At 62.3% G+C, this 57,671-nt stretch carries 46 protein-coding genes (1 of these 46 running past the window's edge); 13 read left to right on the top strand and 33 right to left on the bottom strand.

What is annotated here, in order from left to right:
• Positions 1-704, bottom strand: the 5' end (the start) of a protein-coding gene (gene ilvA / locus GHK24_RS11745) for a threonine ammonia-lyase, biosynthetic (RefSeq protein ID WP_340642763.1). The gene continues 847 nt to the left of window position 1, outside the view; 704 of the gene's 1,551 nt are visible here — the first part of the coding sequence; it begins with the start codon at positions 702-704; the stop codon falls past the left edge of the window.
• Position 705: 1 nt separating this feature from the next.
• On the opposite strand from ilvA, the gene GHK24_RS11740 reads away from it, so the two are divergent.
• From GHK24_RS11740 to GHK24_RS11730, 3 genes are all read left to right on the top strand, one after another.
• Complete coding sequence (locus tag GHK24_RS11740; RefSeq protein ID WP_153473077.1) at positions 706-1,128, top strand: YqaA family protein; 423 nt, start codon at positions 706-708, stop codon at positions 1,126-1,128.
• A 147-nt stretch (positions 1,129-1,275) separates the two neighbouring features.
• Positions 1,276-5,145, top strand: coding sequence for a DUF3683 domain-containing protein (locus tag GHK24_RS11735; RefSeq protein WP_153473076.1), 3,870 nt, complete (start codon positions 1,276-1,278; stop codon positions 5,143-5,145).
• A gap of 24 nt (positions 5,146-5,169) precedes the next feature.
• Positions 5,170-5,631, top strand: coding sequence for an HIT family protein (locus tag GHK24_RS11730; protein WP_153473075.1), 462 nt, complete (start codon positions 5,170-5,172; stop codon positions 5,629-5,631).
• 145 nt (positions 5,632-5,776) lie between these two features.
• Here GHK24_RS11730 and phoR read toward each other — a convergent pair whose 3' ends face one another.
• Both phoR and phoB read right to left on the bottom strand, forming a co-directional pair.
• The gene (phoR, locus tag GHK24_RS11725) at positions 5,777-7,078 is read right to left on the bottom strand and encodes a phosphate regulon sensor histidine kinase PhoR (RefSeq protein ID WP_340642762.1); all 1,302 of its coding nucleotides are present in this window, start codon (positions 7,076-7,078) and stop codon (positions 5,777-5,779) included.
• 19 nt (positions 7,079-7,097) lie between these two features.
• Positions 7,098-7,790 carry a phosphate regulon transcriptional regulator PhoB gene (gene phoB, locus GHK24_RS11720; protein ID WP_153473074.1) on the bottom strand — a complete coding sequence of 231 codons (693 nt, stop codon included), beginning with the start codon at positions 7,788-7,790 and terminating at the stop codon, positions 7,098-7,100.
• A 245-nt stretch (positions 7,791-8,035) separates the two neighbouring features.
• On the opposite strand from phoB, the gene GHK24_RS11715 reads away from it, so the two are divergent.
• The 4 genes from GHK24_RS11715 to GHK24_RS11700 all read left to right on the top strand — a co-directional run bounded on the left by GHK24_RS11715 (position 8,036) and on the right by GHK24_RS11700 (position 10,793).
• Entirely contained in the window at positions 8,036-8,419 is a 384-nt protein-coding gene (locus tag GHK24_RS11715) for a gamma-butyrobetaine hydroxylase family protein (protein ID WP_153473073.1), read from the top strand.
• Positions 8,420-8,490: 71 nt separating this feature from the next.
• Positions 8,491-9,231 carry a bifunctional demethylmenaquinone methyltransferase/2-methoxy-6-polyprenyl-1,4-benzoquinol methylase UbiE gene (ubiE, locus tag GHK24_RS11710; RefSeq protein WP_153473072.1) on the top strand — a complete coding sequence of 247 codons (741 nt, stop codon included), beginning with the start codon at positions 8,491-8,493 and terminating at the stop codon, positions 9,229-9,231.
• A 10-nt stretch (positions 9,232-9,241) separates the two neighbouring features.
• Positions 9,242-10,150 (top strand): Tim44 domain-containing protein, encoded by a 909-nt coding sequence (locus GHK24_RS11705; protein ID WP_153473071.1) that lies wholly within the window; start codon positions 9,242-9,244, stop codon positions 10,148-10,150.
• A gap of 7 nt (positions 10,151-10,157) precedes the next feature.
• Positions 10,158-10,793 (top strand): ubiquinone biosynthesis accessory factor UbiJ, encoded by a 636-nt coding sequence (locus GHK24_RS11700; RefSeq protein WP_153473070.1) that lies wholly within the window; start codon positions 10,158-10,160, stop codon positions 10,791-10,793.
• 165 nt (positions 10,794-10,958) lie between these two features.
• On the opposite strand, the gene GHK24_RS11695 is transcribed toward GHK24_RS11700, so the two are convergent.
• The 13 genes from GHK24_RS11695 to mnmG all read right to left on the bottom strand — a co-directional run bounded on the left by GHK24_RS11695 (position 10,959) and on the right by mnmG (position 22,324).
• Positions 10,959-11,381 (bottom strand): F0F1 ATP synthase subunit epsilon, encoded by a 423-nt coding sequence (locus GHK24_RS11695; protein WP_153473069.1) that lies wholly within the window; start codon positions 11,379-11,381, stop codon positions 10,959-10,961.
• A 73-nt stretch (positions 11,382-11,454) separates the two neighbouring features.
• Entirely contained in the window at positions 11,455-12,879 is a 1,425-nt protein-coding gene (gene atpD / locus GHK24_RS11690; protein WP_153473068.1) for a F0F1 ATP synthase subunit beta, read from the bottom strand.
• A gap of 37 nt (positions 12,880-12,916) precedes the next feature.
• Positions 12,917-13,780, bottom strand: a complete 864-nt coding sequence (gene atpG, locus GHK24_RS11685) for a F0F1 ATP synthase subunit gamma (protein ID WP_153473067.1) — start codon at positions 13,778-13,780, stop codon at positions 12,917-12,919.
• Positions 13,781-13,797: 17 nt separating this feature from the next.
• Positions 13,798-15,339 carry a F0F1 ATP synthase subunit alpha gene (atpA, locus tag GHK24_RS11680; RefSeq protein ID WP_153473066.1) on the bottom strand — a complete coding sequence of 514 codons (1,542 nt, stop codon included), beginning with the start codon at positions 15,337-15,339 and terminating at the stop codon, positions 13,798-13,800.
• Between the two features lie 9 nt (positions 15,340-15,348).
• Entirely contained in the window at positions 15,349-15,885 is a 537-nt protein-coding gene (locus tag GHK24_RS11675) for a F0F1 ATP synthase subunit delta (RefSeq protein WP_153473065.1), read from the bottom strand.
• Between the two features lie 3 nt (positions 15,886-15,888).
• Positions 15,889-16,359, bottom strand: a complete 471-nt coding sequence (locus GHK24_RS11670; RefSeq protein WP_153473064.1) for a F0F1 ATP synthase subunit B — start codon at positions 16,357-16,359, stop codon at positions 15,889-15,891.
• A gap of 41 nt (positions 16,360-16,400) precedes the next feature.
• On the bottom strand, positions 16,401-16,640 hold the full coding sequence (gene atpE / locus GHK24_RS11665) for a F0F1 ATP synthase subunit C (RefSeq protein WP_153117812.1): 240 nt from the start codon (positions 16,638-16,640) through the stop codon (positions 16,401-16,403).
• Positions 16,641-16,685: 45 nt separating this feature from the next.
• A complete protein-coding gene (atpB, locus tag GHK24_RS11660; protein ID WP_153473063.1) occupies positions 16,686-17,549 on the bottom strand; it encodes a F0F1 ATP synthase subunit A in 864 nt (287 codons plus the stop codon).
• Between the two features lie 4 nt (positions 17,550-17,553).
• Entirely contained in the window at positions 17,554-17,919 is a 366-nt protein-coding gene (locus tag GHK24_RS11655) for an ATP synthase subunit I (RefSeq protein ID WP_153473062.1), read from the bottom strand.
• 186 nt (positions 17,920-18,105) lie between these two features.
• Positions 18,106-18,957, bottom strand: a complete 852-nt coding sequence (locus GHK24_RS11650) for a ParB/RepB/Spo0J family partition protein (RefSeq protein WP_153473061.1) — start codon at positions 18,955-18,957, stop codon at positions 18,106-18,108.
• On the bottom strand, positions 18,954-19,769 hold the full coding sequence (locus tag GHK24_RS11645; RefSeq protein WP_340666178.1) for a ParA family protein: 816 nt from the start codon (positions 19,767-19,769) through the stop codon (positions 18,954-18,956). Before GHK24_RS11645 ends, GHK24_RS11650 begins: the two co-directional genes overlap by 4 nt.
• Position 19,770: 1 nt before the next feature.
• Complete coding sequence (gene rsmG / locus GHK24_RS11640; protein WP_340666179.1) at positions 19,771-20,430, bottom strand: 16S rRNA (guanine(527)-N(7))-methyltransferase RsmG; 660 nt, start codon at positions 20,428-20,430, stop codon at positions 19,771-19,773.
• Complete coding sequence (mnmG, locus tag GHK24_RS11635; RefSeq protein ID WP_153473059.1) at positions 20,423-22,324, bottom strand: tRNA uridine-5-carboxymethylaminomethyl(34) synthesis enzyme MnmG; 1,902 nt, start codon at positions 22,322-22,324, stop codon at positions 20,423-20,425. The genes rsmG and mnmG overlap by 8 nt, the downstream gene beginning before the upstream one ends.
• 204 nt (positions 22,325-22,528) lie before the next feature.
• Here mnmG and GHK24_RS11630 point away from each other — a divergent pair, with 204 nt between their 5' ends.
• Positions 22,529-24,262, top strand: a complete 1,734-nt coding sequence (locus GHK24_RS11630) for a response regulator (protein WP_340642761.1) — start codon at positions 22,529-22,531, stop codon at positions 24,260-24,262.
• A 46-nt stretch (positions 24,263-24,308) separates the two neighbouring features.
• Here GHK24_RS11630 and GHK24_RS11625 read toward each other — a convergent pair whose 3' ends face one another.
• The 7 genes from GHK24_RS11625 to GHK24_RS11595 all read right to left on the bottom strand — a co-directional run bounded on the left by GHK24_RS11625 (position 24,309) and on the right by GHK24_RS11595 (position 35,417).
• Entirely contained in the window at positions 24,309-25,073 is a 765-nt protein-coding gene (locus tag GHK24_RS11625; protein ID WP_153473057.1) for an ABC transporter ATP-binding protein, read from the bottom strand.
• 12 nt (positions 25,074-25,085) lie between these two features.
• A complete protein-coding gene (locus tag GHK24_RS11620) occupies positions 25,086-26,882 on the bottom strand; it encodes a branched-chain amino acid ABC transporter ATP-binding protein/permease (RefSeq protein ID WP_153473056.1) in 1,797 nt (598 codons plus the stop codon).
• Positions 26,879-27,916, bottom strand: coding sequence for a branched-chain amino acid ABC transporter permease (locus GHK24_RS11615; protein ID WP_153473055.1), 1,038 nt, complete (start codon positions 27,914-27,916; stop codon positions 26,879-26,881). The genes GHK24_RS11620 and GHK24_RS11615 overlap by 4 nt, the downstream gene beginning before the upstream one ends.
• Before the next feature lie 67 nt (positions 27,917-27,983).
• Complete coding sequence (locus GHK24_RS11610) at positions 27,984-29,141, bottom strand: ABC transporter substrate-binding protein (protein WP_153473054.1); 1,158 nt, start codon at positions 29,139-29,141, stop codon at positions 27,984-27,986.
• A gap of 165 nt (positions 29,142-29,306) precedes the next feature.
• Positions 29,307-30,452 carry an ABC transporter substrate-binding protein gene (locus tag GHK24_RS11605; protein ID WP_153473053.1) on the bottom strand — a complete coding sequence of 382 codons (1,146 nt, stop codon included), beginning with the start codon at positions 30,450-30,452 and terminating at the stop codon, positions 29,307-29,309.
• A 329-nt stretch (positions 30,453-30,781) separates the two neighbouring features.
• Positions 30,782-31,567, bottom strand: coding sequence for a sulfite exporter TauE/SafE family protein (locus tag GHK24_RS11600; protein ID WP_153473052.1), 786 nt, complete (start codon positions 31,565-31,567; stop codon positions 30,782-30,784).
• 10 nt (positions 31,568-31,577) lie between these two features.
• The gene (locus tag GHK24_RS11595) at positions 31,578-35,417 is read right to left on the bottom strand and encodes a sensor domain-containing protein (RefSeq protein WP_153473051.1); all 3,840 of its coding nucleotides are present in this window, start codon (positions 35,415-35,417) and stop codon (positions 31,578-31,580) included.
• Between the two features lie 332 nt (positions 35,418-35,749).
• Between GHK24_RS11595 and GHK24_RS11590 the strand changes: the two genes are divergently transcribed.
• On the top strand, positions 35,750-37,888 hold the full coding sequence (locus GHK24_RS11590; RefSeq protein WP_153473050.1) for a methyl-accepting chemotaxis protein: 2,139 nt from the start codon (positions 35,750-35,752) through the stop codon (positions 37,886-37,888).
• Between the two features lie 12 nt (positions 37,889-37,900).
• On the opposite strand, the gene GHK24_RS11585 is transcribed toward GHK24_RS11590, so the two are convergent.
• From GHK24_RS11585 to rpmH, 6 genes are all read right to left on the bottom strand, one after another.
• Complete coding sequence (locus GHK24_RS11585) at positions 37,901-38,155, bottom strand: hypothetical protein (protein ID WP_153473049.1); 255 nt, start codon at positions 38,153-38,155, stop codon at positions 37,901-37,903.
• 317 nt (positions 38,156-38,472) lie between these two features.
• Positions 38,473-39,870: a tRNA uridine-5-carboxymethylaminomethyl(34) synthesis GTPase MnmE gene (gene mnmE / locus GHK24_RS11580; protein ID WP_153473092.1), complete on the bottom strand. Its 1,398-nt coding sequence runs from the start codon at positions 39,868-39,870 to the stop codon at positions 38,473-38,475.
• Positions 39,871-39,926: 56 nt separating this feature from the next.
• Entirely contained in the window at positions 39,927-41,624 is a 1,698-nt protein-coding gene (gene yidC, locus GHK24_RS11575) for a membrane protein insertase YidC (RefSeq protein WP_153473048.1), read from the bottom strand.
• A 94-nt stretch (positions 41,625-41,718) separates the two neighbouring features.
• Complete coding sequence (gene yidD / locus GHK24_RS11570) at positions 41,719-41,928, bottom strand: membrane protein insertion efficiency factor YidD (protein ID WP_153473047.1); 210 nt, start codon at positions 41,926-41,928, stop codon at positions 41,719-41,721.
• Positions 41,925-42,305, bottom strand: coding sequence for a ribonuclease P protein component (gene rnpA / locus GHK24_RS11565; RefSeq protein ID WP_167681080.1), 381 nt, complete (start codon positions 42,303-42,305; stop codon positions 41,925-41,927). The genes yidD and rnpA overlap by 4 nt, the downstream gene beginning before the upstream one ends.
• Before the next feature lie 40 nt (positions 42,306-42,345).
• Complete coding sequence (rpmH, locus tag GHK24_RS11560) at positions 42,346-42,480, bottom strand: 50S ribosomal protein L34 (protein ID WP_153117784.1); 135 nt, start codon at positions 42,478-42,480, stop codon at positions 42,346-42,348.
• Between the two features lie 421 nt (positions 42,481-42,901).
• Here rpmH and dnaA point away from each other — a divergent pair, with 421 nt between their 5' ends.
• The 3 genes from dnaA to gyrB all read left to right on the top strand — a co-directional run bounded on the left by dnaA (position 42,902) and on the right by gyrB (position 48,213).
• Positions 42,902-44,320 carry a chromosomal replication initiator protein DnaA gene (gene dnaA, locus GHK24_RS11555; protein ID WP_153473046.1) on the top strand — a complete coding sequence of 473 codons (1,419 nt, stop codon included), beginning with the start codon at positions 42,902-42,904 and terminating at the stop codon, positions 44,318-44,320.
• Between the two features lie 211 nt (positions 44,321-44,531).
• Positions 44,532-45,647 carry a DNA polymerase III subunit beta gene (gene dnaN / locus GHK24_RS11550; protein WP_153473045.1) on the top strand — a complete coding sequence of 372 codons (1,116 nt, stop codon included), beginning with the start codon at positions 44,532-44,534 and terminating at the stop codon, positions 45,645-45,647.
• Positions 45,648-45,741: 94 nt separating this feature from the next.
• A complete protein-coding gene (gene gyrB / locus GHK24_RS11545; protein WP_153473044.1) occupies positions 45,742-48,213 on the top strand; it encodes a DNA topoisomerase (ATP-hydrolyzing) subunit B in 2,472 nt (823 codons plus the stop codon).
• Positions 48,214-48,658: 445 nt separating this feature from the next.
• On the opposite strand, the gene GHK24_RS11540 is transcribed toward gyrB, so the two are convergent.
• The 3 genes from GHK24_RS11540 to GHK24_RS11530 all read right to left on the bottom strand — a co-directional run bounded on the left by GHK24_RS11540 (position 48,659) and on the right by GHK24_RS11530 (position 55,806).
• Entirely contained in the window at positions 48,659-52,177 is a 3,519-nt protein-coding gene (locus GHK24_RS11540; protein WP_153473043.1) for a DEAD/DEAH box helicase, read from the bottom strand.
• A complete protein-coding gene (locus GHK24_RS11535; protein ID WP_153473042.1) occupies positions 52,177-52,941 on the bottom strand; it encodes a Hachiman antiphage defense system protein HamA in 765 nt (254 codons plus the stop codon). The genes GHK24_RS11540 and GHK24_RS11535 overlap by 1 nt, the downstream gene beginning before the upstream one ends.
• 402 nt (positions 52,942-53,343) lie before the next feature.
• Positions 53,344-55,806, bottom strand: a complete 2,463-nt coding sequence (locus GHK24_RS11530; RefSeq protein WP_153473041.1) for an AAA family ATPase — start codon at positions 55,804-55,806, stop codon at positions 53,344-53,346.
• Between the two features lie 519 nt (positions 55,807-56,325).
• On the opposite strand from GHK24_RS11530, the gene GHK24_RS11525 reads away from it, so the two are divergent.
• The gene (locus GHK24_RS11525; RefSeq protein ID WP_153473040.1) at positions 56,326-57,204 is read left to right on the top strand and encodes a hypothetical protein; all 879 of its coding nucleotides are present in this window, start codon (positions 56,326-56,328) and stop codon (positions 57,202-57,204) included.
• 165 nt (positions 57,205-57,369) lie between these two features.
• Here GHK24_RS11525 and GHK24_RS11520 read toward each other — a convergent pair.
• A partial coding sequence (locus tag GHK24_RS11520; protein WP_228384679.1) for a hypothetical protein occupies positions 57,370-57,671 on the bottom strand: 302 nt, incomplete at its 5' end.

The following is a 57,671-nucleotide window of genomic DNA, read 5'->3' as shown; positions in this document are numbered from 1 at the left end:
AGACGTACGCGCTTGCCGGCAGCAAGCGACTGCGCCATGGCGTCGGCATCGAAAGTTTCGACGCCGATGACGCGCACGTCAGGGCGCACCTGCTTGATGTACGCCCCCACGCCGGCAGCCAGTCCGCCGCCACCGATGGCGACGAAGACGGCGTGAATCGGCTTGGCATGCTGGCGCAGGATTTCCATGCCGATGGTGCCCTGCCCGGCAATCACGTCGGGGTCGTCGAAAGGGTGAACGAAGGTGAGGTGTTCTTTCTTCTCCAGCTCCACCGCGTGGGCGTAGGCCTCGTCGAAGGACTCGCCGGCGAGAACGACTTCACCGCCGCGGCTGCGCACGGCATCGACCTTGATCGCTGGCGTCGTCGTCGGCATGACGATCACCGCGCGACAACCGATCTTCGCCGCCGACAGCGCGACGCCTTGCGCGTGGTTGCCCGCCGAGGCGCAGATCACACCACGCTTGAGCTTTTCGGCAGAAAGTTGGGCAATCTTGTTATAGGCACCGCGCAGCTTGAAGGAGAACACCGGCTGCATGTCCTCGCGCTTGAGCAGGATGCGGTTGCCGACACGCGCGGAAAGGTTGCTTGCCTGGTCCAGCGGCGTTTCGATGGCGACGTCGTAAACCTGCGCGTTGAGGATTTTTTTCAGATAATCCGGGTGCATTGGACGCTTCTTCGAGAAAACAGAAGGGAATTCTAGCACTTTGGACTGGTTCGACCTTTCCGCTGACGCCAGTCTGGGCGGCCTTTTTGCCGCCAGCTTCCTGGGCGCAACGCTGCTGCCAGGGGGGTCCGAAGCCGTCTTGTTCGCCGTGCTGCGCCACTATCCCGAACAGTTCTGGAGCGCGCTCCTGCTGGCGACGCTCGGCAATACGCTCGGTGGCATGACCTCCTGGGCCTGCGGTCGCTGGCTACCGAAATGGCAACGTCTGGAAACGTTGCCGCAACTCGAACGCGTGCGCCGCTGGGGTTCGCCCGTCTTGCTGCTCGCCTGGGCGCCCCTGATCGGCGACGCGCTCTGCGTGGCGGCCGGTTGGCTGCGGCTTGAGTGGCGGCAATGTCTGCTGTGGATCGCTCTGGGCAAGGCATTGCGCTATGGCGTGGTCGCCCAGGCGGCGCTGGTCTGAACGCTGAGTCAGCGCCTTGTGGAACCGGCAACTCCCGCCGGGAGTCGGAGCCTTCCACACCGGCGCGAGGCTGCGCATCGGACAAGCCCGGGCGCCCGCCGCCCTTTCTACGATAGAATCTCGCCTTTGCTGCGCCCCGGATCGCTCATGACCGCTCGCCTGCGCGAAATCCCCTACAACTACACCTCGTTTTCCGACCGAGAAATCGTCATCCGGCTTCTCGGCGCGGAGGATTGGGCCATCCTCGACGAACTGCGTGGCGAACGCGTCACCGGCCGTTCGGCGCGGATGCTCTACGAGGTGCTTGGTGATATCTGGGTTGTCCTGCGCAACCCATACCTCGAAGACGACCTGCTGGCTTCGCCGCCGCGACGCGAGGCGCTGATCGGCGCCCTGCGCCACCGCATCAGCGAGGTCGACAAACGCCGGCAGGGCAACGAACGCGTCCTGCCGCTGATCGAGGCGGCGAACGTCGCCATCGACAATTTCGCCCGCCGCTTCGAAAACACCGAACGTCTGCGGCGGCGCGCCATGAAGCTGCTGTCGCGCCACACGCACCGTGACAACATCGCATTCGACGGTCTGGCACGCGTTTCGCATGTTACCGATGCCACCGACTGGCGCGTCGAGTATCCCTTCGTCGTACTCACGCCCGATACCGAGGAAGAAGTCGCGCCCTTGGTCAAAGGCTGCATCGAACTCGGCCTGACCATCATTCCGCGCGGCGGCGGCACCGGCTATACCGGCGGCGCCGTGCCGCTGACCGCCATGTCGGCGGTGATCAACACCGAAAAGCTGCTCGACACCAGCCCCGTCGAAGAAATCGCGTTGCCCGGCGTCAATAAGCGCGTCGCCACCATCCGCACCGGCGCCGGCGTCGTCACGCGGCGCGTTGCCGAAGCGGCGGAAGCGCACGGGCTGGTCTTTGCCGTCGATCCGACCTCGGCCGACGCCTCGTGCGTCGGCGGCAACGTCGCCATGAACGCCGGCGGCAAGAAGGCCGTGCTCTGGGGTACGGCGCTCGACAACCTCGCCTGGTGGAAGATGGTGACGCCCGACGGCGACTGGCTCGAAGTCGAACGTCTCAACCACAACCTCGGCAAGATTCACGACCAGGAGACGGTTTCCTTCCTGCTGCGCCGCTATGACGCGAGCGGGCGCTCGCTCCTTGGCGAAGAACGGCTCGATATTCCGGGCGCCCGCTTCCGCAAGGAAGGCCTCGGCAAGGACGTCACCGACAAGTTCCTCGCCGGCGTTCCCGGCGTGCAGAAGGAAGGCTGCGACGGCCTGATCGTCGCCGCGCGCTGGGTGCTGCACAAGATGCCGCCGCACACGCGCACCGTCTGCCTCGAATTCTTCGGCCAGGTGCGCGAAGCGGTGCCGGCGATCGTCGAAATCACCGACTACTTCAAGCCGGGTGGCGACGGCCACGCCGCCGGCGTGCTGCTCGCCGGCCTCGAACACCTCGACGAACGCTACGTCAAGGCCGTCGGCTACGCGACCAAGGCCAAGCGCCACGGCCGGCCGAAGATGGTGCTGGTCGGCGACATCGTCGGCCACGACGAAGACGCGGTCGCCGCCGCTGCCTCGGCCGTCGTGCGCATGTGCAATCTGCGCAGCGCCGAAGGCTTCATCGCCGTCGCCCCAGAGACGCGCAAGAAATTCTGGCTCGACCGCGCCCGCACTGCGGCGATCTCGCGCCACACCAACGCCTTCAAGGTCAATGAAGACGTCGTCATCCCGCTGCCGCGCATGGGCGACTACTGCGACGGTATCGAGCGCATCAACATCGAACTGTCGATCAGCAACAAGCTCGCCCTCTGCGACGCGCTGACGACCTTCCTGCAAGGCGATCTGCCGCTCAACCGGGGCGACGCCGCGCTCGACGCCGAGGTGCTGATCGGCGACCGCCGCCAGCACGCGCTCGACCTCGTCGCCAGCGTGCGCGAACGCTGGCAATGGCTGCTCGATCATCTCGATCTGCCGCTGGCAGAAGCCGAACCGCGTTTCGCCGATCTTGGCATCGTCGTCGGCCCGCTGTCGAACCGCGCTCCCGCGCCGTGCCTCTTCCACCGCCTGCAGGACTACTCGCTGCGCACGTCGTGGAAAAGCGAGCTGAAGCCGGGGCTGGAAACGATCTTCGACGGCAACGTCTATCGCCCGGTGCTGGAACGCATCGAAGCCCTGCAACGCAGCACGCTGCGCGGCCGCGTCTTCGTCGCGCTGCACATGCACGCAGGCGACGGTAATGTGCACACCAACATTCCGGTCAATTCCGACAACTACGAGATGCTGCAAACGGCGAACCGTGCCGTGGCACGCATCATGACGCTGGCGCGCTCGCTCGGCGGCGTCATTTCCGGCGAACACGGCATCGGCATCACCAAGCTGGAATTCCTCTCCGACGAGGAAATGCAGCCGTTCCGCGCCTACAAGGCAAAGGTCGACCCGCACGACCGCTTCAACGCCGGCAAGCTGATGCCGGGCGGCGATCTGTCGAATGCGTATACGCCGTCGTTCTCGCTGCTCGGCGCCGAGAGCCTGATCATGGAGCAGTCGGAGATCGGCCACATCTCGGCGTCGATCAAGGACTGCCTGCGCTGCGGCAAGTGCAAGCCGGTGTGCTCGACGCACGTGCCGCGCGCCAACCTGCTGTACAGCCCGCGCAACAAGATTCTCGCCACCTCGCTATTGATCGAAGCCTTCCTCTACGAAGAGCAGACGCGCCGCGGCATTTCGCTCAAGCACTTCGACGAATTCAACGATGTCGCCGACCATTGCACGGTCTGCCACAAGTGCGTCTCGCCGTGCCCGGTGGACATCGACTTCGGCGACGTTTCGGTCGCCATGCGCAACTTCCTGCGCGAACAGGGCAAGAAGACCTTCCGCCCCGTCTCGGCAGCGGCCATGGCTTTCCTGACGATGAAGGACCCGGCCACCATCAAGCTGGTGCGCACAGGGATGATCGAATGGGGCTACCGCGCGCAACGCTTCGCGCACGGACTGGCCAAGACCTTCGGCCTGATTCAGGAGCAGACTCGCCGGCCGCCGGCGACGCTCGGCGCGCCGCCGCTGAAAGCGCAAGTCATCCATTTCATCAACAAGCCCATGCCGGGCGGCCTGCCCAAACGCACCGCCCGCGCCCTGCTCGATATCGAGGACGATACGGTCGTGCCGATCATCCGCAATCCGGGCAAGAGCAGCGACGACAGCGAAGCCGTGTTTTACTTCCCCGGCTGCGGCTCGGAGCGGCTCTTCTCGCAAGTCGGACTGGCAACGCAGGCGATGCTCTACCATGTCGGCGCGACGACGGTGCTGCCGCCGGGCTATCTCTGCTGCGGCTATCCGCAAAACGCCGCCGGTGAGGCCGAAGTGGCACGGCAGATCGTCACCGACAACCGCGTCCTCTTCCACCGTCTGTCGACGACGCTCAACTACCTCGACATCCGCACCGTCATCGTCTCCTGCGGCACGTGCATGGATCAGTTGATGAAGTACGAGTTTGCCAAGATCTTCCCCGGCTGCCGCCTGCTCGACATCCACGAATACCTGCTGGAAAAAGGCGTGCATCTCGAAGGCGTCGAAGGCACGCGCTACATGTACCACGAGCCTTGCCACACGCCGATGAAGACCATCTCCGGCGTCAAGGCAGCGACGCAGTTGCTCGGCCAGCGCGTTGACCTCTCCGAACGCTGCTGCGGCGAATCGGGTACGCTCGCCGTGACACGCCCAGACATTTCGACGCAGGTACGCTTCCGCAAGCAGGAAGAAATCGTGCGTGGCGTCGACCGTCTGCGTGAGGCCGAAACGGCCGATGGCAACGCCTTTGCCGGTCAGGTCAAGCTCCTCACCTCCTGCCCCTCGTGTCTGCAGGGCGTCTCGCGCTACACCGGCGACGCCGCCATCGAAACCGACTACATCGTCGTCGAAATGGCGCGCCGCCTCCTGGGCGAACACTGGATGAGCGATTACGTCAGCCGCGCCAACGCTGGCGGCGTCGAACGCGTCCTGCTGTAAGCGAACGTCGCAATGCCGCCCCTGATGACCACACCGCACAACGCCCCGGCCCTGAATGACGCGACGGGCAACGCCTGCCCGCTCTGCGCCGCGCAGGGCGAGACGGTGCTGTGGGCTGACGATTTTTGCCGCGTCATCGGCGTCGACGATGCCGATTACCCCGGCTTTTGTCGTGTCATCCTGTGGCGCCATGTGCGCGAAATGAGCGATCTCGCGCCGGAAGAGCAAACGCGCCTGATGCGCGTCGTCTTCGCCGTCGAAAGCGTGCTGCGGCGGCATAGCGACGCGGACAAGATCAATCTGGCGAGCTTTGGCAATCAGGTGCCGCACCTGCATTGGCACATCATTCCGCGCTGGCGCGACGACCGGCATTTCCCCGATTCGATCTGGGCCGCACCGCGCCGTAGCGGCGAGTTGCGAACGCGCCGGGTACCGGCGGCAGCAGCCTTGCGCTCCCTGCTCGCGATTGAACTGACAGCCGACTGAGGCGCCGAGCCCCGCGCTGCGGCGCGGCGGCCCGAGCACATGGCGACCAGGCCATCGCGATCCGCGCGGCGCGTTGATGCTCGATTTGCGCCCGCCGGATATTCCGGCCAGGCGATCCGTCCGCCCGCTCGTCCGCTTCGCTCCGCTACGAGACGAGGCGATGCACGGGAAAACGGGCGGCGAAGCGGCTGCCACGACCGAGTTCGCTGTCGATTTCCAGCGTTCCCTGATGGCGCGTCAGCACGTGTTTGACGATAGCGAGCCCCAGCCCGGTTCCGCCGGTTTCGCGCGAACGACTGCGGTCAACGCGGTAAAAACGCTCGGTCAGGCGCGGGATGTGCTGCGGGGCCACGCCAATGCCCGTATCGCTGACGAGGAATTCGGCGGCACCGCTGTCGATCCCGTGCCACAGGAGATCGATGCTGCCGCCCTCCGGGGTGTAGCGCACGGCGTTCGAAGCGAGGTTGCCGAGCGCGCTGCGTAATTCACCGGCACAGCCCCGCACGGCGACCGGGCCGTCGAAGGTCAGTGAGAGGCGGTGGCGCCCGCCGGAAAGGGCTTGCGTTTCCGCATAAATCGCTTCGAGCAGGGGGCGCATCTCGACCCGCTCCTCGACCGGCGCCTCGCTGCCGGTTTCCAGTGCCGACAGGGTCAGCAGATCGTCGATCAGGCAGCGCATGCGCACCGACTGTTCGTTGATCAGCTTGAGGTAGCGCCGCAATTCGTCGGCCGAATAGCCGGCAGGATCGTCGGCCAGCATTTCGGCAAAGCCGGAGACCACGGTCAGCGGCGTTTTCAGTTCGTGCGAGACGTTGGCGATGAAGTCGCTGCGCATGCGCTCGAGACGCTCGATCTGCGTCACGTCGCGCGACAGCAGCAAGGTCTGGTCGTCGCCATACGGAATGATCTGCAGGAGCAGCGTCTGCGCGTCGCCGCGACCACCGCGCAGAAGCAAGGGCTCGTGGTAGTCGCCGTGCTGCAGGTAGGTGACGAAGTCCGGGTGGCGAATCAGGTTGGTCAGCGCCTGCCCGCGATCGCCGCCGGAGAGCGAAAAGTGGGCTTCCGCGCGCGCATTGAGCCAGTCGATACGACAGTGCCGGTTATAGACGATGATGCCGTCCGGCAAAGCTTGCGCAGCGCGGGTAAAGCGCTCGAGCGCGTCGGCCAGGGCCTGCTGCTGCCCCGAACGGATGCGGGCACGCCGATGCAGGCCCGAAAACGCGATCTCCCAGACGCCGCCGCCCACCGGCAGGGGCGCATCGAGCGGGCCGCCCAGCCAGCGAATGAGACGCCCCAACTGGAAGAGATGCCAGGCCAGCAGAGCCAGGAGCCCCAGCGCGGCCGCCGAGGGCACCGCATCACGCCCGCCGAGCGTCCACGCCGGCACGCAGACGAAGAAAAATACCGCGATCAGCTGCCAGGCGAACGTTGACCAGGCCAGTCTCACATCGACACTCGCGAAACGATCATTCGGCCAGCGCCGAGAAGCGATAGCCGGCGCCCCGCACCGTCTGGATCAGGCGATCATGGCCGCTCGCCTCGAGCGCACTGCGCAGGCGGCGGATATGGACGTCGACCGTCCGCTCTTCGACAAAAACGTGGTCGCCCCACACCTGATCGAGCAACTGGGCGCGGCTGTGCACGCGCTCGGAGTGGGTCATGAAGAAGTGCAGCAGACGAAATTCGGTCGGCCCCAGTTCCACCGGCTTGCCCGAGGCAAAGACGCGGTGCGTGGCCGGATCGAGACGCAAGCCCTCGGTCTCGACGGCGTCCTCCGTCATCTGCGGTGCGCGGCGGCGCAAGACGGCGTTGATGCGCGCCAGCAGTTCGCGCGGCGAAAAGGGCTTGGTCAGATAGTCGTCGGCACCGGCGTCGAGTCCGGCAATCTTGTCGTGCTCCTCGCCGCGGGCGGTGAGCATGATGATCGGCAACTCGCGCGTCCGTTCGTCGGCCCGCAAGCGCCGCGCCAGCTGTATGCCGGGCGTTCCAGGCAGCATCCAGTCGAGCAGCACGAGGTCGGGCAGCGTCTCGCGCACAATCAGCGACGCCTCGTCGACGTCGCTGGCACGCAGCACGTGGTGACCGGCGTGGTGCAGATTGACGGCAATCAGTTCCTGAATCGCCGGTTCGTCTTCAACGACGAGGATATTGGCGGGCATGGCTGAAGTCTCTTAATGGAGGACGGTGCCCATTTTATGAAGCCGCAGTTACAGATTCATGACGAATCGGCGCACACAGACAGAGAATTTCCCACGGAAGCCTCGCCTCATCGCCGCGGAGACGCCCCCGGCTCCGACCTCGCGAAACCTCGCCCGCCGCGCGCCGGAGAGGAGCGCCGCCGGTGCGGACGCCCCGGCATTCTTCTCTGTTATGATAGCGCGTTCGCTTTCACCCCGGAGGGCGCATGGCCGGTCTGGATCGGGCATCGGCAGAAGCCACGCCGACCGAAATAACGCTGCACCAACAATCGCACCGCTTGGAAATCACCTTCGATAATGGCGAGTGCTTTTCGCTGCCTTTCGAATTCCTGCGCGTGTGGACGCCGTCCGCCGAAGCGCGCGGTCACGGTCCGGGGCAGGAGACCTTGCAGACGGGCAAGCGGGCAGTGACGGTCTTGCGCATCGAGCCCGTCGGACACTACGCCATCCGCCCGGTTTTTTCTGACGGTCACGCGAGCGGAATCTACTCGTGGGATCTGCTCTACAAGCTCGGCAAACATCACGACGAACTCTGGCAGACCTACCTGGCGCAATTGACGGCCGCCGGCGCCAGCCGCGACGCCACCTGAACCACAGCTTCTCCGAACCGACGCGGCCTGCCGTGCCGCCGCCCATTCTTCGCCACTTTAAGACCCGTACGATGAACGACAACAAAACGACTCACTTTGGCTACCAGCAAGTTGCCGAAGCCGAAAAAGCCCGCCGCGTGGCGGATGTCTTCGACTCCGTCGCCAGCCGCTACGATCTGATGAACGACCTCATGTCCGGCGGCATGCACCGCCTGTGGAAGTCTTTCACCATCGCGCAAAGCGGCGTCACGGCCGGTTCCCGCGTCCTCGACGTCGCGGGCGGCACCGGCGATCTGTCGCTCGCTTTCGCGCGCCGCGTCGGTCCGAACGGTCAGGTGTGGCTGACCGACATCAACAACGCGATGCTGACGCACGGCCGCGACCGCCTGCTCGACAAGGGCATCATGACGCCGGTGGCGCAGTGCGACGCCGAACACCTACCCTTCCCAGACGATTACTTCGACTGTGTCACCGTCGCCTTTGGTCTGCGCAACATGACGCACAAGGACAAGGCGCTCGCCGAAATGCGGCGCGTGCTGCGTCCGGGCGGACGTCTGCTGGTGCTCGAGTTTTCGCAGGTCTGGAAGCCGCTGGCGCCCTTCTACGATTTCTACTCGTTCAAGATCATCCCGCGCATTGGCCAGCTGGTGACGCAGGATGAAGCCAGCTACCGCTACCTCGCCGAATCGATTCGGGTCCACCCTGACCAGGAAACCCTGAAGTCGATGATGGAAGGCGTTGGCCTGGAACGTGTTCAGTACTTCAACCTGATGCTCGGCGTCGTCGCCCTGCATCGCGGCTTTAAGCTCTAGGAGACTTGCCATGCGCAAAACCCTGTTCGCGCTTTTCCTCGCGGTAATGAGCCTTGCCCTGACGGTCGGCGAAGCCGAAGCGAAGCGGCTGGGCGGTGGTAAATCGGTCGGCATGCAGCGCGAAGCGGTGACGCAGCGCGCCCCGACGCCGGAGCCGACGCGCAACGCCGTCGCGCCGACGCCTGCGCCGACGCCCGTAGGCGCCGCAGCAGCCGCGCCGAAGCGTAACTGGCTTGGCCCGATTGCCGGTCTTGCCGCCGGTCTCGGCCTCGCCGCACTGGCTTCGCATTTCGGTTTCGGCGAAGAACTCGCCAATGCGCTGATGATCGCCTTGCTGGTCTTTGCCGCCTTCGCACTGTTCCGCTTCTTCACCCGCCGCAAAGACGCGCCCGCGGCCGCCTCACCGCTGCAGTACGCGGGAGCCGGCGCCGCCAATAACGTTCCGCCACCGGTCGCCCAACGCGAAACTCAGGCTCCGGTAATCGGTAGCGCGCTCGGTGCCACCCCGCCAGCGAACGAAGCACCGGCACACGTGGCGCCCAACATTCCTGCCGACTTCGACGTCGAGGGCTTCCTGCGCGTCGCCAAGCTCAACTTCGTCCGCCTGCAAGCGGCCAACGACTCCGGCAATGTCGCCGACCTGCGCGAATTCCTCAGCCCCGAGGTATTTGCCGAGATCAAATTGCAGATCGACGAGCGCGGCGCCGTCAGCCAGCAGACCGACATCGTCACGCTGGAAGCCGCGCTGCTCGAAGTCGTCACCGAAGGCGACCGCCACATCGCCAGCGTGCGCTTCACCGGCATGGTGCGAGAGGAAGCCGACGCGAATGCCGAGCCGTTCAACGAAGTGTGGCATCTGACGAAGCCGGTCGCGGGCGATCGCGGCTGGACCGTCGCCGGACTGCAACAAATCGCCTGAGTCGCGCATGCTGCTCGCTGGCGCCCTGCGCTTCGTCAATCACCTGCTCAACGGCGAACGCTGGGCGCGGCAGCGCCTGGCGCCGTTCAGCGGCAGGGTGGCACGCGTCCGCTACCGGCAGTGGTCATTCGCCGTTGAAGTCGGCAGAGATGGCCTGCTGGCACCGGCCGTCGACGCCGATGCCGTCGCCCTCGTTACCTTGCACCTGCCGGAAGACGCCGCATCGCGGGCTCTCTCCGACCGCGCCAGCATCGCTGGCGCCACGCGCATCGAGGGCTCTGCCGATTTCGCGGAGGCCATCGCCTTCGTGGCGCGCAATCTGCGCTGGGACGCGGAAGACGACCTCTCGCGCATCGTCGGCGATATCGCCGCGCATCGCCTCGTCTCGGGCGGCAAGCGTTTCGCCGCGTGGCAACGTGACGCGGCGCAGCGAGCGGCGCAGGGCATCGCCGAGTACCTCACCTTCGAGCAACCGACGCTCGTCCCGCACCACGAGATCGACGCCTTCTGCAACGCCGTTGATGAACTGCGTGACGATCTTGCCCGTGTCGAGAAGAAGCTCTCGCGCCTCGAGACACCCTCTACGCGATCGACGTCATCGCCAGCCCCCACCAGAACACCGCGCGGCACTCGCGAAGACTAGCGGCAGCGAAGCAAAAGCGCCAGCAAAGCCGGTCGGAAGAAAAGCCAACGGCTGCCGACGCACCAGCCCCCCAAAGAAAAAGGCCAGCGAAAATCGCCGGCCTTTTTTTCGGCCCCGCGCACAAGGCGCCGAACCGTCAGCGAACGCCCTGCGGGCGCCCGACTATCAATGCTGATTACGCAGTTTCTTGATCGCCTGGATCTGGGCAATCGCCTCCGCCAGTTCCGCCTCGGCCGCCGCGTAGTTGATCTCGGCGCTGCGATTCTTCAGCGCTTCCTCAGCACGGGCCTTGGCTTCAACGGCTTTCGCTTCGTCGAGGTCAGCCGCACGGATCGCCGTATCGGCCAGCACCGTGATCATCGCCGGTTGCACTTCGAGCAGACCACCCGAAACGTAGACCATTTCGAATTCGTCGCGACCCGGCACTTTCAGACGAACCGTACCCGGTTTGAGGCGGGTGATCAGCTGCGAGTGACGCGGATAGATGCCCAGTTCCCCCGCTTCGCCCGGAAAGACGGCGAATTCGGTCTCACCCGAAAAGATAAGCTCTTCGGCGCTGACAACGTCAACATGAACTCTGAGTGACATGGTTTTCCTTTGCCACCGCTATCGGCCGCTGCAAAACGGCGCGATAGCGATTTCGGCTCTGTTGCGTGAAACGTTACTGGAGCGTCTTGGCCTTCTCGAACGCTTCTTCGATGCTGCCAACCATGTAGAAGGCTTGTTCCGGCAGCGCGTCGCATTCGCCGGCAACGATCATCTGGAAGCCCTTGATCGTGTCCTTCAGCGAAACGTACTTGCCCGGTGCGCCGGTGAACACTTCGGCAACGTGGAACGGCTGCGACAGGAAGCGCTGGATTTTCCGCGCACGGGCAACGGCCAGCTTGTCTTCCGGCGACAGTTCGTCCATGCCCAGAATGGCGATGATGTCGCGCAGTTCCTTGTAGCGCTGCAGCGTCGCCTGAACGGCACGCGCGCAGTTGTAGTGCTCTTCGCCGACGATCTGCGGGTCGAGCTGACGCGAGGTCGAATCGAGCGGATCGACGGCCGGGTAGATACCCAGTGCGGCGATGTCGCGCGAGAGAACGACGGTCGAGTCCAAGTGCAGGAAGGTCGTTGCCGGCGACGGGTCGGTCAAGTCATCGGCAGGAACGTAGACGGCCTGGATCGAGGTGATCGAGCCCACCTTGGTCGAGGTAATACGTTCTTGCAGGCGGCCCATTTCTTCGGCCAGCGTCGGCTGATAGCCCACGGCGGACGGCATCCGGCCGAGCAGCGCCGAGACTTCCGTACCGGCCAGCGTATAGCGGTAGATGTTATCGACGAAGAACAGAATGTCGCGGCCTTCGTCACGGAAGCGCTCGGCCATCGTCAGACCGGTCAGCGCGACGCGCAGACGGTTGCCCGGGGGCTCGTTCATCTGACCGAAGACCATGGCGACCTTCGATTCGGGCAGGTTGTCGAGCTTGATGACGCCAGCGTCCGACATTTCGTGATAGAAGTCGTTGCCTTCGCGCGTCCGCTCACCGACACCGGCGAACACGGACAGACCCGAGTGTTCCTTGGCGATGTTGTTGATCAGCTCAAGCATGTTCACGGTCTTGCCGACGCCGGCGCCGCCGAACAGGCCGACCTTACCGCCCTTGGCGAACGGGCACACAAGGTCGATAACCTTGATGCCGGTTTCGAGCAGGTCAACCGACGGCGACAGTTCGTCGAAACGCGGCGCCTTCTGGTGAATCTCACGACGCTCTTCGGTGGCGATCGGACCAACTTCGTCGATCGGGCGGCCGAGGACGTCCATGATGCGGCCCAGCGTGGCGTGGCCGACCGGCACGGAAATCGCGGCACCGGTGTTGTTGACCTTCATGCCACGGCGCAGACCATCCGAGGAACCCATGGCAATGGTACGCACCACGCCATCACCGAGTTGCTGCTGGACCTCGAAGGTCAAGCCGCGTTCACACATGTCGGACTCTTCGCTCAGATCGAGCGTCAGTGCGTCATAAACCTTGGGCATCGCGTCGCGCGGGAACTGGATGTCCACCACGGCGCCGATGCACTGAACAATTCTTCCTTGACTCATCGTCGTTTCCCCAATCAATAAACTTGTGTCTGCGCGGTCAAACCGCCGCAGCGCCGCCGACAATTTCCGAGAGTTCCTTGGTGATCGCTGCCTGGCGTGCCTTGTTGTACACCAGCTTCAATTCGCCGATGACATTCTTGGCATTGTCCGAGGCCGACTTCATCGCCACCATCCGCGCGCTTTGCTCGGATGCCATGTTCTCGGCAACCGCCTGATAAATCAGCGCTTCGACATACCGCAACAGCAGGTCATCGATCACCGACTTGGCGTCCGGCTCGTAGATGTAATCCCACTTGTTGGTGCTTTCGCCGACCAGATCGCCCGTCAGCGGCAGCAACTGTTCGACAACCGGCTCCTGCCGCATCGTGTTGATGAAGCGGGTGTAGCCGATGTACAGGACATCGATGTCGCCATTGATGTAGGCATCAAGCTGCACCTTCACCGCGCCGATCAGCTTTTCCAGCTGCGGCCGGTCGCCCAGGCCGATGACGCTGGACACAACGCGGGCGCCGGCACGCTGCATGAAGCCGAAACCCTTGTTGCCGATGGCCGTGACATGCAGGCCTTTGCCTTCGCCTTCCCATTCCTTCATGTGCTGCAGGGCGAGACGCAGGATGTTGCTGTTCAGACCGCCGCACAGGCCCTTGTCGGAGGTCACGCAGATCAGGCCGACGTTCTTCACCTTCTCGCGCGAAGCGAGGAAAGGGTGATGGTATTCGGACAGGGCGTGCGACAAATGGCCGGCGACGCGCCGGATCTTTTCGCCATAGGGACGAGCGGCCCGCATCCGGTCCTGCGCCTTGCGCATTTTGGATGCGGCCACCATCTCCATGGCCTTGGTGATCTTGCGCGTGTTTTCGACGCTCTTGATCTTGTTACGGACTTCCTTGCCGCTAGGCATGGCACTCTCCCGATCGGTCAGGCCAGAGTGGCCTTGAACTCCTCGATCGCCTTGGTGAGCTCCTGCTCTGCGTCGGCGTCAAGATTCTTGGTCGTCTCGATCTTGTTGATCAGGTCGGCATGCTTCTGCTTGATGGTGGCTTGCAGTTGGCGTTCGGTTTCGAGCGCCTTCTTGACCTCGACATCATCGAAGTAGCCTTTGTTGACCGCCAGCAGGGTGATCGTCATTTCGGCGACCGACAGCGGAGCGTACTGCGCCTGCTTCATCAGCTCGGTCACCATGCGGCCACGTTCGAGCTGCTTGCGCGTCGCTTCATCGAGGTCGGAGGCAAACTGGGCGAAGGCCGCGAGTTCGCGGTACTGCGCCAGTGCCAGACGGATACCACCGCCGAGCTTCTTGATGACCTTGGTCTGCGCAGCGCCACCGACGCGCGACACCGAGATACCGGCGTTGATGGCGGGGCGGATACCGGCGTTGAAAAGGTCGGTTTCCAGGAAGATCTGACCGTCGGTAATCGAGATGACGTTCGTCGGAACGAAGGCGGAAACGTCGCCCGCTTGCGTTTCGATGATCGGCAGGGCCGTCAGCGAGCCGGTCTTGCCCGTGACTTCGCCGTTGGTGAAGCGCTCAACCCACGCTTCGGAGACGCGCGCAGCGCGTTCGAGCAGACGGGAGTGGAGATAGAAAACGTCGCCCGGATAGGCTTCGCGGCCCGGCGGGCGGCGCAGCAGCAGGGAGACTTGACGATAGGCCCAGGCTTGCTTGGTCAGATCGTCATAAATGATCAGCGCGTCTTGACCGCGGTCGCGGAAGTATTCGCCCATCGTGCAGCCGGAGTACGGCGCGATGTATTGCAGCGCGGCGGATTCGGAGGCCGAAGCGGCGACGATGATCGTGTATTCCATCGCGCCGTGCTCTTCGAGCTTGCGCACCACGTTGGCGATGGTCGAAGCTTTCTGACCGACGGCAACGTAGATACAGGTCATGTTCTGACCCTTCTGGTTGATGATCGTGTCAATCGCCACCGCAGTCTTGCCGGTCTGACGGTCACCGATGATCAGTTCGCGCTGGCCACGGCCAACCGGAACCATCGAGTCGATCGACTTCAAACCCGTCTGCACCGGCTGCGTCACCGATTCACGCCAGATAACGCCCGGCGCGACCTTTTCGATCTTGTCGGTCAGCTTGTTGCCGAGCGGGCCTTTGCCATCGATCGGCTGGCCGAGCGAGTTCACGACGCGGCCGATCAGCTCGGGGCCGACCGGCACTTCGAGGATGCGGCCCGTCGTCTTGACGACGTCGCCTTCAGAAATGTGTTCGTATTCACCGAGAATCACGGCGCCGACGGAGTCGCGCTCGAGATTCAGCGCCATACCAAAGGTGTTGCCCGGAAACTCGAGCATTTCACCTTGCATGACGTCGTTCAGGCCATGCACACGGCAGATACCGTCGGTCACCGAGACCACGGTACCTTGCGTGCGCAGATCAGCGCCTGCGGGAAGATTCGCGATCTTCGCCTTGATCAGTTCGCTGATTTCGGAAGGATTCAACTGCTGCATGGAGTTCTCCTAATTCTTGAGCGCCGCACCGAGGGCTTCGAGCTTGCCGCGAACGGAAGCATCGAGCACCTGGTCACCCACCACGATCTTGACGCCGCCGACCAGAGACTGATCGACGACCACTTCGGCCTTCAGCCGGCTTCCGAAACGTTTTTCAAGGTCGCCCAGCAAGGTGGCGAGCTGCGCGTCATCCAGCGGGAAAGCGCTGTGAATGACGGCGTCCTTGACGCCTTCTTCGGCCCCCTTGAGGGCCGCGAAGAGGCTGGCGATTTCCGGCAGCAGCGCGAGACGCCCATTGTCCGCGAGCACGCGAACCAGACTCGACTCGTCGCTACCGACCTCGTTGCCGAGCAGCGCCAGAACGAGCTCGGCCTTTTGTGCCGCGGTCAGCTCGGGATCGTTCAACCGGCTGCGCACGTGCTCGTCGACGGAGATTGCCGCGAGCAGGGACAGCTGCTCAGACCAGGCGTCCAGCGCCTTTTTTTCCAGCGCCAGGCGGAAAACCGCCTCGGCGTAGGGGCGCGCGATGGTGACGAGTTCTGCCATGGTTTAGAGACCGCCCTTGAGCGAGGCGAGGATATCGGCGTGAGCCTTGGCATCGACTTCGCGACGCAGGATCTGCTCGGCGCCGGCAACGGCCAGTTGAGCGACCTGTTCGCGCAGTTCTTCCTTGGCGCGCGCGGTGTCCTGCTCGATTTCGGCCTGCGCACCGGCTTTGATCCGATCGCTTTCGACCTTGGCTTGTTGCTTGGCTTCCTCGATCACGGCCAGACCGCGCTTTTCAGCTTGGGCAACGATCTCGGCGGCACGCTGCTTGGCTTCATGCAGCACTTCGCTGGAACGCTTGGTCGCCAGCTCCAGCTCGTGCCGACCGCGTTCGCCGGAGGCGAGGCCATCGGCGATCTGCTGTTGGCGCGTGGCGAGAGCCGTCATGATCGGCGGCCAGACAAAGCGCATGCAGAACCAGACGAACAGGCCAAACATGATGGCCTGGGCAATCAGGGTTGCATTGATGTTCATGGACCAACCTTTCGTCTAAAACCTGTTTCGCACCCGAACGCTTAACCAGCGACAGCGAAGAGAACGTACAGGGCGAGACCGACGGCGATCATCGGCACCGCGTCGACGAGACCCATGACGATGAAGAACTGCGTACGCAGCATCGGGATCATTTCCGGCTGACGTGCGGCGCCTTCCAGGAAGCGACCACCCAGGATACCGATACCAACCGACGCGCCCAGCGCGCCCAGACCCATCATCAGAGCAGCCGCAATGAACATCAGGGGTTTGACGAGTTCCATCGAAAATCTCCAGTAAAAACGGGGTAAAAGGTGAATCGGAAACGGTTAGTGATGCTCTTGGTGGGCCATATCGAGATACACCACCGTCAGCGTCATGAAGATGAACGCCTGCAGCGTGATGATCAGGATGTGGAAGATGCCCCAGCCCAGCGAGAGAAGGATCTGCGAGCCGAACATCGTCGCACTGCCAACACTGGCAGCCGCCCACGTGGCTCCCATCAGCGCGATCAGGATGAAGATCATTTCGCCGGCGTACATGTTGCCGAACAACCGCAGGGCCAGAGAAACCGGCTTGGCGATGAGATTGACGCCTTCGAGAATCAGGTTGAACGGCATTGCCCACTTCGGCAGCGGCTGGAACGCCAGCTCGGCAAAGAAGCCACCCGGCCCCTTGATCTTCAGGCTGTAGTAGAGAATCAGCATGAAGACAACGATCGACATGCCGAAAGTGACATTCGGGTCGGTCGTCGGCACCACCTTGAAGTAGTGCACACCCATCGACTGGGCGATCATCGGAATGAAGTCGATCGGGAACAGATCCATCAGGTTCATCAGGAAGATCCAGACGAACAAGGTCAGCGCCAGCGGTGCGACCACAGGATTACGTGCGGAGAACGAACCGCGCACGCTGGTATCGACGAATTCGAGAATCCACTCGACAAAGTTCTGCAGGCCGCTCGGCACGCCCGACTTGGCGTTGGCGGCGACGCGCGCAAAGACGAATGCGAACAGACAGCCCAACACCAGAGCCACCAGGAAGCTATCGACGTTGAGCGCCCAGAAGCCCATTTCCTTGGCTTCCTGCGGCGTGTGCGCAAAACCCAGAGTGCCATCGGACAAGCGCCCGTAGGTCAGGTTTTGCAGGTGGTGCTTGATGTATTCCGTGGAGGAAATCGCTTCGCTGGACATTGACTTACTCGCGCTCTTGAATACTGATCGACGCAGCCAGGAACACAACCTGACCCGCCACGAAACCTGCGATCACATGAAGGGGGGACAAACCCAGACCTGCCAGACCGATGATGAGCAGGGACACCACCACAGCAAACCGCTCGATCGATGAGCGGAAAAAAAAGCGGAGGTGCCGCTGCGCATCTGCCCCTTGCCGCCGCCAATCGCTACGCATCCTGACAAGCAGTAATGCCGCATTGGCTATCGCCGTGATGCAACCATAGACCGCTGCCCGCGCCGCCTCTTCGCCCGACACCGCCCAGAATCCGTAAGCACAGAGCGCGAGAACTAGAAGCTGCCCACTTAGAATGCGGCCGGTTCGCGTCATCGAAAACCGTGTTGGCAGCCGCAAAAAATCCGCAGCATTGTAATTTACTCACCAGGAAGAATCAACGTGCGGGAAAAACTGCCCGACCGGCTGACTGCAAAGTGCCGGCACGGTAACAGACTCTTATATAAGAGTCAAACCACCGGCAGACGCTATGACGCCCGCCAGCGCAGCGTTTCGGGGCCGTCAACGGCGCAGACGCTCAAGAATGCCGTCGAGTTGGTCGAGGTCGCCAAAATCGATACTGACGCGCCCGGCGCCCTTGCGATTGGTGCGAATCTCGACCGACGCGCCAAGAATATCCGCCAGTTCTTCCTGCAAGCGCAGCACGTCGCGATCCGGCTTGTTTTCGACCGCCTCTTTCGGCGGCTTCAATGCACGTTGTGCCAGACGCTCCACTTCGCGCACCGACAGCCCCTTCGCCGCCGTCCGCTGGGCAAGCTGTACCTGCAGAACACCCGCCAACGGCAGCAGCGCTCGCGCGTGCCCCATGTCGATGGCGCCATCCATTAGCATGTCCTGCACCGGCGGCGCCAGTTGCAGCAGACGCAGCAAATTCGACGCCGCCGGCCGCGAACGGCCAACCGCATCGGCGGCCTGCTGGTGCGTCATGCCGAATTCGTCGACCAGCCGTTGCAGGCCTTGCGCTTCTTCGAGCGGATTGAGATCTTCGCGCTGGATGTTCTCGATCAGCGCCATCGCCATCGCCGCTTCGTCGGGGATGTCGCGCACCAGCGTCGGCACTTCTTCGAGGCCGGCCATCTGCGCCGCCCGCCAGCGTCGTTCGCCGGCGATGATTTCGAAGCGCTCTTCACCGGGTTCACCAAGCAAGGGGCGAACGAGGATCGGCTGCATCAAGCCCTGTGCGCGGATCGACGCGGCCAGTTCGTCGAGCGAGGCCGGGTCCATGCGCGTGCGCGGCTGGTAGCGGCCCGGCGACAGGCGCGCCACCGGCAGACGGCGCTGTTCTTCGCGCCGCTCGCTGGCGTCGCCCGCCAGCAGGGCGTCGAGACCGCGTCCGAGTCCCTTGAGCTTCATGATGGTGTTCCCTGAGTGGTAGCGTTGGCGGCAGCGCTGCGTTCGAGCATCTCCTGCGCCAGCGCGAGATAGGCCTGCGCGCCGCGTGAATTGCGGTCGAACGCGTAGACGGGCTTGCCGTAGGAAGGGGCTTCTGCCAGCCGCACATTGCGCGGGATGATGCTGCGATAGACCTTCTCGCCGAAGTGGCTCTCCAGCTCGGAAGACACCTGCTGCGTCAGCGTCGAGCGCGGATCGTACATGGTGCGCAGCAAGCCCTCGATTTCCAGGCGCGGATTGAGATTGGCGCGCACGCGCTTGAGTGTGGCGACGAGATCGGTCAGCCCTTCCAGCGCGTAGTACTCGCACTGCATCGGAATCATCACCGCCTGCGCGGCCGCCAGTCCGTTCACGGTGAGGAGATTGAGCGCCGGCGGGCAGTCCATGAGCACGAAATCGTATTCGCCGGCAGCGCTCGCCAGCGCATCGCGCAGCCGGTACTCGCGGCGCTCCATTTCGATCAGCTCCACTTCGGCGCCGGCCAGCTCGCGGTTGGCGGGCAGGATGTCGAAGCCGAAATCGGTGCGGATGCGTGACTGCGCCAGCGTCGAGCGGCCGATGAGGATCTGATAGACCGTCGGCAAGGCTTCGCGCTTGAAGACGCCGCAGCCGGTGGTCGCATTGCCCTGCGGATCGAGGTCGATCATCAGCACGCGCTGGTCGAGTGCGGCGAGGCAGGCTGACAGATTGACGGCGGTCGTCGTCTTGCCGACACCGCCCTTCTGATTGGTCACGGCCAGGATTCGCGTCGGCTTCACTGTGGTCGTTGCCACGTCACACCTCCTCACGGCGCACGGCGCCGGCATCCTTCAGAATCAGCACATGGCGCTCGCCGTCGACGCCCGGCACGCGTATCGGCAACGCCCGGTCGACGACGATACCGGCCGGCAAACGGGCAATTTCCTCGTGCGGCAAGAGCCCCTTCATCGCCAGCCAGCAACCGTCCGCGGCGAGCAGGGAGCGGGTCGGGCGGACGAAATCGGCGAGTTCAGCGAAGGCGCGCGAGACGATGGTGGCAAAGGGCTGCGCCGGTTGAAATTCTTCGATGCGCCGGCAATGCACGGTGACGTTGCGCAGTTCCAGCTCGATGACCGCCTGCTGCAGGAAGGCCGTTTTCTTCGAGTTGCTGTCGAGCAGATGCACCGCCAGATCGGGCCGGGTAATCGCCAGCGGAATGCCGGGCAGACCGCCGCCGCTGCCGACATCGAGCAGGACGCCCTCTCCGAGATACGGCAGGATCGCCAGCGAGTCGAGCAGGTGGTGGCTGACAGCCTTGTCGGGCGCGCGCAGCGCCGTCAGGTTGAAGGTGCGGTTCCACTTGTCGAGCAGTGCGGCATACGCCAGCAGACGCGCCTGCGCTGGCGCGTCGATATCAAGTCCGAGCACACGCAGGCCGCTCGCCAGTTGCTCGGCGGGATTCATCGGCTCAGGCACGGACAAGAGGTGAAGCCTGGCGCTTCAGATGGACGAGCAGCATGCTCACTGCCGCCGGCGTGATGCCTTGCAGACGCGCCGCCTCGCCGAGCGTGCGCGGCCGAGCCGCCGCCAGACGCTGGCAGACTTCATGCGACAAGCCGGCGACCTCTCCAAAATCGAGATCCTCGGGCAGGCGCAGCGATTCCTGCTGGGCGCGCGCTGCCACTTCGTCATGCTGGCGCTCGATATAGCCTTGGTACTTCGCCTGGATATCGAGCTGCTCGATCACCTGCGCATTGCGCAGACCGGCATCGACCGCCACGCCGTCGACCGGCAGGCGCATCAGTGCGTCGTAGGTCACTTCGGGACGGCGCAAGAGATCGTAGAGGCTGTATTCGCGCTCGAGGGTCTTGCCGAACAGCGCCTCGGCGGCGGCGGCATCGACCCGCGCCGGCTGCACCCAGGTCGCCTTCAGGCGCGCTGCCTCGCGCTCGATGGCTTCGCGCTTGGCGCAGAAGGCCGCCCAGCGCACGTCGTCAACGAGACCGAGACGGCGACCGGTTTCGGTCAGGCGCAGGTCGGCATTGTCTTCGCGTAGCGAGAGGCGGTATTCGGCGCGGCTGGTGAACATGCGATACGGCTCGGAGACGCCACGGCTGATCAGGTCGTCGACAAGGACCCCCAGATAAGCCTCCTCGCGGCGCGGCGACCAGCCCTCGCGGCCAAGGGCGCGCAAGGCGGCGTTGGCGCCGGCCAGCAGTCCCTGCGCCGCCGCTTCCTCGTAGCCGGTGGTGCCATTGATCTGACCGGCGAAGAAAAGCCCGCCCAGGGCTCGCGTTTCGAGGGTGTCGCGCAAGCCGCGCGGATCGAAAAAATCGTATTCGATGGCGTAGCCGGGGCGCAGGATGTGGCAGTTCTCGAGGCCACGGATCGAGCGCACGACCGCCAGCTGCACGTCGAACGGCAGACTGGTCGAAATCCCGTTTGGATAAATCTCGTGCGTATCGAGGCCTTCCGGCTCAAGGAAGATGTTGTGGCTGTCCTTGCCGGCAAAGCGATGAATCTTGTCTTCGATCGACGGGCAGTAGCGCGGGCCGATGCCTTCGATGATGCCGGCGTAGAGCGGCGAACGGTCGAGGTTGGCGCGGATGATGTCGTGCGTCTGCGTGTTGGTCGCCGTCACCCAGCAGGGCAGCTGGCGCGGGTGCTGGCTGACGTCGCCGAGGAAGGAAAAGACCGGCGGCGGATCATCCGAATGCTGCTCGACCATTACGGAGAAATCGATGGTCTTGCCGTCGAGGCGCGGTGGCGTCCCCGTTTTCAGGCGACCGGCCGGCAGCGCCAGCTCGCGCAAGCGGGCGCCGAGCGCGTTAGCCGGCGGATCACCCATGCGGCCGCCGCCACTGCTCTTCAGGCCGACGTGCATCAAGCCGTTGAGGAAGGTGCCGGCCGTGAGGACGACGCTGGCGGCGACAAAGCGCAGGCCAAAGCGCGTCACGACCCCCGCCACGCGGTCGCCTTCGACGATCAGATCGTCGGCAGCGTCGGCGAACAGCGTGAGATTCGGCTGGTTTTCGAGCCGGCGGCGAATTGCCTGCCGGTAGAGCACGCGGTCGGCCTGCGCTCGGGTTGCGCGTACCGCCGGCCCCTTGCTCGAATTGAGCGTGCGGAACTGGATGCCGGCCTCGTCGGTGGCCGCGGCCATGGCGCCGCCGAGCGCATCGACCTCGCGCACCAGATGCCCCTTGCCGATGCCGCCGATCGACGGATTGCAGCTCATCGCGCCGAGCGTTTCCAGCGTGTGCGTCAGCAGCAGGGTACGCGCGCCAATGCGGGCGCTGGCGAGCGCCGCCTCGGTGCCGGCGTGTCCGCCACCGACGACAATCACGTCAAAACGTTCGGGAAACTGCATCGGGAAAAAGCGTCAGAAGGGCGGCGAAAGGGACAGCGATTCTACGCCAGCGGGCTGAAAAATAACAGGATTCATGCCGGGTGAAGGGGGCCGAACGCCCCGTTGGCGAGCCCTTCGCCGCTCCGTAGCACCGGATTGCGCGACGAGCGGCGGAAGATTGCGGCAAAATCCTCGCACATTCTCCCCTTGATGACACCCGCCGCCGTGAATGACGCTGATATCCACAACAAGCTGCGCAAGGAACTGGCACAGAGCCGGGTGCTGCTGGTTGATCGCCACCCGGAGGCGCGCAATTTCCTGCGCATGACGCTGTCGGCCGTCGGCATCACCTCGGTGCGCAATGCCGGCACGGCGCACGAAGCACTGCGGCAGGCGCGCAACGCACGCTTTGACGTCATTCTCGCCGACTACCTGCTCGATCACGGCCGCGACGGCCAGCAGTTGTTTGAAGAACTGCGCCAGCAGCAGCTGATTCCGCTCGCCTCCGTATTCATGATCGTCACCGGCGAGCGCGCCTACCGGCGCGTAGTCTCGGTCGCCGAACTGGCGCCGGACGACTACCTGATCAAGCCATTCACCGCCGACCAGCTGCAAAGCCGCCTGTTGCGGGCGATGTACAAGAAAAAACACTTTGCCGAGATTTACGGCCACCTCGAAGACGACGCCTTCGTCGACGCGCTCGCCGCCCTTGAGTCGCTGCTGGCGCGCTCCAGCGAATTCGCGCTCGACGGGCTACGTCTCAAAGGCGAAATCCTCAATGCCCTCGGCCGCTACGACGAAGCGAGCGAGGTCTACCGAGAGGTTCTCGCCGCGCGCGTCGCCCCCTGGGCGCGCATGGGCCTGGCGCTGGCCCTGCGCGGCCGAGGTGAACTCGCCGAAGCCCTCGTCGAGGCACAGGCGCTGACCGAGGACTTCCCCGAATACCTCGCGGCCTACGATCTCACCGCCGATCTGCACGAACGCACCGGCGACCTCACCGCCGCGCAAGAAACCCTGCTGGCCGCCAGCGGCCGTTCGCCGGATAACGCGACGCGGCAGCGTCAGGTTGGCCACCTCGCCGTACGCAACAAGGATCTTGCCGTCGCCGAAAAGGCATTTGGCAAAGCGCTCGACCGGCTGCGCGGCAGCTCCTTGCGGCAGCTCGACGACTACACCAATCTTGCGCGCGTGCGCATCGACAAAGGCGACATCGCCGGTGCGCGCAGCGTGGCCGCCGATCTGCGGCGCGAGTTTCGCGGCGGCAAAGGCAGCGAAGCGGCGGAATCGGCCGACGTCGCCGAACTCGCCGCACTCGTCGTCGACAGCCTGGCCGCCGGGCGAACGGGCGATGCCGAGGCGGCCAAGAACGCGCTGAACGCGGCTCTGGCGCGGCACGACAGCCTGGCCAATCGCCGCAGCACGGCGGTTTCGCAGCATCTCGCCGTCGATCTCGCCCACGCCTGTCTCGCCCAGGGCGAAGAAGCCCGCGCTCAGGCCCTGCTGCGACGTGCGGCGGCCGAACACCACGACGACGAAGGCATGATCGATCGCATACGCGGCGTATTTGCCCGCGCCGGCAAGGAGCACCTCGGCGAAGCCATGCTGACGCAGGTGAGCGACGAAATCGTCGATCTCAACAACAAGGGCGTTCTGGCCGCCCGCAGTGGCGACCTCGATGCAGCGATCAGCATGTTGAGTCAGGCCGCCGAGCGCGTCGCCAACGTACAGTTTCTGGTCAACGCCGCGAAGGCGATCTTTACCAAAATGAATCGCGACGGCTGGGACGAGGCGCTGGCCGAACGTGCGCAGGGCTACGTGCGCCGGGCGCAAGCCAAGGACGCCGCCAGCCCGCGTGTCGTCTCGGCACGCGAACTATGCCAGCGCGTCGCCAAAAAATACGGCGTGCAACTCGAATCCGCCGCGAAGTGGAAAAAGGGAACGGACAGTGAGGCCGAGTGAACGACGGCACGCGTGAATCGCCGCATCCGGGCGCGGCGCCGGGCACTCAGTGGCGGCCGCCGAGCCCGAGATAGCTTTCGATAACGCGCGGATCGCTGCTCAAGGCCTCGCTCGGCCCTTCGAGCGAGACTTCGCCGGTTTCCAGCACATAGCCGTAGTCGGCAATCTGCAAGGCGGCGCGGGCGTTCTGCTCGACCAGCAGGATCGATACGCCGGTTTTCTTCAGTTCGCCGACGATGCGGAAAATCTCGCGGATGATCAGCGGCGCCAGGCCGAGGCTTGGCTCGTCGAGCATCAACAGCTTCGGTCGCGCCATCAGGGCACGCCCCATCGCCAGCATCTGCCGCTCGCCGCCGGAGAGCGTACCGGCCAACTGGCGGCGGCGCTCCCGCAGACGCGGGAAGATGTCGAAAACCTCCGCCATGGTGTCGGCGTGATCGCGCTTCCCGGAGCGGTAACGGTCAAAGGCGCCGAGCAGCAGATTGTCTTCGACGCTCATCTCGCCGAACAGCTCGCGCTTCTCCGGCACCAGCGTCATTCCCTGCCGCACCAGTTGCTCGACCTGCCGGTCGCTGCCCTGGCGCTGGCCGAGATAGACGATCTCGCCGCGCGCCGGCAGGAGCCCCATCAGAGCCGACAGCAAGGTCGTCTTGCCCGCGCCATTGGGGCCGATGACGGTGACGATCTCGCCGGCACGAATCTTCAACGCCAGCCCGTGCAGAGCTTCGACCTTGCCGTAGCTGACGGAAAGATCCCTGACGTCGAGGATCAGCGGCTTTTCCGCCGTCGTATCGTTGCTGTATTCGCTCATTACTGCCCCGCCCTACTCGACGCCGCCGAGATACGCTTCGAGCACCGCCGGGTTGCGCTGCACATCTTCCGGCAGCCCCTCGGCCAGCTTCTCGCCGAATTCCATGACCACCACGCGATCGGCGAGGCCCATGACGAAATCCATGTCGTGTTCGACCAGCAGCACGCCGATGCCCTCGTCGCGCAGTCGGCGCAGCAACTCGGCGAGCGCCTGCTTCTCGAAGTAGCGCAGACCGGCGGCCGGCTCGTCGAGGAGCAGGAGGCACGGATCGGCGGCCAGCGCGCGGGCGATCTCGACGATGCGCTGCTTGCCGAGCGGCAGACTGCCGGCGGCATCGTTGAGGTGTTCGGCAAGGCCGCAGCGCTCGATCTGATAGGCAGCTTCGGTGAGCAGGCGCGCCTCCTCGTCGCGTTCGAGATGCAAGGCGGCGGGCAGGTAGCCCCTGTCGCCGCGCAGGTGAGCGCCGATCGCGACGTTGTCGAGGACGCTCATGCCCGACAGCAGGCGGACGTGCTGGAACGTACGGCTCATGCCGCGCCGGGCGATTTCGCGCGACGGCAGACGTTCGACGCGTTCGCCACGGAAGGTGATTTCGCCCGAGGTCAGCGGGTCGACGCCCGAGATGCCGTTGAACAGCGTGCTTTTGCCCGCGCCGTTGGGCCCGATCAGAGCGACGACTTCCCCGGCGCGCACGTCGAGACTCATCTGGTTGTTGGCCACCAAACCGCCGAAGCGCTTGGTCGCCTCGCGCACGCTGAGCAGCTCTTGTCCGCGTTCGACGACCGGCCGGCGCGCCAGCGGCTGGCCGACGGTCGTCACGCGCTGCGCGGCGGGCGCTTGCGGTACGAAGCGCAGGAGGATCGGCCACAGACCGTCGCGCGAACGGTGCAGGATGAAGATCATCATCAGGCCGAAGAAAATGATCTCGAAATTGCCGCTCTGCCCCAGCAGCTGCGGCAGCCAGTCCTGCAGCCATTGCTTCAGGATGGTGATGAGGCCGGCGCCGAGCAGCGCGCCCCAGACGTGCGCGACGCCGCCGATCACCGCCATGAACAGGTATTCGATGCCCTGCGTCAGCGAGAATGGCGTCGGATTGACGAAGCGTTGCAGGTGCGCGTACAGCCAGCCGGAGAGGCAGGCATAGAGGGCAGCCACGGTGAAGATGACGATCTTGGCGCGCGGCGTATTCACGCCCATCGCTTCGGCCATCAGCGAACCGCCTTTCAGCGCGCGAATGGCGCGGCCGCTGCGCGAATCGAGGAGATTGCGCGTCAGCACGACGACGCCCAGCACGGCCAACCAGATCAGGTAGAAAAACTCGCGCCCGCTGTGCAGCTCGAAGCCAAAAACGCCGAGGGTCGGAATGCCCGATATGCCGGTATGACCGCCAAGGAATTCCACGTTGCCGAAGAGGTAGTACAGGCTGATACCCCAGGCAATCGTTCCCAGAGGCAGATAGTGCCCCGACAGGCGCAGGGTGATGAAGCCGAGCGCCAGCGCCACCAGCGCCGTCAAGGCGAGGCCGACGAGCAGCGTCAGCCAGGGGGACACGCCATAGGTGGTCGTCAGGGTGGCCGTCGTGTAAGCACCGAGGCCGACGAAAGCCGCCTGACCGAAGGAAGTCAGCCCGCCGACGCCAGTCAGCAGTACCAGTCCCATGGCAACGATGGCGTAAAGGCCGATGTAGTTGAGCAGGGTGACGGTGAATTCAGGCAACAACAGCGGCGCGACGGCAAGCAGGGCGATGCCGATGAGCGGCAGCGCCTTCACCCACGCTGGCGACAGTTGCAGACGCGGGGAGGCGCTCATTCTTCCTCCTCGGTGTGGCGCGTCGTCAGCGAACGCCAGACCAACACGGGAATGATCAGCGTAAACACGATCACTTCCTTGAAAGCGCTCGCCCAGAACGACGAATACGATTCGAGCAGACCGACCATCACGGCGCCAGCCGCCGCCAGCGGATAGCTGCCGAGCCCCCCGACGATGGCGCCGACAAAACCCTTCAGGCCGATGAGAAAACCGGAGTCGTAGTAAATCGTCGTGATCGGCGAAATGAGAATGCCGGAGAAAGCGCCGATCAGTGCCGCCACCGAAAACGACAGCTTGCCCGCCATCGTTGCGGAAATGCCCATCAGGCGGGCGCCGGTGCGATTCATGGCGGTAGCGCGCAAAGCCTTGCCCCACAAAGTGCGCTCGAAAAACAGGTAGAGCGCGACGATGAGCGTCAGGCTGGCAGCGACGACGAGCAGGGTCTGTCCCTGAATCATGGCGTCACCGATCTCGAAGCTCGCATCGGTAAAACTCGGCGTCCGCGATCCCTCGGCGCCGAAGAAAAAGAGGCCCAGCCCGGTCAGCGTCACGTGCACCGAGACGGCGACGATCAGCAGCACGAGCACCGAGGCTTCAGCAATCGGTTGAAAAACCAGGCGGTAAATCAGCGGGCCGAGCGGCACGACCACGGCCAGCGTCAGCAACACCTGAATCGGCAAACCGAGACTCGACAGCGGAATGTTCGCCAGCAAACCCGCCAGTGCCAGCGGTAGCGCCAGGTTGATGCCGAGAATGCGCGGAATCCGCTGCAACTGCCGGTCACGCAGGGCAAACACGGTATCGATGAGGCCCGCCACGGCGCCGAGCCCGATCAGCAGCCAGAGCGTTCCGGGCAGCACGCCCGTCTGCAGGCTGGCCAACGTCAGAGCGCCAAAAGCGACGAATTCGCCCTGCGGAATGAAAATCACGCGTGTGACGGTAAACACCAGCACCAGGGCGAGCGACAACAGGGCATAGATGGCACCGTTGGTGATGCCATCCTGCCCCAGCAGCAATGCGATCTGCAGGTCCATCAGCGAATGCGCGCGGCGAACGCGACGTGCGCCGCCCTAAGGCGAAGTGCGCGCCAATGCGACCGGCTTACTTGACGAGTTTCCAGGTGCCACCTTCGATACGGGCCATGACGCGGGCGCGCTGGTCAAAGCCTTGATGATCCTGTGCGTTCAGATTGAACACGCCGTGCGCCGCCGGCAGGTTCTTCACGCCCTCAAGGGCATCGCGCAGGGCCGAGCGGAATTCCCGCGTACCCGGTTGCGCCTTCTTCAGTGCCTGCGGAATGGCCGCGCCGAGCAGCAGGCCGGCATCCCAGGCGTGGCCACCGAAGGCACTGACCGTGCCTTTGCCGTAAGCCGTTTCATAGCGGGTGATGAAATCGAGCGCCACCTTCTTTGACGGCGCGGAATCCGGCAACTGCGCGGCGACGACCAGCGGCCCGACCGGCAGCAAGGCGCCTTCGACGTCCTTGCCGCCAATGCGCAGGAACTCGCTGTTGGCGACGCCGTGCGTCTGATAGACGAACCCCTTGAACCCCTTTTCCTTCAGGGTCTTCTGCGGCAGCACGGCCGGTGTACCGGCAGCGCCAATCAGGACCGCATCCGGCTTGGCAGCGATGATTTTCAGCGCCTGACCGGTGACCGAGGTGTCGTTACGCTGAAAGCGCTCGCTCGCCACGATGCGGATCTTGCGGGCTTCAGCGATCTTGGCGAATTCCTTGAACCAGCCCTCGCCGTAGGCGTCGGCAAAACCGATGAAGGCGACGGTCTGCACCTTGTTGTTGAGCATGTGCTCGACGATGGCCGTTGCCATGTGCGCGTCGTTTTGCGCGGTCTTGAAGACCCAGTGTCGCTTCGCGTCGACGGGCTCGACGATGATCGCGGAACCGGCCAGCGAAATGAGCGGCGTTTCCGATTCGGCGGCGATGTCCGTCATCGCCAGCGAGTTCGGCGCCGTGGTCGAGCCGATCACGACATCGACCTTGTCCTCGGCGACAAGCTTGCGCATGTTCTTCACCGCCGAGGTCGTGTCGGTGGCATCGTCGAGAACGATGTAATTCACTTTTTGTCCGCCTATCGTCTTCGGCAGCAAGGCGATGGTGTTCTTTTCCGGAATGCCGAGCGAGGCTGCCGGGCCGGTCGCCGATACGCTGACGCCGACGTTGATGTCGGCGAAAGCCGACAGGCTGACGAGTGCCAAGGACAAAACGGCAAGACGCGTGCTGGCGAAAGAAGGACTGGACATGGGCGTTCGCTCCGTAAAACGGTCGATCGGACGGCTGCTAAAACGCGCCATGATACCCAAAACCCGCCGCCCTTGCCCGCCCGATACGTGCGCTGCGTCCCGGTAGCGCCGCCCTTCCGTCGGCGTAAATGGCTCTAAAGTCGCTACGAAATGACTTCGTAATGTCTAGCGAGCGAGCTTCCAGCCGGCGTTTTCCACCCGCACCATGACGCGGGCGCGCTGATCGAAGCCAAGGTGATCCTGTGCGCTCATGTTGATAACGCCATGCGAGACGGTCAGATTTTTGACGCCTTCCAGCGCGTCCCGCAGCGCCTTGCGAAACTCGCGCGTTCCGGGTGCCGCTTTTTTCAGTGCCTGCGGTGCCGTCGCGGCAAGGAGCAGGCCGGCATCCCAGGCGTGCGCGCCAAAAGTCGAGACACTGCCTTTTCCGTATGCCGCTTCGTAGCGCCCGACGTAGTCGAGGGCGATTTTCTTGTTCGGCGCGCTATCCGGGAGCTGTGCGGCAACCAGCACCGGCCCGGCGGGGAGAAGCGCGGCTTCGCAGTCCTTGCCGCAAACGCGCAAAAAATCGCTGTTGGCAACACCCGAACTCTGATAAATCAATCCTTTAAAGCCACGCTCGCGCAAGGTTTTCTGCGGCAGTGCCGCAGGCGTGCCGGCGGCGCCGATGAGGATGGCGTCCGGCTTGGCGGCGAGCAGTTTCAGCACTTGCCCGGTCACGCTGGTGTCGTTGCGCTGATAGCGCTCGTTGCCGATGATGCGGATCTTCCGGGCCTCGGCGATCCTGGCGAACTCGTTCCACCAGCCTTCGCCGTAAGCATCGGCGAAGCCCATGAAGGCAACGCTGCGCACGTTGGCGTTCGTCATGTTTTCGATGATCGCCAGGACCATCTGTGCGTCATTCTGGGCGACCTTGAAAACCCAGGCGCGTTTTTCGTCCATCGGTTCGACGATCCGCGCCGCAGCGGCCATCGAGATCATCGGTGTTTCGCTCTCGGCGGCAACGTCGATCATGGCCAGCGAATTGGGCGTCGTCGTCGAGCCGATCAGCAGATCGACCTTGTTCTCGGCGATGAGCTTGCGCGCGTTCTTGACGGCCGTCGTCGTGTCCGAGGCGTCATCGAGAACGATGTAATTGACCTTCTGCCCGGCAATCGTTGGCGGCAGCAGGGCAATGGTGTTTTTCTCCGGAATCCCGAGCGATGCGGCCGGCCCGGTGGCAGACACCGTGACGCCGACGTTGATGTCGGCAGTCGCCAGCGAGGCACAAAGACACGCGGCAATGCCGGCAACGATGAAACGACCCTTCATGATGCTCTCCCGATGTTCGGCACACGACGCTTGAGCGACGGTTGCGCTGCTTTGTCAGCAATCCGCGTGGCTCGGCGTGCGCGCTTTCGTTGTTTTATAAGGGTTTGAATTCTAAAAACAGTAAACACAATATGCGTAACAAGTCTGTGGATAAGTTCATAAAAAACCCTAAAAGCAGTCAGTTATCGCTAAAAAAGTGGACTGCAAAAAGTCTGTATCCCGCTGTGGGCAGTTTTGGATAAGTTATCCACAGGAGGGGGCTTCACGGCTTGTCCAGTTCACATCCACAGTGTTCACGCGGGTTTATCCACAGGCTGATTCGCCCTCTTTTATGCGGCCAAACCGTGGCGAACGGTATCCCAAGCAAATTTGACGATCAACGCGCTGACGACAAAAAGAAAGATCGTGCGTACGAAAGCGCTGCCGTTTTTCAGCGCCAGACGTGTGCCGACGAAGGAGCCGCCGACGTTGGCGACCGCCATCAGGCTGCCGACGAGCAGCAGGTAGTAGCCATGCGGTACGAAGTAGGCTGTTGCAGCGAGGTTGGTTGCGACGTTGACGATCTTTGCCGCAGCGGACGCGTGCAGAAAGTCAAAGCCGAAAACGCGGACGAAGAGAAATATCAGGAAGCTGCCCGTTCCCGGTCCGAAAAATCCGTCGTAAAAGCCGATGCTGCCGCCAAGGAGCAGCGCCAGCAGTATCTCGCGCTGGCCGCTATGGCGTGGCTGGTGTGTCGCGCCAAATTCCTTGCGCCGAAAAGTGTAGATCGCGGCTCCGATGAGGAGCAACAGGATCAGCGGGCGCAGCAGTTCGCGCGGCAGATACGTCACCGCCATGGCGCCAAGGTAGGAGCAGACGAGCGCCGCGCTGGCCGCCGGCAGTGTCGTCCGCCAGGGCATCTTTACGTGGCGGGCGTAGCGCCAGGCCGCATTGGCGGTGCCGACGATGCTGGCGATCTTGTTCGTGCCAAAGAGAGTCGCCGGCAACTCACGCGGCAGCGCCGAGAAGAGCGCCGGAATCTGAAGCAAACCGCCACCGCCGACGACGGAATCGATAAAACCAGCGCAAAAGGCCGTCGCGCCGAGTGCGGCAAGGACAAGCGGATCGAGATCCATGCGGCGGCGGTCAGGTCACTGAAAACAGTGTGTTCAGTGAGAGATCTTCCCTCGACCAGACGCGATCGGGCGTAAAGGCGGCGACCCAGGCGGGCAACTCCGCCGCTGGCATGGGTCGGGCGATGCCGTAGCCTTGCGCTTGATCGCAGCCAAGATGCAGCAGCGCAAGGCCATGTTCCGAACTCTCGACGCCCTCGGCGACGACCTGGCGGTGGAAGGCGCGGGTCAGCGCAATCACCGCTTCGACAATGGCGAAATCCTCTTCGTCGCAGAGCATGTCGCGCACGAAGGAACGGTCGATCTTGAGGGTATCGACCGGCAGGCGGCGGAAATAGGTCAGCGACGAATAGCCGGTGCCGAAGTCGTCGAGCGCGATACGTACGCCGAGCGCGTGACAGCCTTCGATGACGCGCGTTGCCTGACCGACGTCGCCCAGGGCCGCTGTTTCGAGAACCTCCAGTTCCAGCGCCGACGGGTCGAGCTCGGGATGGCGGGCAAACGACGCCTTCAGGCGATCGACGAAGCCGGAATCGGCGATTTCGCGTGCGGCGACGTTGATGCTCACCGATATATCTAAACCCGTCTGCCGCCAGTGCGCCAGCTGGTCGATGGCCGTTTCCATGACCCACTCGCCAAGCGTGATGGCGAAGTCGCTGTTTTCGATGTCGGGCAGGAATTCGCTGGGAGCGAGCAAACCCTTTTCGGGGTGCTGCCAGCGAATCAGTGCTTCCGCCCCATAAACAAGGCCGCGACGCATGTCGACCTTGGGCTGGTAATAGAGGACGAACTCGTTGCGCTGCAAGGCGTCGTGAATACGTGACACGCTGTCGTGCTGGGCGCGGGCGCGGCGATCCTGCTCCGAGTCGTAGATGTGATAGCAGTTGCGCCCCGCCTGTTTGGCGAGGTACATCGCCTGGTCGGCGTGGCGCAGCAAGGTGTCGGGATCGGCGTCGTCCTGTGGAAAGAGGCTGGCGCCGATGCTGGCGGTGACGCAAAACTGCGCTTCCTCCTGGTGGAAGGGCAAGGCGACGATGTCGAGGATGCGGTCTAGGCTCTTCTTGCACTCTTCAATCGAACCCAGCTCGGAGAGCAGGAGGACGAATTCGTCGCCGCCCAGCCGTGCGACCGTATCGTCGCCGCGCAATGCGTTGCGCAGGCGGCGGGCGACTTCGACCAGCAGGCGGTCGCCGGCGTCGTGGCCGAAGTGATCGTTGATCGGCTTGAAGCCGTCGAGGTCGAGGTAAGCCAGCCCGAGCATGCGGCCGCAGCGCTTCGCGTGCGCCAGCGACTGGCGCAGGCGGTCGGCGAGGAGAACGCGGTTGGGCAACTGCGTCAGCGCGTCGTAGTGCGCCATGCGTTCGAGTTCACGCTGATGCTGCTTGATTAGCGTGATGTCGGAGAAGATCGCCACGTAGTGGCTGATCTCGCCTTCCGGTGTGCGGATCGACGACACCGTGACGCGTTCGGCGTAGCGGCTGCCGTCCTTGCGCCGGCTCCAGACCTCGCCTCGCCAGTGGCCTTCTTTCTTGAGTGTCCGGTAGAGCGACTCAAGCACGTTCTCGGCAAGGTCGCCGGCTTGCAAGGCGATGGCGTTGCGCCCCAGCACATCCTCGCGCGAATAGCCGGATAGCTCGCAAAAGTTGCGATTGACGTCGACGATGGTGGCATCGGCGTTGCAGATGACAATGCCTTCGTGCGCGTGCTCGAAGACCCCTGCCGCCAGACGGCTCGCTGCTTCGGCCTGACGGCGCGCGGTGATGTCCTGCGAGTAGCCGTTGTGCACGCACGTACCGTCGGCAAGGCAGGTTGGTTCGGAGTGCAGATAGAGCCAGCGTTCGCCGCCATCGGGTGCGGCCACGCGCAATTCATGGTCGAGCGCCTCCTGATGCAGCCAGGCGCGTCGCACGGCGGCGATGAATGCGCCCTGCTCTTCCACCGCGATGCGCGCCAGCATCCGCCGCGGATGAGCCATGGCTTCGCTGCTGCCGACGCCGCACTGCTCGAGCAGCGATTGACTGGCGAACAGGAGATGGAAGCGCCCGTCGTCGTCGAAGCGGTAGCGGAAAACGGCCAAGGGCAAGGCATCGGTGACATCGCGCACGAGATCGCGCGCGGCCTCGGCCTCCGCTTCCGCGCGGCGGCGCTCGGAGAGGTCGTAGATCATCGTCAGCGAGCACACTTCGGCGTCGATGACGACCAGCGTTGCCGAGACGAGAACCTGGCACGGATTGCCGAGACGGTCGAAGAAGACGGCTTCGTAGCTGTCGAGCCGGCTGTTCTCGTGCAGGCGGGCAATCCAGGCATTGCGCGAGCGTTCGCTGCCCCAGATGCCGAGCGTCAGGGCATTGGACTGCAGCAACTCCGAACGCGACCAGCCGAAAAGATGTGAATAGGCTTCGTTGACTTCGAGGTAGCGGCCGTCCTCCAGTCGCGACAAGGAAGCGGCAATGGGCGACATCTGGAAAACCTGCCGGAAGCGCTGCTCGCTCTCGCGCAAGGCGGTTTCAGTGCGGACGCGCTCGCTGATGTCGCGCGTCACGCCGATGATGGCCGGGCGGCCGTTCCAGCGCCCGCGTGCCGTGCGGGTTTCGGCGTCGAGCCAGGTGCCGTCAGCGCGCAACAAAGGTAGCGTGTAGACGCTGATCTGGCCGGTCAGCACGTCGTTGATTGCTCGCTCCACCTCATCCTTGAGCGGCATCGGATAAGCCGCCGTCAGCGGCCGCCCGATCAGTCCGGCGGGCCGCAATCCGAGTAGCTCGGTGACGGCGGCGTTGTGATGCATGATCGTGCCGTCGTAACCGACGACGAAAACGAGGTCGGCGAGGGCGGCAAAGACGCCGGCCAGGTTTTGCTGTTGCTGATCGGCGTGAATCAGCGATTGGCGACGCTCGGCGGCATCGCTGAGCATTGAGCAGAGGGTATCGGCGAGGTGCGGCATCTTGCCGGGCAGGCATTGCCCGCCCGAGCAATCGAGCAGCAGGGCAGCGACCGGCACGCCCTCGACGCAGACCGGCAAGACCAGCTGGCGCTTGTCGCCGGGAGTGTAGGTGCTTGTGCCGTGTGTTTCGGCAAAGCGCAACCACGCCGGTGGCCCATCGTTGCGGCCGGCGCACATGCAGGAAGGGCGGATGCCCCGTATCTGCTGCGCCAGACGCGAGCTTTTCGGTAGGATGTTGTTGGCCTCGCGCAGAGCGGCGTTCGTCTTCTCGCGTCCGCCGGTACTGGCGACGCGCCGGATGCTGCCATCGGCGCGCAGTCGCCAGGCTTCACCTCCGGTGAAGCACGGCAAGACGACAGCGGCGTCGAGCATGCGTTGCAGGAGTCCGTCGAGGCGTGGCTTTTTGGCGACAGCGCGGGCGAGGATGTCGCGCATACCGAGCAGGAGTTGATCGGTATGGCGCTCGGTGACGTCGCGGGCGATGCCGAGGACGCCGAGGAGGCGGCCATCGGGGTGGTAGACGGGAGATTTCTGCGTGTTCAGTGCGCGCGGACCTTTGTCCGCGAATTCCTGCCATTCCTCGAACAGCAGGGGCTGGCCGGTGGCGATGACGTGCTGATCGCTGTCGCGGAAGTGGGCGGCCATGTCGGCGGGGACCAGTGCTTCATCGCGCTGGCCGATGACTTCGCCGGCAGAGCTCCCGACAAAACGCTCGAACGCGGCGTTGCAGGCGAGATACCGACCCGTCGCGTCTTTCAGCCAGATGAGGTCGGGGATTGTCTGGCTCAAGGCGGCCAGCATGCTGCGTTCATGCCCGGAGTCTGGCGTGGCTGACTCCGGAATGACCTGCTCCCTGGCGAGTTCCGGATCGCCGGTTGGCACGTTTAGCGACGCAGAGCGTGGTGTTGGCATGAACGGCGTAAGTGAGGTTGCCCGGACAGCATTATGCGTGATTAGTGCGCGGATACCACCTAAGCGGTATCGCTGAGTGAGTGGGCGTTATTTGCGCAGCCGTTGGCGTGAGCGCGGTCATGCCACTTGAAGGTTCAGGCTTGCACTACTGTGGTGCGCGGGCACATGAATGGTGCATAAAGTCGTTGACTGCCGTGCGACATTGGCTCGTCGGGGGATCGTTCTGGGCCGAGGTATCGCGTAAATCGCTCTTTTCTATGTGGAACGGTTTTTGCAGTGGCTGGAGCGGCGTCTTTCGCAATCTTGCAGTGAAACCGTGTTCTGGAATGTCCATGCTGAAAAGTAAGTCGATGAATCTCTCCGCCGCTGAGCTTTCCTGGCTGCCATGGTTTGGCCCAACCGGAAAGCTGGCGATGCGCTGGAGTTGCGCGCTGAATCGTTCGCGTGAAGCGGCGATGGAGCATGCTTTTGAAGGCTTCGCGGCGACCCGCATGCGCTTGCTGCAAAGCTGGGCCGAGCGTTACTGGCAGTTGCTCGACGTGCTGGCGGCAGATGTCGAATCCTCCTTTCCGGCGGTGGCCAACGACATGCTGGCGGCGCGACGCTCGTTGCTGCCCGACGCTTCCGAGCTTTTCGTTATCGATGAACAGGGGCGGACCGTCGCCTCAAGCATCCCGGCGCGTGTCGGCAGTCAGGATCGAGATCCCCGCGCGTTGGCTATCGGCGTGCGCGAACGCTTTCTGCATGGGCCGTATATCGATCCGGTGACGGCGTCGCTACCGCCGTCGACCTCGCGCTTTCACGATGAAGTGACGCTGATGTTCTACCGGCCCCTCAGTCTCGGCGGCGGAGCGACTGGTGCGGTCTGCGCACGCGTTCCCAACGACGTCATGGGCGACCTCATCCAGCGCGAAGCCGGCCATATCTTTCATGAGTCGGGTGACAACTACCTGTTCATGGTGAAGTCGAGCTTCGATCCGTCGATCCGGCCGGGAACGGCTTTGTCGCGCTCGCGCTTCGAGGATGCGGCGTTCACCCACGGCGACAATCTCAAGCAAGGCGTGCGCACGGCGTTTGGCGTGGTGCGGGTGGCGCAGCACACGGAATTCGAACTTGTCTTTACCGACCCGGCGACGAAGGAGCTGCACCCCGGCGTGCGCGAGACGATCCGCAAAGGCGAGAACCTGTTCGTCACCTATCCGGGTTATCCCGATTACCGGCATATCCCGGTGATCGGCAAGGGCGTCACCTTCCGTATGCCCGGCTCGCCCGATACCTGGGGAATGATGTGCGAGGCCGATCTGGAGGAAGTTTATCGGCTGCGCAGCATCGGCTTTCGCCTGACACGGCTGTACGCGGGCGTCGTCGGTGTGGCGGGCGCGATCAGCGTGGGCGTTGCTTACGCCACTCCGCTCTCCGCGTTGTACGTGACGCTATTGCAACTCGCGCTGCTCGCCGTCGGTGGCGTCGTCCTGCATCGCTGGGGGGTGGCGCCGCTCGTGCAGCGTCTGCGCAGTACCTCCGGGGTGTTGCGTACGGTGGCCGAAGGCGGTGGCGATCTATCGATGCGTCTGCCGCGTAGTTCCGGTGCCGGCGACGAGGTGACGGTGTTGTCGCAATGGCTCAATAGCCTGATCGATAACCTGGAGCAGATCATCCGTGAGGTGATGACGACGAGTCGCGGCATCAGCGTTGATAACGCCGGCTTGCAGGAGAAGTGCCGCCACACCAGTCAGGCCTCCGCGCAGATGCACGACGCACTGGCGGAGACGCTGGTATCGATCCGCGCGCAGATCGAGGCCATCGACGCGGCCGGTGGCGATGCCGACGCCTTGCGTCAGGCAGTTAAGGCTGCGGCAGAAGATGCCCGTCGCCAGTTCGCCGATGTGCAGGCACGCAGCGATACGATCCGCGAGTCGGTCGGCGTCGCCGCGCACACGATCCGCGAACTCAACACGCGCGCCGCCGATATCGGTCGCATCGTCACGGTGATCGAGGAAATCGCTTCGCAAACCAATCTGCTGGCGCTCAACGCCGCCATCGAGGCGGCACGGGCTGGCGAGGCGGGGCGTGGTTTCGCGGTGGTCGCCGACGAGGTGCGCAAGCTCGCCGACCGTACGGCGCGCTCAACCAGTGAGATCGGTGCCGTCATCAGCGCCTTGCAGACGCACGCCGAGACAGCGGTCAGTTCGGTCGAGAGCAGCATGGGCGGCCTTGAAGAAGGCTTGCGTCTGGCGGCAACGGCCACCTCCGAGCGCGCCGAGATCGAGACGATTCAGTCACGCCTGTTCAGCCGGATCGACGCCTTGGCCAGCGCCGCGCAGAGCGAAGGCGTACGCGTCGAGGCCATGGGTCAATCGGCGGAACTGGTCGAACAGGCGATTGCCGACGCCAATCGTGGCGCCGAGGTGACCGGCGTCTCGGTCGGCATGTTGCAGGGGCTCATGCAACGCTTCAAGGTCAGCCAGTAGGCGGCCTTATTCTTACCAGCCCGGCCGACCCCAATGCGGCCGCGGGCTGTAGCCCCAGTCGTAGAAATAGTGTCGCGGCGGCCCGTAGTATCCGGGGAAATCCCAGCTGCTGCCGTAATAGACCCGCGGTGCTGGCGAGACGTAGGTGACTGTGGTGCTGCCGTAGCGTGGCGGGACGACGGTGCAGGCGCCGAGCAGCGTGCTGGCGGCGAGCATTGCCGCTACCAGCCATGGGCGGCTGAGGCGGGAAGCGTGTGACTGGAACATGGCAACTCCTCCATCAATCGGCGTGCCGGGCGTTGCTCGGCCGGCGACGCGCCTGCCCGATTAACGCGGCTGCCGACACGTCGCCAGACAGCGAGCGCGCAACATCGAGTATCGAGTTGTGAGGAGATGTTGGTGCGCCTGCCCGCATTCCGTCATGCGGAGTCGGCACAACAGGCGAAGGCACTTCCCCAGTTTTTTAACCTCTGGCGTCTGTCGGAAATCCATACAAGACGAAATGCTGTTTGCTGGGCGAGCGGGTTAGTTTTCGCCTGTCGCCGGACAGCTTAATTTTACCTTGATCTTCGCCAGCCGTGCGGCTACTTGCCGATGCAGAAACGCCCGAATATCTCGCCCAGCAGGTCGTCGGCGCTGACTTCGCCGGTGATGCTGCCCAGTCGCTGCTGAGCGAGGCGCAGTTCTTCGGCGAAGAGCTCAAGGCGCGGCAGTTGGGCGTGTGCGAGGTCGATGTGGGAGGCAGCGTCGTGTAGCGCGCGCAGGTGACGCTCGCGGGCGATGAAGATATCTTCGCTGGCGTTCCAGCCAATGATGGCGAGGATTTCCCGGCGCAGGGCGTCGATGCCCTCCCCGGTTTTCGCCGAGAGGAAAAGACGCGCGCCGGCGTGGAATGGCAGATCGGCGCGTCTGGAATCTCCACCATCTTGGGCGGTCGTGCCGGGAGGCTCGGTGGCGTCGCGGCGGCCAGCCGGCAGGCCGGCGAGGTCGATTTTGTTGATGATCAGCAGACGCGGCAATTCAGGCGGCAGGCGGTCGAGTATCGCCTGCTCGGCGGCACCGAGACCGTGTTGCGCGTCGGCCAGCAGGAGCGCCAGATCGGCGCGCTCGATTTCACGCCAGCTGCGTTCGATGCCGATCTGCTCGACTTCGTCGTCGGTCTCGCGCAGGCCGGCGGTGTCGATGATGTTGATCGGCACGCCGTCGAGTTGCAGGTGGCTGCGCACGGCGTCGCGCGTCGTGCCGGCAATCGGCGTGACGATGGCCAGCTCGTCGCCGGCGAGGCGGTTGAGGAGGCTCGATTTGCCGACGTTTGGCTGACCGACGAGAACGACCGAGGCGCCGCTTTGCAGCAGCTTGCCCTGCTGGGCGCGGGCAAAGACCGCCTCCAGCCGCTGCCGCAGGCGGTCGAGGCGACCGAAGGCGTCGGCGGATTGCAGGAAGTCGATCTCTTCATCAGGGAAGTCGAGCGTCGCTTCGGTCAGCGCGCGCAACTCGGTGAGTTCGCCAATCAGGCGGTGGATTTCGCCAGAAAACTCGCCTTGCAGCGAACGCACGGCGCTGCGTGCGGCGGTCGCCGTCGCGGCGTCGATGAGGTCGGCGACGGCTTCGGCTTGCGCCAGATCGAGCTTGCCGTTTTCAAAGGCGCGGCGGGTGAATTCTCCCGGTTCGGCGAGCCGCGCACCGAGATCGAGGCAACGCGCCAGCAGCAGTTGCAGGATGACCGGTCCACCGTGCCCCTGCCATTCGACGACGTCTTCGCCGGTGTAGGAATTCGGCCCAGGGAAGTAGAGCGCCAGACCGCTGTCGATGGCATGGCCGGCGGCGTCGAGAAAGTCGACGCGGGTAGCCTGTCGCGGTAACAGCGTGCGGCCGGCGATGGCGGCGATGAGATCGGCCAGTGCGCGCCCCGAGACGCGCACGACACCGACGCCGCCACGTCCGGGAGCGGTGGCGATGGCGGCGATGGTGTCAGTCGGCAGATTCACCGGCGCCTCCGGCGGCAAGACGGCGCGTGACGGGCACGCGCCGTGGGTTATCAGGCTTTGGCGTCGTTGGCCGCTTTACCGCCGGCCTCGATGTCGCGCGTGATCTTCCACTGCTGCGCGATCGACAAAACGTTATTCACCACCCAGTAGAGCACCAGCCCCGACGGGAAGAAGAAGAACATGCCACCGAAGATGAACGGCATGACCATCATCACCTTCGCCTGCATCGGATCGGGCGGCGTCGGGTTGAGCTTGGTCTGGATCAGCATGGTGACGACCATGATCACCGGCAGCACGTAGAACGGATCGACCGACGACAGATCGTTGATCCAGAGGATCCACGGCGCGTCGCGCATTTCCACGGCGCCCAGCAGCGCCCAGTAGAGAGCGATGAAGACGGGAATCTGCACCAGCACCGGCAGGCAGCCGCCGAGCGGGTTGATCTTCTCGCGCTTGTACAGCTCCATCATTTCGCGGTTGAGGCGCTGCTTGTCGTCGCCGCAGCGTTCCTTGATCGCTTGCAGGCGCGGGCCGACGGCACGCATCTTCGCCATCGACTTGTAGCTGGCCGCCGACAGCGGGTAGAACAGCGCCTTGATGCCGATGGTCAGGAGCACGATCGCCCAGCCCCAGTTGCCCAGCAGACCGTGGATCGCTTGCAGACACCAGAAAATCGGCGCGGCGAGGATCGTCAGCCAGCCATAGTCGACGACCAGCGGCAGGCCCTCGGCGCCGACACCACCCGCGTCGACGGGCTGGGCGAGTTGTTCGAGCGTCTTCTGGATCTGCGGGCCGGCGTACAGCGGCGTGACGATCTGCGTGCGAGCACCCGGCGCGGCGGCGGCCACCGGCAGGATGACGCCCGCCGTGTAGGTGGAGTCGGCGCCGTTTTCGGCCTTGCGCATGAAGTACTCACGCGCCACGCCGGTCGTCGGTGCCCAGGCGGCAACGAAGTAGTGTTGCACCATTGCCAGCCAGCCGTTGTCGGCATTGGCGACGAACTTGGCTTTGCCCTTGTCGAGATCGCTGAAGCTGACTTTCTGGAACTTGTCCTGCGTCGTGTAGACGGCCGGGCCGGTGAAGGTCGACACCATCGAGCTTTCGCCTTCCGGCAGCTTGCCGTCGCGTTGCAGCTGATAGTAGGCGTGCGGCGCGAGTGTTTTGCCGCTGCCGTTGTCGATTTCAAAAGCAACGTCGATCAGGTAGCTGTCGCGATGGAAGGTGAAGACGCGCGTCACTTTGACGCCGTCGACATCCGGCGCGTCGAGACGCAGTTGCAGGGTCGATTCGCCCGCGGCCAGCTCGCGGCTGCCGGGGACGGCGGTGTAGAGCGTCTTGTGCGTCGGCAGTCCGTCGCCGATCAGGCCGCTCTGCGCGAGGTAGTGGTGCTTGGCGCCAAACAGCGAGAAGGTCTGCGTCTTGTCTTCCACCGCTTTGTAGCGGTTGAGATCGAGGCGGGTGATGTCACCGCCGCGCGTCGAGATCTCAGCCGTGTAGAGGTCGGTCTTGATGCTGATCGTCTCAGCCGGACGAGCATCGGCGCCTTCTGCCACGGCGGGCGCTTTCGCGGTGTCGGCCACCACGTGTTGCAGGCTCGCCGTCGGTTGCGGCGCGGCGCTGGCAGCGGAATCGCTTGCCGCCGCAGTCGTAGCCGCCGGCTGCGGGTGCTGATACTTGCCCCACGCATCCCACAGCATGACCAGCGAGAAGAAGAAAACAAAGAGCAGGATCAGTCGACGGTTGTCCATGAACGGCCCATGCAAAAGTGGTCGGAGAGTGGGAGTTGAAGCGTCGGAGCGCTCAGTGGGGAGAGACGCGGCATTGATGCAGGCATCGCGACGCTCACGGAACCGGGTCGTAGCCGCCAGGACTCCAGGGGTGGCAGCGGGCCAGTCGGCGCATGCCGAGGTAACCGCCCTTGAGTGCCCCGTGTCGTTGAACGGCTTCGACCGTGTATTCCGAGCAACTCGGGAAAAAACGGCAACGCTGCCCGAGAAGCGGGCTGATCGCGTACTGGTAGATGCGGATCAAGGCCACGAGCAGCGTTTTCATCGTGCGGGAGAGGCAAACTTGCGCAACAAACCGTCGATCTCCTGAGCCAGCGCCTGCCGGTCAAGCGGCAGCGGCTTGCTGGCCAGGCGCAGGACAAAATCACGCGCCGGCAATTGCGTACGCAGGTGACGGAATTTTTCGCGTGCCAGCCGGCGTAGCAGGTTGCGGTCGACGGAGCGGCGCAAAAAGCGCTTGCCAACAACGAGCCCCAAGCGCGCGCCACCGGCTTCTTCTTCCCCATGCGGGCGGTAGTGAAGCAGGAAGTTGCGGCTTTTCACGGCCCTCCGAAAACCAAAAACGGATGAAAATTCATCCGTTTTGGTGAGTCGGTAGCGCTTGGGAAAAGCAGCTGGCGCGACAGTGTTTGCTGCAGTCACGGCGCGAAACGCGGCCGATCCAGCGACGGCTGAATCTGCCTTAGACGGCCAGACGGTGACGACCCTTGGCGCGGCGGGCGCGGATGACGGCGCGGCCACCACGGGTGCGCATGCGAACGAGGAAACCGTGCGTACGCTTGCGACGGATAACGGAAGGCTGATAGGTGCGTTTCATGATGGAACCCTTGCGGTCGGAAACAAACGCGCAATTAGACCCGCGCGACCCGCCTGCTGTCAAGCGATTGACGAGAATTTCCGCGAAAATTCCGATAGATAAGTCGCGAGCGTGGCGCAGCCGCGAATTCGCGGACGGAATGACGCGGGGTGTCCGGACATGGCCGGCGTCGGTTTGCGGACGGCGAAGCCGCGTTGGTGGGCGACCGAAAGCGTTGCCTTGCGCTGCGCCGTGGCACACAGGTGGTCGAGGCCGGTGGTAGTGCTATTTCTGTCCGCCTGTGGATAACTTTGTTAGAATTGGCCTCTCCCGGCGGCGTCAGCGCGCCGGCAAAAGCGAGTTAAATCAAAGAGAAAAGCTCGCGCCGGCTCCTTTACCTGCCGCTGCCACCAAGTGCACGGCTCACGTCGATTGATACTGAATGAGTAGTTTCTGGAATTTCTGCACGACCCAGTTTGAAAACGAGTTGCCCACGCAACAGTTCAACACATGGATCAAACCGCTGCGCCTTGAGGGTGAGGAAGACCTCGCCGGCGGGCTGCGCTTGGTTGCCCCTAATGGTTTCATCCAGAAGTGGGTGCGCGACCGTTACGGTTTGCGCATCGCCGAAATGGCGGTTGCCTTTTTCGGCAACGCGGTCGCCATCGAAGTCGTCGTCGGCGCCCGGCAGAACGCCCCCTCCCCCGTCAAGACGGCCAGCAATGCTGCCCCTGTCACCTCATCGCCGGCCCCTACCCGCCGCGACGAGGCCTCGGCCGAGCCGCGCAAGGCCGCACCGGCGCGTGTGGAGAGTCCGCGGGCGGCGTCGGCCTACGACAAGTCGCGGCTGATTCCCGGCTTTACCTTCGACAACCTGATCGTCGGTAAAGCCAACGATCTGGCGCGCGCGGCGGCAACGCGTGTGGCGACCGATCCGGGCGGCGCGCAGTACAACCCGCTCTTCATCTACGGTGGTGCTGGCCTCGGTAAGACCCACTTGATTCACGCCATCGGTAACCAGATCAGCGATAACTTCCCTGACAAGGTGGTGCGCTACGTTCACGCCGAGGATTACTACTCCGACGTCGTGCGCGCCTATCAGCAGAAGTCTTTCGATGTCTTCAAGCGCTACTACCGTTCGCTCGACGTGCTGCTGCTCGACGACGTGCAGTTCTTCAACAACAAGAATCGCACGCAGGAAGAATTTTTCTATGTTTTCAACGCGCTGATCGAAGCCAGGAAGCAGATCGTCATCAGTTGCGACACGTACCCAAAAGATATTTCGGGTCTCGAAGATCGCCTGATCACGCGCTTCGACTGGGGGCTGACGGTACAGATCGAGCCGCCGGAAACCGAGATGCGCGTCGCCATCCTGAAAAAGAAGGCGGAAAGCGAAGGCGTTGCGCTCGACGATGAAGTCGCCTTCTTCATCGCCAAGCACCTGCGCTCGAACGTGCGCGAACTCGAAGGCGCACTGAAGAAAGTGCTCGCCTACGCCTCGTTCCACTGCCGCAGCATCGAGCTGGAGCTGGCGAAAGAAGCGCTGAAAGACATGATCGGCGCCTTCAATCGGCAGATCACCGTCGAGAACATCCAGAAGACCGTCGCCGACTATTACAAGATCAAGGTCGCCGACCTGTTTTCGAAAAAGCGCACGCGCGTCATCGCCCGGCCGCGCCAGGTGGCGATGTGGCTGGCGAAGGATCTCACCTCGCAAAGCTACCCGGCGATTGGCGATGCGTTTGGCGGGCGTGACCATACGACCGTCCTGCATGCGGTGCGTACCATCGAAAGCCTGCGTGCCAAGGACAACGAACTCAACCACGACCTGCACGTCTTGCAGCAGGTGCTGAAGGGATAGCAGTGCCGTGTATAACTCATGGCGAAAGCTGTGGGAGAAGTGTGGATAAAGCTGTGGAAAACGGGTTGTGGATAAGTTATGCAGATTACCCCACAGCTGGATACAGGCTTTTTCCCGTCGCAAAAAATTGTGCTAAGTTGCTGAATTAAAGAAGCTAGTCAAATCAGTCCACAGAGTTGTTCCGCCTATTGTCTTTATAGGATTTTGATTTATGTTACTTGTTAAAACACAACGCGACGCACTGCTGGCTCCTTTGCAATCCGTTTCGGGCATCGTCGAGCGCAAGCACACGCTGCCGATTCTCTCCAACGTGCTGCTGGAAAAACGGGGCGATGCGCTGACCTTGCTGGCAACGGACATCGAAATTCAGATCACGACAACGGCAACCGGTGCAGGCGACGGTGAAGGCTCGGTGACCGTCGGCGCACGCAAGCTGCAGGACATCCTGCGTTCGCTGCCTGATAGCGCCGAGGTCAGCCTCATTCTCGAAGACCGTCGCCTGCAAGTGCGTGCCGGACGCAGCCGTTTCAGTTTGCAGACGCTGCCGGCGGAAGATTTTCCGCGCATGGCGCTCGCTGACGGTCAGGCGAAGAGTTTCACCGTGACGCAAAAGCAGTTCCGCCGTCTGCTGGCGCAGACGCAATATTCGATGGCAGCGCAGGATGTGCGTTACTATCTCAACGGCTTGCTGCTGATCGTCGATGGCGCCGAGTTGCGCGCGGTGGCGACCGACGGGCACCGGCTGGCGTTTGCCAGCATGTCGCTCGATGGAGCCCTGCCCGGCGATACGCCGCGCCAGGAACTCATCCTGCCACGCAAGACGGTGCTGGAGTTGAATCGCCAGCTGGCCGACAGCGACGAGCCGCTCGAACTGGCGATGACGGCCAACCAGATTCGCTTCACCTTCGGCTCGACGGTACTGGTCTCCAAGCTGATCGACGGGAAGTTCCCCGATTTTCAGCGCGTCATCCCCGCCTCCCTGCGCAACACCGTGACGCTCAACCGCGCTGCGCTGCTGCAGTCGATGGTGCGTGCGGCGATTCTCACCAATGAGAAATTCCGCGGTGTTCGGCTGTTGCTCTCGGCCGGATCGCTGAAGATCATTGCCGCCAATGCCGAGCAGGAAGAAGCCTTGGAGGAAATCGAGGTTGATTATTCCGGCGACGCGCTCGATGTCGGTTTCAACGTCGGGTATTTGCTGGACGTATTGAATAATTCCATCGTTGATACCGTGCAACTGGGATTCAATGACGCTAATTCGAGTTCGCTGATTACCCTTCCGGGGGATGACCGATTCAAATATGTCGTCATGCCGATGCGCATCTAGACGTAACTAAGGTGCTGGCCGGCGCCGCACAGGTGCCGGCCTTTGCTTTTTCGCGGTAGAACCTTTAGGTTTTGATTGGAATACGGGAATTCGCATGACTGATAAAATAGCCCAGCCTGCTTACGACGAATCGAGCATCCAGCAACTCGAAGGACTGGAGGCGGTGCGCAAGCGGCCGGGGATGTATATCGGTGATACCTCGGATGGTACGGGTCTTCACCACATGGTTTTCGAGGTGGTCGATAACGCGATTGACGAAGCGCTCGCCGGGTATTGCGACGATATCGTCATTACCATTCACGCGGATAACTCGATTTCGGTGTCGGATAACGGTCGCGGTATTCCGACCGGGGTGAAGTTCGACGACAAGCACGAACCGAAGCGTTCGGCGGCGGAAATCGTCATGTGCGTGCTGCACGCGGGTGGCAAGTTCAATCAGAACTCGTACAAGGTTTCGGGGGGGCTGCACGGCGTTGGCGTCTCGTGCGTCAACGCGCTGTCAAAGTGGCTGCGCCTGAGCATTTCGCGCGAGGGCAAGAAGTACCTGCTCGAATTCAATCGCGGCGCGGTAGTGGATCGTCTGGTGGAAGTGCAAAACGGCGTCGAGGTTTCGCCGCTGCGCGTCGTCGGTAACACCGCCAAGCGCGGTACGGAAGTGCACTTCCTGGCCGATGAGGAAATCTTCGGCAAGATCGAATTTCATTACGAAATTCTCGCCAAACGTTTACGCGAGCTGTCGTTCCTGAATAACGGCGTGAAAATCCGCCTCGTCGATCAGCGCAATAACAAGATCGAGGATTTTGCCTTTGCAGGTGGCGTTAAAGGTTTCGTCGAATACGTCAACCGCAGCAAGGCGGTGTTGCATCCGAATATCTTCCACTCCAGCGGCGATTCGGTTTTGCCCGGCGGTGGTGTGATCAGCGTCGAAGTGGCGATGCAGTGGAATGATTCGTACGCCGAGCAGGTATTGTGCTTTACCAATAACATTCCGCAGTCGGACGGCGGTACGCACTTGACCGGTTTGCGTACGGCGATGACGCGGATCATTAATAAATACATCGAAGAGCACGATATCGCGAAAAAGGCGAAGGTCGATATTACCGGCGACGACATGCGCGAAGGTTTGGCGTGTGTGTTGTCGGTGAAGATGCCCGATCCGAAGTTCGCTTCGCAGACGAAGATGAAGCTGGTGTCGTCGGAGGCGCGTCCGGCGGTTGAAGAAGTCGTCGCAGCCCGTCTGACCGAGTTTTTGCAGGAGCGCCCGGCGGACGCCAAGGTGATTACCGGCAAGATCGTCGAAGCGGCGCGAGCCCGTGAGGCTGCGCGCAAGGCGCGTGAGATGACGCGACGCAAGGGGGTGCTCGACGGCGTTGGCCTGCCGGGCAAGCTCGCCGACTGCCAGGAGAAGGATCCGGCGCTGTGCGAACTGTACCTCGTCGAAGGTGACTCCGCCGGTGGCTCGGCCAAGCAGGGGCGCGACCGCAAGTTCCAGGCGATCCTGCCGCTCAAGGGCAAGATTCTCAACGTCGAGAAGGCACGCTTCGACAAGCTGATCTCGTCGCAGGAAATCGCCACGCTGATCACGGCGCTCGGCACCGGCATCGGCAAGGAAGAGTACAAGCCTGAGAAGCTGCGCTACCACCGCATCATCATCATGACCGACGCGGACGTCGACGGCGCGCACATCCGTACGCTCTTGCTGACCTTCTTCTACCGGCAGATGCCGGAGCTGGTCGAGCGCGGCCACATCTACATCGCCCAGCCGCCGCTCTACAAGGTCAAGCATGGCAAGACCGAGCGCTACATCAAGGACGACTACGAACTGAACCAGTTCCTCCTGCGTCTCGCCCTTGAAGACGCATCGCTGACGCCGAAGATCGGTGCGGCGCCGATCACCGGTAGCGCGCTCGAAGCGCTGGCGCGCGAGTACCTGCTGGCCGAGGCGGTGATCAACCGCCTGTCGCATCTGATCAACCCGGAAGTGCTTCACGCCCTGGTGGATCGCAACCTCGCGCTGAATCTTGACGATCAGGCGAACGCCGAAGCCAGTGCGGCGGCGTTGATGGCGGCGGTTGGCCACGAACTGGCCGTCAACATCGTTGCTCACTACGACGAAGCGCAGGAACGTTGGCAGCTGCGTCTTGAGAAGATTCTGCACGGCAATCTCAAGGTCGGCATCATCGACGCCTCGCTGCTGCTCAGCGGCGACTACGCACAGCTGCGCAAGACCGGCGAACTTCTTGCCGATCTCTACGGTCCGGGCGCACTCATCGCACGGGGCGAGAAGCGGCAGTCGGTTGCCAGCTTCGCCGAGACCATGCGTTGGCTGCTCACGGAAGTGGAGCGCGGCATCAGCAAGCAGCGCTACAAAGGTCTGGGCGAAATGAACCCCGAGCAGTTGTGGGAGACGACGATGGATCCGACCGTTCGCCGTCTCCTGCGCGTGCAGATCGAAGACGCCATCGCGGCGGACGAGATTTTCACGATGCTGATGGGAGAACTGGTTGAACCGCGCCGTCAGTTCATCGAATCGAACGCGCTGGCTGCACGGAATATCGACGTTTGATCTTGTAGGATCTCATTGACTTCTAGATTTGTCTCAAAAGTCTAGATTTCGTGAGATTTGTTCGATAAAAAAGGCCGCTCGCATAGAGTGGCCTTTTTTGTTTTTAGGCGTCAAGTTTGACGGGGTGCTGATCGGCCGAAGCTGTCATTCAAGTGATCGCGCGCCGTGAGCACGTGAACGGCGGCTTTGAAATCCCATGGTCGCGAGGAATTCACTCACTGCGGCCGGCTAGGTTTACGAGTTTGCCCCCTGGAAGCAGTCGGTTGTGCCCCTAACAGCCGTGGCTTTATGCATTACGCCCTCAGCGCTCGCATTCACGTTCTAGGTCTAGCCTGCCCGGCAAAAGCAATACAAGTGAAGCCGTGGCATACGACGCCATGGAGGATCAGCAACTCGCAACTCATCGATGAATGCGACCACCAGCGTCAGAACTAGCGCAGGTACATCAGGACTTAATCAGGTCATTCGGTCCGGTGTACTCGAACGAGATCCGGTCTGCCGAACCGTTCGACGTTGCCACCGTGAGGCCGAGGGCCGTCTGGCTGAAGGGGTAACAAACCCTGCCCAATTCTCGGTAGTCGCTGCTGTAGATTACGCCTGCTTTCGGTCCAGAACCGACGATGCGCAGGGGCATCCCAGGTGGCATCGGCACGCCACCGTTCCACTGAACCGGTCCCGTGTATGCCGTGGTAGTCCACGGTGCTACGTAACCCGCTCCGTGCGGAGCAGTGAACTCTTTCCACAATTCGTGCGAGTTTTCAGTCGGCCAAGTGGGCATGACGCTCAAAGCCAGTACGGTGTCTGAGGCAAGCCAAGCACGCAGCCCCCTAGCGTCGTCGAAATCTGCATTTGTCGAGACTACCGCGTTGATGGCGCCAAGCCTCGACGCGAAGCCGGCCTTGATCAGAACCGCAGCCGGGACGGACAACGTTCCCGTTTCGACCGCAGCAACGGCGCTGCCGCTGCCCAAGTTCGGCAGCTGGTCGATGTCTACGTCGAGCGGATCCAAAACAGGCGCGTGGGCCTGTGCGCGAACCCGCACGGCTTCCATTGCCCACGGCAAGTTGTAGACGAATGCATGCTCGATGAGGGACATCACTTCGTCAGCATCGTCGTTCCCGAGCTCGGTAACTGGCGCTCCCTTCAGCCACTTTTCCAAGATTTTTCGCCAATCGAGGGGCAACGATTTCGGCTTAAACGGGGCAATCTCGAAGGCAATCTCGGCGAAGGTAACAATCGCCTGCACAGCTTCGTCGGTCTGTCCGCCGTCTACTGAGGTAGACGCCCTGAGCAGCAAGGACTCAAGCTCGTCGGCCTTTTCATCTAGTTTCCGCCCTGTCTCAAGGCCAACTCCGGCGAGAAAATAGCCGCGCCGTTGCGCCACTGTGGAGCTGCTCCAGATCAGCTTGGCGCGGGCCTTCAAACCGGAGAGAAGCGCCCTTTGAACACTTTCACTCTTTCGTGCGAGCCGGTGCATCAGCAGCGATGACGTCAGCACCTCATCGATCTTTGACTCAAGCTCTTCATCAGCAACTTGCGCATCCCCAAGCAAGCTGAAGATGGCAGTGTCTAGGCTCGTGAGATGTCGGGGCCAGTCTTCAACCGCGGCCGCTGCCAACCTCGCTCGCTCCCCAGGCACCGCTGCAAAGCTCCATGCACCCTGACCTGCCACATACGCGAGCAATGCATCGACATTCCTTGTCCCAAGCTTCTTGGCCATGCGATCCAGTAGCCAGTAAAGAAGTCGGAAGATGCCGCTCTCCATCTCACGTTGTTTGTCGCCGCGGATCAGACGCTTCCAGGCGTCTCGCCGCTTCTCGTGTTCGTCGAACATCGGGTAGAGCACCAACCCTTCGATGTCGACATATGCGCGGCCTGCCCGACCGACAACATTTCGGAACTCGGACTCATCGATCGCCTCACCTTGTCTGGAATGCCCGTGAAAGATGAGGCTGGTGGCCGCCAGGTTGAGTCCCTGCGCGAGGGTCGGTGACGACACCGTGAGCTTCAAAATGCCTTCTCTGAGCAAGTGCTCCACTTCCTTGCGGAACTGGGTGGGCAACTCGCCATGGTGGACCGCCACGCCCATGCGAAGGCACTTCAAAATGTCGTGATCCGGGCCGAACCACTCAGCCCCGACGGACAAAGCGGACGCGATAGCGGAGGCCGGAGGCGTAATGATCGGCGGGAGCAGCCCCCCGGTGCTGAGCTTGATGATGCGCTTAGCGAATGGCATGACCGACACGCGGATCGGACAAAAGACCAGCACCGACTGACCATCTTCAATCAGACGCCACGCCGTGAAAATGCACAGGTCGGTCTGCGATCCGGGCACTATCGCCGCGTTTGCGCGATTGGATGTCCTCTTGCCGACAACAAAGTTGGGAATGAACGGATGCTCGTCCCCAACCACCACGTTCAGCTGCGCGACCTTGGACTCTGGGTTCCAGTCAACCTCACCAAATCGAAGCCGCGTTGGACGCCAACCGTTCTTGATGAGTCCATCCGGCCGGTCGGCGGTGAGCCAAGCGGTGAAGTCAGCGAGTTGGTCACCATCAGGCAGGATGGCGGAAAGGCAGACGATGCGCCGGGAAGCTGCGTCAGGCCTCCGAAGCAGCCGCTGAATCTGTGCTTCGTAGCGCACCTCTCGCTCGCCGAGTCCGATCATGTGGCCTTCGTCAAGGACCACCAACCCCACATCGTCCAAGAGCGTCGGGTCGCTCCGAAGGGCGAAATCGAGCTTTTCGGGTGTCGACACCACGATGTCCCGCGACTTGAGCGTGTTGACATCGCTACTGCTGGCACCGATGCTGCCATAGAGGCTTGAGACGCTTTTGCCGAGCACGCTAAACGTGCGGCGCAGCGAGACCTCTGTTTGCGCAGACAAGGCACGCAAGGGCGTGACGAAAACGACTCGCTTGCCAGCCGCCAGGCACGCGAGGATGCACAGCTCTGCGATGCGCGTCTTTCCAGCGCTTGTAGGCAGTGACAGCACAAGGTTCGCGTCGTACTCTAGCACACGCTTCGCCGCTTCAATTTGGGACGGCCATAGCTCAATCTCCGACCGACCTCGGCATAGAAGCGAGGTGATGAACAGCTTGCGCAACGGTGCCCAATCGCCGATTGCTGCACCATCGGGACCGGACAAGGGCAGGATCGCGTGAAAGCTGCTGGACCAGAGGCCGTCGACGATGTATAGCGCCAAGCGATGCACCCACCACTGGCCGACGAAGTTCATGTCCCCCGCAACGGACAAGCCCTGCCTGAGACGTGCTTGTGCTTCGCCAATGAGATGCTGTTCGCCCCGCTCTAAAGCGAGCAGCGTCTGGGACATCGCCGACATGAAGTTGCCCTCTAAGCCAAGCAAGAGGGCCTCAGTCACACCTTCGCCGTCCTCAAGGGGGGCTCCCTGACCGTCGACTTCGAAAAGGGGATCCAAAGCAGCCATGATTTTGGCATCAGAGCCGACACCGGATTCGAACCAGCCAGCGACCGCACGGTTCACCCCGGCAAGATCCCGCAGCACCAGCTGTGCGAGGCATCCCTCAACGACAGACAGGTTGGCTTGCTCGAAATCCGATCTTAGAAGTGAGTAGGCGCGCGCGGAGAACCGCCCCAGGTGGTACGCGCAGCCCGCTACCAGGCGGTGAAAGTCCCGCAGCTCATCCCGCGCCCCTCGGGCAACGACTGCTTCGATGGACTCCGCCGCAACCTCGAACGCTTGCCGCGCAGTCGTGAAGTCGCCGCCCAGATCAAGATACCGCAAGCCATGGAGCAGCAGCGAGTAGCCGAACGAAAGCAGGTCCTCCGACAGGAGCGGACTGAAATTCGGCGCATCGATTGGCAGCTCGCCCGCGCGCCAAATCATTCCGCGCGCCTGCCCCCTTGCAAGCAGCTGTTGACGGTAACCCGCTTCAACCGCTTGACTGATGTTGGAGCGAAGCTCCTCTAGTGTGGTTGCCATCAGGCTCCCACGGCCGCGAAAACGGCTTTGATGAACTTCTGATGTTCAGGAACCCGCAGCCCGACATAGTACTGGGTCGCTGCCCCGGTGTAGCCGCTCAAGCTGGTTTGCAACAGCGTGGTGGTGTCGTTGCCGCTAAAGGCGAACAACATGTGCGCAACGTCCTTCGGCTTTAACGACTTATTCAATTGTGCATCGTCGATTGCGTCACGCAGGGGCTTGTCAGCAGGGTCAAGCAGCCGGTCGGCAACAAATCCCATTGAATGAGGCGACGGCAACTCGCCATAACCAGACAGCGCCTCTCGAGCCTTCGAGACGGTGGCAGCAGGCATGGTTGCACCGCTCTTGGACTCCGCCTTGAGTACAGTTAGTTTGCCGGTCACGAGGTTCAAGTTAAATCCCAACATGTCGTCACCCCGCATCGACATGTTTCGGTGGTCTTTGAACTGAAGACGTTTGATGCCCAGCGTGAATGGCGTCTTCTCGCGGACGAAAGTGGTGCACAACACCTCGCCGAGATCGCCTGACTTGAGCTGCGCGCTTTCCGGTAGCCGGTTCTGAATCAACTCAGCAACTTCGTGCCGCTGTAGGCGAGCGAACATATCTGCCAGTCGGCTCTGTGGCAAAAAATGCTCGGGCACCACATCTGCCACGATGGCGACCGCTGTATCAAACTTAGATGCATCTGCGGTCAGCATCGTGTGGCTATGCGGCGCACTGCACCCAACGACGACCTCCGTGCACCATTCGGCGAACCGTGTCATGCGATAAATCCTTCAACTATAGAATGCCCTCGCACCGGCGTGACTAACAATCGCTATCTCAACGCGGATGGCCTGTGACGGCGAGCCTCATGCCGCCGCGCACTGGGTGCTCAGGGAAACAATAATAGCTAGCAAAATGATATCCGGATTGAGCGTCGCAGTTTAGATGCAATGCCTATCAGCATGTAGGTAGCCTGAAAGCCGCCCTTTGCGAATGCCAGCTCTTGGTCGGGAGCTGATGGGCGCATTGGCTCACGTTAGCTGACATTCGCGAGCATATCCTCGTGACGTCGACGGGCCGCTTTGGCCGACTTCCGGTCCTCGGCCATTGCGGTCATTCAAACGATTCCTGCACCCCGTGTGTTTTGTCGCAGATTGCTGACGTGTAGGAGAAGTTGATTGTTAGACGGTATCAAATACGCCTTTACTGACACGCGAAAGAAGCTTCTTCTGATAGCAGGTCGAAACGGCGTTTGAGACGACGCTCTTCCAAGCCGCCTCCGTCATAGTGTCTTTGATCTCGCCGTATCTGTCGTACCATACTTTTGCGAGATTCGCCGTTCTAATTCGTGTTCCAATCGGCACTAGTGCAATCTGCGACTGAACCAGAGCGAGCGCAGCACGGTAGATGATCCGGCCCCAAGGCAGCTCTTGGTTGGGTAACTGACGGGCCCCGTTTTCAGCCACGTATCGCCGCGCTCGGTACGCGGCCAGTGAGATTGGTAGTGAGCCAAGCTGGGTAGGAGAGGCTTTTGCTTTACTGCTCGCATTAACCACTTCATCCAGGTTCCGCAATCGCGCCAATATCTCTGGACCAGGTCGGTCGCTGCATTCAGGCTCTGTCCCTAAACAGAATAAGCATTTCGGTCGGGCACTGTCATAGTGCGGGGAGAAACCGCAGCATTCGCACGTACGCAGCATCACACCGCTCACCCCCGATAGGTCTTGAGACAAGTTCTCCACAGGCCTCAGGTGCCTAAAGATGTCTCGCGCCTCTGTGTTCCAATAGAAAACCGGCCAATCGTAATGAGTTGTGAGAAAGTCCAACCAAAGCTCATCGGGCCCAGAATCGACGAATTCTGCAACCCAAGCACTCCATGAGGGACACCAACCCAGTGCAATCGTACTAAGCGACAGCCACTCAATGTCGACTGCTCCTCGAATCATGTTGCAGGCAAGGGATGCACCCCAAGCGCTCTCGGCTCGGGCTCGATTATCGTCGTTTTCCAAAACGAGTTCCTGAAAGCGTCCTCTCGTTTTCTGCCCTCCAAGGATCTCGGCAACATACAGAGCAACGAACGCCGTAGTCGCACGCGAGTAGGCGCAAAACAACTGCCCCTCGTCCATCTTCTCGGCTCCCAAGACAATAACGACCGGTGCCTCCAGTCCTCGGTAACGGGCAACCACTTCATGACTTACGCCGAGATCACTTAGCGTCGCTTCACCCTCTTCGGTTAGGCCAAACTTGCTCAACACAACGATATCGTCGCCATCGACGCCATCCGCCTTAAATTTCTGGACGAGATCAACCATCGCCTTCCAATCGTCTTCGACAACCAGTTCTCGAATCGTGTCCGCTTCTTCTGGCCGAGGACACTGGAGCTGGTACGAAACCGGCTTCACCTCCAATAGCCGTCCTGTTACAGCTTTTGGCATTCGCAGGGCAATGGTCAGAAGGAATGGCGCGTCAACGCTGATGAGCCGACAGAGGTCCTTCAACGACGTTCCCGTTTCAAATGGAAAGACCTGCGTCTCATCACAGAAGGCCAGAACTTTACTGTCGCGGAACCATTCAAGCAGAACGGCATACCACTCAGGCCGAAGCGCCTGAGCCTCATCGAGAATGAGGGCGTCGTAGGACTCAAGCAACATATCCTTCAGCGCCGCGCCGAGGTCACTTGAACACTCGGTTTTGTACCATTCCGCATTGCCAAAGGCCCCTGGCAAACCACGGCGCTTCCGAGCTTGCATACAGATGCCATGCCACGTCGATACCAGACCTTCGGCAGGTGAGAGGTGCAATTGTCTCGCTAGGTAGTCAGTCAAGAGGCTGTTGAAGGTCAGCACTAAAACGCGTTTCCCCTGACGGACCAACTCTCTGGCGAGAGCAATGCCAATCAGAGTCTTCCCGGTGCCTGGCCAGCCCGTAATCACCATACGAGACTGCCGCAACGCGGTAACGACTACGCTTTGCTGCTCCGTGGTAAGTGGCAGCCAGATGTGCGAGTCATAAATTACCCGCGTACCCCAGGTTGGTGAACCATCGAACTTCGGACACAATGTCTGGATCAGTTTGTCAAAAACAGCCTCGGTGAGCTCTGCTGTCTTCAGCGTCGCCTTCCAATACTGCATCATCTCGATAATTCGAGCGCCCAACTGCGATATTTGTCCCTTGTCGACGACGATGGACTGTGATGGGTTAACTGAGACGTCAACAAGGGCTGTGCTGATAATCTCATCGCCGAACTCGCTATCTGGAAAGATGAGCCCGTATCCCATAAGAAGCCTAAGGCTTTTGTCGGTTCCAAGCCACTGCGCGAGCCCGTGCATATTGCGTCTCGCCTGGTGCACTGGGGTGATGCACTTACCCGACTTGAGGTGGATGAATTCGAGGCCGTCGACTCGGTACCTGCCGCTCTTGACCTCAAGCACGAGGACACCAAGCTCCCGGTGAATAATCAGGAAGTCAATTTCGCCCGTTGGGGCAAACGACTCCGAAATCTCTTTGACGGCAGCGCACAGCCACGGCAAGCTGTGCACGACGGTAAAGTCGTCGGACAGCTGGTCTTTTATTAGTTTGAATAGGACCTTTTCGCCATAGCTTTCAGTCTCTAACGGCCCGAAGGCAGGAATCATTGTCGCCATAGTGATCCAACCAAGTCTTCGGCGTAGCCGACTTGCGCTTCATCGCTGCAAATCGGTCGCCTCTCTCAACAATTTAATTGCCAGCACGGGCTCGACGTGACGTACCAGGGTAAGGTGAGCCTAACACATGTCTTCGGACAACGAGATATCAAGCTGTAAACATTGCAGCATGTCTTCGGAATGCTACGACTGAAAGCAAGAACAGCATCAGTTTCAGGCCGCTAAGGTGATCTCCTGACATAGGGGTAGTCGTATATAGATTTAACACGGTGGACGGCGGCAATGCGCCGCATACTCGCCGCGCCGCTTCAATCGTTCCAATGACGGTAATGGCCAAAATATGTTCGGTTGGTGCTTTGAGGATTATTCGCCGTAGTAATTCGTCTGATTCAGCCTCATCATTGCTCGACCTCGTTAAGAGCGGTTCTCCGAAAATAAGAAAACTATTCAATCTGTTAAGGTGAAGTATTCTTCGCGTTACGCTACACTCGCGGATAGTTAATTGAAGGTGTCGTAAGGATGATTGGTGAGATCCTAAGTGCTCTGAATATCGTCGAGAAAGCTGGCCGGTTCTTCGTCTGGGTTCGGAAGACGCGGAAAGATCCCGCGGACACCGTGAGTAGCCGATTCATTGAGTTGTTCGAGAGCCATGACGTTCACCGGAATCAGATACCGCGATTCTTCGGCCATGGCCTTACGGTCAAGGATGTTCAAGACGAGGCGACGCTTCTTGGTAAGCTCGACGAGCCGCTGCTTGATGCGGCGTGTAGTCTTTTTGGAGTGCGCCGCGAATGGTTGGAGGGCGCGGAGTCTCAAGTTTATCCCTGCCACGATTTTTACAAGCATCCAGAAGAGGTCGCGCCCTTTCTGACGGCGTTGGCTGAGAAGAATCCTGAGGGTAGCCTTGATGGCGTATTGGTGGCCCCAGCCGAAAAAGAAGGGGTCGCTCTGGTTGTTCTCAGGGAGGCGATAGGAAGCGTCGGTGAGAAGCCGATCTATCGATACCACCTGTGCGGTAACTGGCTATTCGAATACTGGAAATCACGGGCGTACCTGACGGCATTTGTCGCCATTGCATGGAAGCACGGGGTTCATGTTCGTGGTTCATTCCTGCCATCGAAGGAGATAGAGCGGATCGCTGAAGGGGAAGCGCTGCTCTGTGCGGAGAACGGAGGCTCTATCTCAAAAGGTGTGAAGCTTTGGTATCCAGAAGATATGGCGTTGGAGCCCGAGGTCTATTTGTCCGGGATTGATCCCGAAAGCGACAAGTTTGGGCTGAAAGCGGCGTTGAATCTCTGGCTAAAGCTTGAGGAATACGGCTACATGGAAACGGGTTTGTCCATGTACAAAAGAGAGGTTGTTCGAGGCTCGTTTGAACAAGCGCTCGGAAGGCTATGAGGCAGTCGTGATTGGCTCTCTACCCACCAAACGTAGTGATGGGTGACGCGCTAGGTTGTCGCGATAGAACGGGATGATCCGTCCGATTGTCCCTGCAACCCATGGACATCTCTGCTCTCGAGGTGCTTCAGATCTCGAAAACGAAGCCTACTAGGCTGCTCTGGATCAGGTGTGGCTCGTTTTTCGCGACGCGCTTTCGCCCATAGCACCGACCAGGATGGACACGAACGGAGAATTCTGCCGAAGCTGCGCCGCGTACGGTGATGGGTCTTCGAGCATCTCCGCAGCCTTCTCGGGCTGCGCGAGCAGGGATTCCCAAGCGTCGATGTAGTCACGACTGCACAGGTTTTTCGCTCGCCACAATCGTACCTGTTCCATGGCGGATGCCACTGACCTGCCTGACTTCTTCGGACCACTTATTCCTGGAGAACGGCCTCCGGTTGGGTGGTTGATAAACGGGCTTTTTT

Origin of the sequence: Rhodocyclus gracilis, assembly GCF_009617575.1 — a bacterium.
GTDB lineage: Bacteria > Pseudomonadota > Gammaproteobacteria > Burkholderiales > Rhodocyclaceae > Rhodocyclus > Rhodocyclus gracilis.
This window is presented reverse-complemented; position numbering and strand designations above follow the sequence as displayed.

Excerpts from the sequence above, each read along its gene's own strand:
- GHK24_RS11735 (WP_153473076.1), top strand. The coding sequence starts at position 1,276 with ATGACCGCTCGCCTGCGCGAAATCCCCTACAACTACACCTCGTTTTCC.
- GHK24_RS11730 (WP_153473075.1), top strand. The coding sequence starts at position 5,170 with ATGACCACACCGCACAACGCCCCGGCCCTGAATGACGCGACGGGCAAC.
- phoB (WP_153473074.1), bottom strand. The coding sequence starts at position 7,790 with ATGCCCGCCAATATCCTCGTCGTTGAAGACGAACCGGCGATTCAGGAA.
- GHK24_RS11715 (WP_153473073.1), top strand. The coding sequence starts at position 8,036 with ATGGCCGGTCTGGATCGGGCATCGGCAGAAGCCACGCCGACCGAAATA.
- ubiE (WP_153473072.1), top strand. The coding sequence starts at position 8,491 with ATGAACGACAACAAAACGACTCACTTTGGCTACCAGCAAGTTGCCGAA.
- GHK24_RS11705 (WP_153473071.1), top strand. The coding sequence starts at position 9,242 with ATGCGCAAAACCCTGTTCGCGCTTTTCCTCGCGGTAATGAGCCTTGCC.
- GHK24_RS11700 (WP_153473070.1), top strand. The coding sequence starts at position 10,158 with ATGCTGCTCGCTGGCGCCCTGCGCTTCGTCAATCACCTGCTCAACGGC.
- GHK24_RS11695 (WP_153473069.1), bottom strand. The coding sequence starts at position 11,381 with ATGTCACTCAGAGTTCATGTTGACGTTGTCAGCGCCGAAGAGCTTATC.
- atpD (WP_153473068.1), bottom strand. The coding sequence starts at position 12,879 with ATGAGTCAAGGAAGAATTGTTCAGTGCATCGGCGCCGTGGTGGACATC.
- atpG (WP_153473067.1), bottom strand. The coding sequence starts at position 13,780 with ATGCCTAGCGGCAAGGAAGTCCGTAACAAGATCAAGAGCGTCGAAAAC.
- atpA (WP_153473066.1), bottom strand. The coding sequence starts at position 15,339 with ATGCAGCAGTTGAATCCTTCCGAAATCAGCGAACTGATCAAGGCGAAG.
- GHK24_RS11675 (WP_153473065.1), bottom strand. The coding sequence starts at position 15,885 with ATGGCAGAACTCGTCACCATCGCGCGCCCCTACGCCGAGGCGGTTTTC.
- GHK24_RS11670 (WP_153473064.1), bottom strand. The coding sequence starts at position 16,359 with ATGAACATCAATGCAACCCTGATTGCCCAGGCCATCATGTTTGGCCTG.
- atpE (WP_153117812.1), bottom strand. The coding sequence starts at position 16,640 with ATGGAACTCGTCAAACCCCTGATGTTCATTGCGGCTGCTCTGATGATG.
- atpB (WP_153473063.1), bottom strand. The coding sequence starts at position 17,549 with ATGTCCAGCGAAGCGATTTCCTCCACGGAATACATCAAGCACCACCTG.
- GHK24_RS11655 (WP_153473062.1), bottom strand. The coding sequence starts at position 17,919 with ATGACGCGAACCGGCCGCATTCTAAGTGGGCAGCTTCTAGTTCTCGCG.
- GHK24_RS11650 (WP_153473061.1), bottom strand. The coding sequence starts at position 18,957 with ATGAAGCTCAAGGGACTCGGACGCGGTCTCGACGCCCTGCTGGCGGGC.
- mnmG (WP_153473059.1), bottom strand. The coding sequence starts at position 22,324 with ATGCAGTTTCCCGAACGTTTTGACGTGATTGTCGTCGGTGGCGGACAC.
- GHK24_RS11625 (WP_153473057.1), bottom strand. The coding sequence starts at position 25,073 with ATGAGCGAATACAGCAACGATACGACGGCGGAAAAGCCGCTGATCCTC.
- GHK24_RS11620 (WP_153473056.1), bottom strand. The coding sequence starts at position 26,882 with ATGAGCGCCTCCCCGCGTCTGCAACTGTCGCCAGCGTGGGTGAAGGCG.
- GHK24_RS11615 (WP_153473055.1), bottom strand. The coding sequence starts at position 27,916 with ATGGACCTGCAGATCGCATTGCTGCTGGGGCAGGATGGCATCACCAAC.
- GHK24_RS11610 (WP_153473054.1), bottom strand. The coding sequence starts at position 29,141 with ATGTCCAGTCCTTCTTTCGCCAGCACGCGTCTTGCCGTTTTGTCCTTG.
- GHK24_RS11605 (WP_153473053.1), bottom strand. The coding sequence starts at position 30,452 with ATGAAGGGTCGTTTCATCGTTGCCGGCATTGCCGCGTGTCTTTGTGCC.
- GHK24_RS11600 (WP_153473052.1), bottom strand. The coding sequence starts at position 31,567 with ATGGATCTCGATCCGCTTGTCCTTGCCGCACTCGGCGCGACGGCCTTT.
- GHK24_RS11595 (WP_153473051.1), bottom strand. The coding sequence starts at position 35,417 with ATGCCAACACCACGCTCTGCGTCGCTAAACGTGCCAACCGGCGATCCG.
- GHK24_RS11590 (WP_153473050.1), top strand. The coding sequence starts at position 35,750 with ATGCTGAAAAGTAAGTCGATGAATCTCTCCGCCGCTGAGCTTTCCTGG.
- GHK24_RS11585 (WP_153473049.1), bottom strand. The coding sequence starts at position 38,155 with ATGTTCCAGTCACACGCTTCCCGCCTCAGCCGCCCATGGCTGGTAGCG.
- yidC (WP_153473048.1), bottom strand. The coding sequence starts at position 41,624 with ATGGACAACCGTCGACTGATCCTGCTCTTTGTTTTCTTCTTCTCGCTG.
- yidD (WP_153473047.1), bottom strand. The coding sequence starts at position 41,928 with ATGAAAACGCTGCTCGTGGCCTTGATCCGCATCTACCAGTACGCGATC.
- rpmH (WP_153117784.1), bottom strand. The coding sequence starts at position 42,480 with ATGAAACGCACCTATCAGCCTTCCGTTATCCGTCGCAAGCGTACGCAC.
- dnaA (WP_153473046.1), top strand. The coding sequence starts at position 42,902 with ATGAGTAGTTTCTGGAATTTCTGCACGACCCAGTTTGAAAACGAGTTG.
- dnaN (WP_153473045.1), top strand. The coding sequence starts at position 44,532 with ATGTTACTTGTTAAAACACAACGCGACGCACTGCTGGCTCCTTTGCAA.
- gyrB (WP_153473044.1), top strand. The coding sequence starts at position 45,742 with ATGACTGATAAAATAGCCCAGCCTGCTTACGACGAATCGAGCATCCAG.
- GHK24_RS11540 (WP_153473043.1), bottom strand. The coding sequence starts at position 52,177 with ATGGCAACCACACTAGAGGAGCTTCGCTCCAACATCAGTCAAGCGGTT.
- GHK24_RS11535 (WP_153473042.1), bottom strand. The coding sequence starts at position 52,941 with ATGACACGGTTCGCCGAATGGTGCACGGAGGTCGTCGTTGGGTGCAGT.
- GHK24_RS11530 (WP_153473041.1), bottom strand. The coding sequence starts at position 55,806 with ATGGCGACAATGATTCCTGCCTTCGGGCCGTTAGAGACTGAAAGCTAT.
- GHK24_RS11525 (WP_153473040.1), top strand. The coding sequence starts at position 56,326 with ATGATTGGTGAGATCCTAAGTGCTCTGAATATCGTCGAGAAAGCTGGC.